At 58.2% G+C, this 57671-nt stretch carries 51 protein-coding genes (2 of these 51 only partly in view); 38 read left to right on the plus strand and 13 right to left on the minus strand.

Translation table 11 applies throughout. The annotated features are described in order from the left end of the window. The 22 genes from tsf to ispD all read left to right on the plus strand — a co-directional run. Positions 1-803 carry the 3' portion of a translation elongation factor Ts gene (gene tsf, locus NTD81_RS01560; protein WP_262178742.1) on the plus strand. It extends 64 nt beyond the left edge of the window, so 803 of the gene's 867 nt are visible here — the last part of the coding sequence; the start codon falls outside the window, past its left edge; it ends in the stop codon at positions 801-803. Between the two features lie 182 nt (positions 804-985). Then, positions 986-1735 carry a UMP kinase gene (gene pyrH / locus NTD81_RS01565; RefSeq protein WP_262178743.1) on the plus strand — a complete coding sequence of 250 codons (750 nt, stop codon included), beginning with the start codon at positions 986-988 and terminating at the stop codon, positions 1733-1735. After that, positions 1725-2282 carry a ribosome recycling factor gene (gene frr, locus NTD81_RS01570; RefSeq protein WP_262178744.1) on the plus strand — a complete coding sequence of 186 codons (558 nt, stop codon included), beginning with the start codon at positions 1725-1727 and terminating at the stop codon, positions 2280-2282. The genes pyrH and frr overlap by 11 nt, the downstream gene beginning before the upstream one ends. A 16-nt stretch (positions 2283-2298) precedes the next feature. After that, the gene (gene uppS, locus NTD81_RS01575) at positions 2299-3054 is read left to right on the plus strand and encodes a polyprenyl diphosphate synthase (RefSeq protein ID WP_262178745.1); all 756 of its coding nucleotides are present in this window, start codon (positions 2299-2301) and stop codon (positions 3052-3054) included. Continuing rightward, the gene (locus NTD81_RS01580) at positions 3054-3869 is read left to right on the plus strand and encodes a phosphatidate cytidylyltransferase (RefSeq protein ID WP_262178746.1); all 816 of its coding nucleotides are present in this window, start codon (positions 3054-3056) and stop codon (positions 3867-3869) included. The genes uppS and NTD81_RS01580 overlap by 1 nt, the downstream gene beginning before the upstream one ends. After that, positions 3866-5050: a 1-deoxy-D-xylulose-5-phosphate reductoisomerase gene (gene ispC / locus NTD81_RS01585; RefSeq protein WP_262178747.1), complete on the plus strand. Its 1185-nt coding sequence runs from the start codon at positions 3866-3868 to the stop codon at positions 5048-5050. The genes NTD81_RS01580 and ispC overlap by 4 nt, the downstream gene beginning before the upstream one ends. A gap of 21 nt (positions 5051-5071) precedes the next feature. Then, on the plus strand, positions 5072-6424 hold the full coding sequence (rseP, locus tag NTD81_RS01590) for a sigma E protease regulator RseP (protein WP_262178748.1): 1353 nt from the start codon (positions 5072-5074) through the stop codon (positions 6422-6424). Positions 6425-6497: 73 nt separating this feature from the next. Beyond that, a complete protein-coding gene (gene bamA, locus NTD81_RS01595; RefSeq protein WP_262178749.1) occupies positions 6498-8861 on the plus strand; it encodes an outer membrane protein assembly factor BamA in 2364 nt (787 codons plus the stop codon). A 43-nt stretch (positions 8862-8904) separates the two neighbouring features. After that, positions 8905-9408 (plus strand): OmpH family outer membrane protein, encoded by a 504-nt coding sequence (locus NTD81_RS01600; RefSeq protein ID WP_262178750.1) that lies wholly within the window; start codon positions 8905-8907, stop codon positions 9406-9408. A gap of 2 nt (positions 9409-9410) precedes the next feature. Next, a complete protein-coding gene (gene lpxD / locus NTD81_RS01605; protein ID WP_262178751.1) occupies positions 9411-10469 on the plus strand; it encodes a UDP-3-O-(3-hydroxymyristoyl)glucosamine N-acyltransferase in 1059 nt (352 codons plus the stop codon). 48 nt (positions 10470-10517) lie between these two features. Further along, positions 10518-10958 (plus strand): 3-hydroxyacyl-ACP dehydratase FabZ, encoded by a 441-nt coding sequence (fabZ, locus tag NTD81_RS01610; RefSeq protein WP_262178752.1) that lies wholly within the window; start codon positions 10518-10520, stop codon positions 10956-10958. Further along, positions 10955-11731: an acyl-ACP--UDP-N-acetylglucosamine O-acyltransferase gene (gene lpxA / locus NTD81_RS01615; protein WP_262178753.1), complete on the plus strand. Its 777-nt coding sequence runs from the start codon at positions 10955-10957 to the stop codon at positions 11729-11731. The genes fabZ and lpxA overlap by 4 nt, the downstream gene beginning before the upstream one ends. A 2-nt stretch (positions 11732-11733) precedes the next feature. After that, on the plus strand, positions 11734-12867 hold the full coding sequence (lpxB, locus tag NTD81_RS01620) for a lipid-A-disaccharide synthase (RefSeq protein ID WP_262178754.1): 1134 nt from the start codon (positions 11734-11736) through the stop codon (positions 12865-12867). Beyond that, on the plus strand, positions 12867-13463 hold the full coding sequence (gene rnhB / locus NTD81_RS01625) for a ribonuclease HII (RefSeq protein WP_262178755.1): 597 nt from the start codon (positions 12867-12869) through the stop codon (positions 13461-13463). Before lpxB ends, rnhB begins: the two co-directional genes overlap by 1 nt. Before the next feature lie 105 nt (positions 13464-13568). Beyond that, positions 13569-17087 (plus strand): DNA polymerase III subunit alpha, encoded by a 3519-nt coding sequence (gene dnaE, locus NTD81_RS01630; protein ID WP_262178756.1) that lies wholly within the window; start codon positions 13569-13571, stop codon positions 17085-17087. A 161-nt stretch (positions 17088-17248) separates the two neighbouring features. Then, positions 17249-18199, plus strand: coding sequence for an acetyl-CoA carboxylase carboxyltransferase subunit alpha (locus tag NTD81_RS01635; RefSeq protein WP_262178757.1), 951 nt, complete (start codon positions 17249-17251; stop codon positions 18197-18199). Next, positions 18200-19510 carry a tRNA lysidine(34) synthetase TilS gene (gene tilS, locus NTD81_RS01640; protein ID WP_262178758.1) on the plus strand — a complete coding sequence of 437 codons (1311 nt, stop codon included), beginning with the start codon at positions 18200-18202 and terminating at the stop codon, positions 19508-19510. Between the two features lie 163 nt (positions 19511-19673). After that, positions 19674-21305 carry a CTP synthase gene (locus tag NTD81_RS01645; protein WP_262178759.1) on the plus strand — a complete coding sequence of 544 codons (1632 nt, stop codon included), beginning with the start codon at positions 19674-19676 and terminating at the stop codon, positions 21303-21305. 3 nt (positions 21306-21308) lie between these two features. After that, the gene (gene kdsA / locus NTD81_RS01650; protein WP_262178760.1) at positions 21309-22154 is read left to right on the plus strand and encodes a 3-deoxy-8-phosphooctulonate synthase; all 846 of its coding nucleotides are present in this window, start codon (positions 21309-21311) and stop codon (positions 22152-22154) included. Between the two features lie 139 nt (positions 22155-22293). Further along, on the plus strand, positions 22294-23583 hold the full coding sequence (gene eno / locus NTD81_RS01655; RefSeq protein ID WP_262178761.1) for a phosphopyruvate hydratase: 1290 nt from the start codon (positions 22294-22296) through the stop codon (positions 23581-23583). Between the two features lie 120 nt (positions 23584-23703). After that, on the plus strand, positions 23704-23982 hold the full coding sequence (gene ftsB, locus NTD81_RS01660) for a cell division protein FtsB (RefSeq protein WP_262178762.1): 279 nt from the start codon (positions 23704-23706) through the stop codon (positions 23980-23982). Next, positions 23982-24686: a 2-C-methyl-D-erythritol 4-phosphate cytidylyltransferase gene (gene ispD / locus NTD81_RS01665; RefSeq protein WP_262179799.1), complete on the plus strand. Its 705-nt coding sequence runs from the start codon at positions 23982-23984 to the stop codon at positions 24684-24686. The genes ftsB and ispD overlap by 1 nt, the downstream gene beginning before the upstream one ends. Positions 24687-24701: 15 nt before the next feature. Here ispD and NTD81_RS01670 read toward each other — a convergent pair whose 3' ends face one another. Then, on the minus strand, positions 24702-25589 hold the full coding sequence (locus NTD81_RS01670) for a LysR substrate-binding domain-containing protein (protein WP_262178763.1): 888 nt from the start codon (positions 25587-25589) through the stop codon (positions 24702-24704). A 121-nt stretch (positions 25590-25710) separates the two neighbouring features. On the opposite strand from NTD81_RS01670, the gene NTD81_RS01675 reads away from it, so the two are divergent. From NTD81_RS01675 to rpoS, 8 genes are all read left to right on the plus strand, one after another. Next, positions 25711-26823, plus strand: coding sequence for an S-(hydroxymethyl)glutathione dehydrogenase/class III alcohol dehydrogenase (locus tag NTD81_RS01675; protein WP_262178766.1), 1113 nt, complete (start codon positions 25711-25713; stop codon positions 26821-26823). A 54-nt stretch (positions 26824-26877) separates the two neighbouring features. After that, positions 26878-27723 (plus strand): S-formylglutathione hydrolase, encoded by an 846-nt coding sequence (gene fghA, locus NTD81_RS01680; protein WP_262178768.1) that lies wholly within the window; start codon positions 26878-26880, stop codon positions 27721-27723. 90 nt (positions 27724-27813) lie between these two features. Then, a complete protein-coding gene (gene ispF / locus NTD81_RS01685; protein ID WP_262178770.1) occupies positions 27814-28287 on the plus strand; it encodes a 2-C-methyl-D-erythritol 2,4-cyclodiphosphate synthase in 474 nt (157 codons plus the stop codon). Then, entirely contained in the window at positions 28284-29342 is a 1059-nt protein-coding gene (truD, locus tag NTD81_RS01690; protein ID WP_262178772.1) for a tRNA pseudouridine(13) synthase TruD, read from the plus strand. Before ispF ends, truD begins: the two co-directional genes overlap by 4 nt. Then, on the plus strand, positions 29330-30079 hold the full coding sequence (surE, locus tag NTD81_RS01695; RefSeq protein WP_262178774.1) for a 5'/3'-nucleotidase SurE: 750 nt from the start codon (positions 29330-29332) through the stop codon (positions 30077-30079). Before truD ends, surE begins: the two co-directional genes overlap by 13 nt. Before the next feature lie 41 nt (positions 30080-30120). Then, entirely contained in the window at positions 30121-30756 is a 636-nt protein-coding gene (locus NTD81_RS01700) for a protein-L-isoaspartate(D-aspartate) O-methyltransferase (RefSeq protein ID WP_262178777.1), read from the plus strand. Positions 30757-30948: 192 nt separating this feature from the next. Further along, positions 30949-31797 carry a peptidoglycan DD-metalloendopeptidase family protein gene (locus NTD81_RS01705; RefSeq protein WP_262178779.1) on the plus strand — a complete coding sequence of 283 codons (849 nt, stop codon included), beginning with the start codon at positions 30949-30951 and terminating at the stop codon, positions 31795-31797. Positions 31798-31896: 99 nt separating this feature from the next. Beyond that, positions 31897-32901: an RNA polymerase sigma factor RpoS gene (rpoS, locus tag NTD81_RS01710; protein WP_262178781.1), complete on the plus strand. Its 1005-nt coding sequence runs from the start codon at positions 31897-31899 to the stop codon at positions 32899-32901. A gap of 434 nt (positions 32902-33335) precedes the next feature. Here the strand turns inward: rpoS and fdxA are convergent, their stop codons facing one another. After that, positions 33336-33659: a ferredoxin FdxA gene (gene fdxA / locus NTD81_RS01715; RefSeq protein WP_262178783.1), complete on the minus strand. Its 324-nt coding sequence runs from the start codon at positions 33657-33659 to the stop codon at positions 33336-33338. Between the two features lie 138 nt (positions 33660-33797). Then, positions 33798-36377 carry a DNA mismatch repair protein MutS gene (gene mutS / locus NTD81_RS01720; RefSeq protein WP_262178786.1) on the minus strand — a complete coding sequence of 860 codons (2580 nt, stop codon included), beginning with the start codon at positions 36375-36377 and terminating at the stop codon, positions 33798-33800. A gap of 542 nt (positions 36378-36919) precedes the next feature. Here mutS and NTD81_RS21380 point away from each other — a divergent pair. Both NTD81_RS21380 and NTD81_RS01725 read left to right on the plus strand, forming a co-directional pair. Beyond that, a complete protein-coding gene (locus tag NTD81_RS21380) occupies positions 36920-37051 on the plus strand; it encodes a GNAT family N-acetyltransferase (RefSeq protein WP_410017101.1) in 132 nt (43 codons plus the stop codon). Between the two features lie 237 nt (positions 37052-37288). Continuing rightward, on the plus strand, positions 37289-38053 hold the full coding sequence (locus NTD81_RS01725) for a class I SAM-dependent DNA methyltransferase (RefSeq protein ID WP_262178788.1): 765 nt from the start codon (positions 37289-37291) through the stop codon (positions 38051-38053). Positions 38054-38834: 781 nt separating this feature from the next. Here the strand turns inward: NTD81_RS01725 and NTD81_RS01730 are convergent. The 6 genes from NTD81_RS01730 to NTD81_RS01755 all read right to left on the minus strand — a co-directional run bounded on the left by NTD81_RS01730 (position 38835) and on the right by NTD81_RS01755 (position 47641). Next, complete coding sequence (locus tag NTD81_RS01730; RefSeq protein ID WP_262178790.1) at positions 38835-39551, minus strand: sulfite exporter TauE/SafE family protein; 717 nt, start codon at positions 39549-39551, stop codon at positions 38835-38837. Positions 39552-40010: 459 nt separating this feature from the next. Continuing rightward, the gene (locus tag NTD81_RS01735; RefSeq protein WP_262178792.1) at positions 40011-40418 is read right to left on the minus strand and encodes an NUDIX hydrolase; all 408 of its coding nucleotides are present in this window, start codon (positions 40416-40418) and stop codon (positions 40011-40013) included. Between the two features lie 234 nt (positions 40419-40652). Continuing rightward, positions 40653-41183: an REP-associated tyrosine transposase gene (locus NTD81_RS01740; RefSeq protein WP_262178794.1), complete on the minus strand. Its 531-nt coding sequence runs from the start codon at positions 41181-41183 to the stop codon at positions 40653-40655. Positions 41184-41496: 313 nt separating this feature from the next. Then, positions 41497-43062 carry an ATP-dependent nuclease gene (locus NTD81_RS01745; protein ID WP_262178796.1) on the minus strand — a complete coding sequence of 522 codons (1566 nt, stop codon included), beginning with the start codon at positions 43060-43062 and terminating at the stop codon, positions 41497-41499. 92 nt (positions 43063-43154) lie between these two features. After that, a complete protein-coding gene (locus tag NTD81_RS01750; protein ID WP_262178797.1) occupies positions 43155-44399 on the minus strand; it encodes a ribonucleotide-diphosphate reductase subunit beta in 1245 nt (414 codons plus the stop codon). A gap of 332 nt (positions 44400-44731) precedes the next feature. Then, a complete protein-coding gene (locus NTD81_RS01755) occupies positions 44732-47641 on the minus strand; it encodes a ribonucleoside-diphosphate reductase subunit alpha (RefSeq protein ID WP_262178798.1) in 2910 nt (969 codons plus the stop codon). Between the two features lie 742 nt (positions 47642-48383). On the opposite strand from NTD81_RS01755, the gene NTD81_RS01760 reads away from it, so the two are divergent. Further along, positions 48384-49127: a response regulator gene (locus tag NTD81_RS01760; RefSeq protein WP_262178799.1), complete on the plus strand. Its 744-nt coding sequence runs from the start codon at positions 48384-48386 to the stop codon at positions 49125-49127. Then, on the plus strand, positions 49124-50737 hold the full coding sequence (locus NTD81_RS01765) for an ATP-binding protein (RefSeq protein ID WP_262178800.1): 1614 nt from the start codon (positions 49124-49126) through the stop codon (positions 50735-50737). The genes NTD81_RS01760 and NTD81_RS01765 overlap by 4 nt, the downstream gene beginning before the upstream one ends. On the opposite strand, the gene NTD81_RS01770 is transcribed toward NTD81_RS01765, so the two are convergent. The 4 genes from NTD81_RS01770 to minC form a co-directional block, all read right to left on the minus strand. Continuing rightward, positions 50734-51369: an RluA family pseudouridine synthase gene (locus NTD81_RS01770; protein WP_262178801.1), complete on the minus strand. Its 636-nt coding sequence runs from the start codon at positions 51367-51369 to the stop codon at positions 50734-50736. The two genes, NTD81_RS01765 and NTD81_RS01770, sit on opposite strands and share 4 nt — an antisense overlap. 250 nt (positions 51370-51619) lie before the next feature. Continuing rightward, positions 51620-51874 carry a cell division topological specificity factor MinE gene (gene minE / locus NTD81_RS01775; RefSeq protein ID WP_262178802.1) on the minus strand — a complete coding sequence of 85 codons (255 nt, stop codon included), beginning with the start codon at positions 51872-51874 and terminating at the stop codon, positions 51620-51622. Then, complete coding sequence (gene minD / locus NTD81_RS01780; RefSeq protein WP_262178803.1) at positions 51871-52686, minus strand: septum site-determining protein MinD; 816 nt, start codon at positions 52684-52686, stop codon at positions 51871-51873. Before minD ends, minE begins: the two co-directional genes overlap by 4 nt. 100 nt (positions 52687-52786) lie before the next feature. Continuing rightward, positions 52787-53521 carry a septum site-determining protein MinC gene (gene minC / locus NTD81_RS01785; RefSeq protein ID WP_262178804.1) on the minus strand — a complete coding sequence of 245 codons (735 nt, stop codon included), beginning with the start codon at positions 53519-53521 and terminating at the stop codon, positions 52787-52789. Between the two features lie 182 nt (positions 53522-53703). On the opposite strand from minC, the gene NTD81_RS01790 reads away from it, so the two are divergent. The 4 genes from NTD81_RS01790 to aruF form a co-directional block, all read left to right on the plus strand. Continuing rightward, the gene (locus NTD81_RS01790) at positions 53704-54633 is read left to right on the plus strand and encodes a lipid A biosynthesis lauroyl acyltransferase (RefSeq protein ID WP_262178805.1); all 930 of its coding nucleotides are present in this window, start codon (positions 53704-53706) and stop codon (positions 54631-54633) included. 81 nt (positions 54634-54714) lie between these two features. Further along, on the plus strand, positions 54715-55923 hold the full coding sequence (locus NTD81_RS01795; protein WP_262178806.1) for a patatin-like phospholipase family protein: 1209 nt from the start codon (positions 54715-54717) through the stop codon (positions 55921-55923). Positions 55924-56141: 218 nt separating this feature from the next. Next, positions 56142-57362 (plus strand): aspartate aminotransferase family protein, encoded by a 1221-nt coding sequence (locus NTD81_RS01800; protein ID WP_262178807.1) that lies wholly within the window; start codon positions 56142-56144, stop codon positions 57360-57362. A gap of 94 nt (positions 57363-57456) precedes the next feature. Beyond that, positions 57457-57671, plus strand: partial view of an arginine/ornithine succinyltransferase subunit alpha gene (aruF, locus tag NTD81_RS01805; protein WP_262178808.1) — the 5' portion only. The gene runs 814 nt beyond the window's last position; only the first 215 of its 1029 coding nucleotides appear in the window; the start codon lies at positions 57457-57459; its stop codon lies off the right edge, out of view.

The following is a 57671-nucleotide window of genomic DNA, read 5'->3' on the forward strand; positions in this document are numbered from 1 at the left end:
ATTGCAAAAAGGCCCTGACCAAGGCCGGCGGCGACATCGAGAAAGCCATTGACGATATGCGTGCTTCCGGCGCAATCAAGGCTGCCAAAAAAGCAGGCAACGTTGCTGCTGAAGGCGCTATCAGCATCAAAGAAGACGGCAAAACTGCGGTCATCATCGAAGTTAACTCGCAGACTGACTTCCTCGCTCTGCAAGACGATTTCAAAAACTTCGTGGCGGCCAGTGTTGAAAAAGCTTTCGCTGACAACATCACTGACGTGGCTGTGCTGATCGAAGCGCAAGAAGAAGCGCGTCTGGCTCTGGTGGCTAAGACTGGCGAAAACGTCAACATCCGCCGCATCGCGCGCATCGAAGGCGACGTGCTGGGTTCCTACCTGCACGGCAACAAAATCGGTGTTGTGGTTGTGCTCAAAGGCGGTGACGTTGAGCTGGCTAAAGACATCGCGATGCACGTAGCGGCAAGCAACCCTGAATTCCTGCTGCCTTCGCAGGTTTCTCCAGAGGCTATCGAGCGCGAGAAAAACGTGTTCCTGACCCTCAACGAAGAGAAAATCAAAGGCAAGCCAGAAAACATTGTTGAGAACATGGTCAAAGGCCGTATCAGCAAGTTCCTGGCCGAAGCGAGCCTGGTTGAGCAGGCGTTCGTTAAGAACCCTGAAATCAAGGTTGGCGAGCTGGCCAAGAAAGGCGGCGCTGAAATCGTTTCTTTCACCTACTTCAAAGTTGGTGAAGGCATCGAGAAGCCAGTCGACAACTTCGCTGAAGAAGTTGCCGCACAAGTGGCTGCTGCCAGCAAGCAGTAAGACGGCTACCGCTGTCGCCCCGAAGAGGCTGCCCGCTCACGCGCGCGGCCTCTTTGTCAAATCGGGGCGCTACAGCCGCTTGGGCTTTTTAGCCCGGCAGGCTAGGGTGCTGTTTTAGCAGCACTGTGTTAACAGGCGAGGTTAGCTCGCAGAGAATTCAAACGCCGCAGGAGAGACTCGCAATGGCTCAGCAGATGGGTGGTCGTCAACCGCGTTACAAACGCATTCTGCTTAAACTTAGCGGCGAGGCCCTGATGGGGTCTGAAGATTTTGGCATCGATCCCAAGGTGCTGGATCGCATGGCGCTGGAAGTCGGCCAGTTGGTCGGTATCGGCGTGCAAGTCGGCCTGGTGATCGGTGGTGGTAACCTGTTCCGTGGCGCCGCGCTGAGCGCTGCCGGGATGGATCGAGTGACTGGCGACCATATGGGTATGCTGGCCACCGTAATGAACGCCCTGGCCATGCGTGATGCGCTGGAGCGCTCGAATATCCCCGCGCTGGTGATGTCGGCCATTTCCATGGTCGGTGTGACTGATCATTACGACCGCCGTAAGGCTATGCGTCATCTGAAAACCGGTGAGGTGGTGATCTTCGCCGCTGGCACTGGTAATCCCTTCTTCACCACTGACTCGGCTGCCTGCCTGCGCGCAATCGAAGTGGATGCAGATGTGGTGCTCAAGGCGACCAAGGTCGATGGTGTGTACACTGCCGATCCATTTAAAGACCCGCATGCGGAGAAGTTCGATCGCCTGACCTACGATGAGGTCTTGGATCGCAAGCTGGGAGTCATGGACTTAACCGCAATTTGCCTGTGCCGCGACCATAATATGCCGCTGCGCGTTTTCAATATGAACAAGCCCGGTGCCCTGCTCAACGTAGTAGTCGGTGGCGCTGAAGGCACTCTGATCGAGGAAGATAAGCATGATCAATGAGATCAAGAAAGACGCCCAGACCCGTATGCAGAAAAGTCTGGAGTCGCTGGTTCACGCGTTTAGCCGCATCCGTACGGGGCAGGCGCATCCGAGCATTCTGGCTGGCGTACAGGTGCCTTACTACGGCGCTGATACTCCGATCAACCAAGTGGCCAGTGTCACCGTAAAAGACTCGCGCACCCTGCAAGTGGTGGCGTTCGAGCGCAATATGCTGGCTGCCGTCGACAAAGCCATTCAGAGCTCCGGCCTGGGCTTTAACCCCACTAACCTGGGTGAGCTGCTGCTGATCACCATGCCGGCGCTGACTGAGGAAACCCGTAAGGGCTTCACCAAGCAGGCCCGTGACGCCGCTGAAGATGCCCGCGTTGCCGTGCGTAGCATCCGTCGTGATGCCCTGAGCCAGCTCAAGGATCTGGTTAAGGAAAAAGAAATCAGCGAAGACGAAGAGCGTCGCGCCGCCGATGATGTACAGAAACTGACGGATAAGTTTGTCGCTGAAATTGAAGTGGCAACAAAGCAGAAAGAAGCGGATTTGATGGCCGTTTAACGGTCAGACTGACGCTATGGATAAAACTAAGAAAGATAATCGGGTGGTCGTGCCGCGGCATGTGGCAATCATTATGGATGGCAATAACCGCTGGGCGAAGAAGCGCCTGTTGCCGGGGGTTGCCGGGCATAAAGCCGGTGTTGACGCGGTGCGTGCGGTTATTGAGGTGTGCGCTGAGGCTGGGGTTGAGGTATTGACCCTGTTTGCCTTCTCCAGTGAGAACTGGCAGCGCCCCGCGGATGAGGTCAGTGCACTGATGGAGCTATTCCTTAGTGCGCTGCGGCGCGAGGCGAAAAAACTCGATGCCAATGACATCAGCTTGCGCATCATTGGCGACCGTTCGCGCTTTCATCCTGAGTTGCAGGCGGCCATGCGTGAGGCCGAGGCGCTGACTGCTGGTGAGCGGCGTTTCGTCTTGCAGGTAGCCGCTAACTATGGCGGGCAGTGGGACATCGCCCAGGCCGCGCAGCGCTTAGCTCGGGAAGTGCAGGGCGGGCATTTGCGGCCTGAGGACATTACCCCTGATTTGCTGGAAAGTTGCTTAGTCACCGGTGATCTACCGTTGCCTGATCTGTGCATCCGCACCGGTGGCGAACATCGCGTCAGTAACTTCTTGCTGTGGCAGCTGGCTTATACCGAGCTGTATTTCTCCGACCTGTTCTGGCCGGATTTTAAACACGACGCCATGCGTAAAGCCCTGGCCGATTACGCAAGCCGTCAGCGCCGCTTTGGTAAAACCAGCGAGCAACTGATGGCTGAGGCTCGTAGCTGATGCTCAAACAACGAATCATTACCGCGCTGTGGCTGCTGCCGCTGGCTCTGGCTGGTTTCTTCTGGCTGGACGGCGGCTGGTTTGCGCTGTTTATCGGCGCAGTGATCAGCCTAGGGGCTTGGGAGTGGGCGCAGTTGGCGGGCTTTAGCGCTCAGGCACAACGCGTGGCTTATGCTGCGCTGGTGGCTGTGCTGGCCTATGGTCTGTACCTGCTGCCGGGCTTGGCGCCTTGGTTGTTGCTCTTGGGCGTGCTGTGGTGGCTGGTTGCGACACTTTTGGTGTTGGGCTATCCCGCCAGCAGCCGTTATTGGAATTCTGGGGTGAGCCGTTTGTTGATCGGCTTGCTCATTCTGCTGCCAGCCTGGCAGGGATTGCAGCTATTTAAACAGTGGCCATTGGCCAATTGGCTGATTCTGGCGGTCATGGTGCTGGTGTGGGGCGCGGATATCGGCGCTTACTTCGCTGGCCGTGCTTTCGGTAAGCGTAAATTAGCTCCGGCGGTGAGCCCTGGTAAGAGTTGGGAAGGTGTCTATGGTGGCTTGGCGGCGGCGCTGCTGATCTGTCTTGGCACTGCGCTGTATCGCCACTGGTCATTGAGCGAGACGTTGTTGGCGCTGGCGGGCACCGCCTTGGTGGTGTTCAGTTCGGTGGTTGGCGATCTGACGGAGAGTATGTTTAAGCGCCAGTCTGGGGTTAAAGACAGCAGTAATCTGCTCCCAGGGCATGGCGGCGTGCTGGATCGTATCGACAGTTTGACTGCGGCAATCCCAGTGTTTGCGGCGTTGCTGTGGCTGGCCGGTTGGGGCGTCCTGTGAGTCGCGCACAACAGATCACCGTGCTGGGGGCTACGGGCTCCATCGGTCTCAGCACTTTGGATGTGATTGCCCGTCATCCGGAGCGATATCAGGTTTTTGCCCTCACCGGGCACAGTCGTATGGCTGAGTTGCAAGCCCTGTGCGTGCGGCATTGCCCGCGTTTTGCGGTAGTGGCGGATGAAGCCGCTGCCGTCGCGCTGCAAGCCGAACTTAAGGAAACTGGGCTGGCCACTGAAGTGTTGTTTGGTGTGCAAGGCCTGTGTGAAGTGGCCGCCCATGCTGACGTCGATGCGGTCATGGCGGCGATTGTGGGGGCGGCTGGACTGGCCCCGACGCTGGCGGCAGTCGAGGCCGGCAAGAAAGTCTTGCTGGCTAATAAAGAAGCTTTAGTGATGTCCGGCGCACTGTTTATGCAGGCGGTGAAGCGCAGCGGGGCCGTGCTGCTGCCGATCGACAGTGAACACAACGCGATCTTCCAGTGCTTGCCCGGCGATTATGCCCGGGGCCTGCAGCCGGTCGGCGTGCGGCGGATTTTGCTGACCGCTTCTGGTGGGCCGTTTCGTGAGATGCCCCTGGAGCAGCTTGCTCAAGTCACGCCGGCCCAAGCCTGCGCCCATCCCAATTGGTCGATGGGGCGGAAGATCTCCGTGGACTCGGCCAGCATGCTCAACAAAGGCCTGGAGCTGATCGAGGCCTGCTGGTTGTTTAATGCGACGCCGGCGCAAGTCGAAGTGGTGGTGCATCCGCAAAGCGTGATTCATTCGCTGGTGGATTACATTGATGGTTCGGTGCTGGCCCAGTTGGGTAATCCGGATATGCGCACGCCGATTGCTCATGCCTTGGCCTGGCCGCAGCGGATTGAGTCGGGCGTTGCGCCACTGGATCTATTCGCCATCGCCCGTTTGGACTTTCAGGCGCCCGATGAGCAACGTTTCCCATGCTTACGCCTGGCGCGTGAGGCGGCCCAGGCCAGCGGCACCGCGCCGGCGATGCTCAACGCGGCCAACGAGGTGGCAGTCGCGGCCTTCCTCGAGGGGCGCCTTCGCTTTACCGAAATCGCGAGTATGATCGAGCACGTGCTGCAGACTGAGCCAGCTCAGGCTGCCAGCAGTCTTGAGGTGGTTTTGGCAGCCGATACGCGGGCTCGCCAACTTGCTGAGCAATGGCTTAGTCGGCGTTAAGCGTCGACACGGAGAAAAGCAATGAGTGCGCTGTATATGGTGGTAGGCACCCTAATTGCCTTGGGTGTGCTGGTCCCTATTCACGAATTTGGCCACTTTTGGGTGGCGCGCCGCTGTGGTGTCAAGGTGCTGCGCTTCTCCGTGGGCTTTGGTACGCCGCTGTTGCGCTGGCATGACCGTAAGGGCACCGAGTTCGTCATCGCGGCTATCCCCTTGGGCGGCTACGTCAAAATGCTCGATGAGCGCGAGGCTGAAGTGCCGGCGCAGTTGCAGGAGCAGGCGTTTAACCGCAAATCGGTGCAGCAGCGTATCGCTATTGTGGCAGCCGGGCCCATCGCTAACTTCCTCTTGGCCATCATTTTCTTTGCCGCTATTGCCATGCTCGGCAGTGAGGTGGTGCGTCCGGTGATTGGTGCGGTCGCTCCGGGTAGCTTGGCCGCGACGGCTAATCTGCAAGCCGGTGATGAGATCGTTGCGGTGGATGGTGAGCCGACTGCCGGCTGGTCTGAAGTTGGTATGCAGCTGATCAACCGTCTGGGCGAGAGTGGCACGCTAGACCTGCGGGTACGTGAACAGGGCTCGGAGCTGGAGAGTCCACGGCAAATTACGCTTAATAACTGGCAGCGCGGGGTAGATGAGCCTGATCCGTTGGCCGCATTGGGCATTCGTCCGTGGCAGCCGGCGCTTGAGCCTGTACTAGCACAGCTTGATCCTCAAGGCCCGGCGGCGGCGGCGGGCTTGCAGCTGGGTGATCGCTTGCTGAGCCTGCAAGGCCAGCCGTTGACTAATTGGCAGCAGCTGGTTGAGCAGTTGCGTGGTTTACCCGGCAAGCCCATCACGCTGCAGTTGCAGCGCGGTGCCGAACAGCTTGAGGTCAGTCTGACTTTGGCGGTGCGCGGCGAAGGCGAAAAGCGCACCGGCTACTTGGGGGCAGGCGTGGCAGGTGGCCAGTGGCCTGCCGATATGCTGCGTGAAGTGCGCTTCGGTCCTCTTGATGCATTGGGGCAGGGCCTGGCAAATACTTGGTCCATGAGTGTTTTAACCCTGAATTCGCTAAAGAAAATGCTGTTTGGTGAGCTCTCGGTAAAAAACTTGAGTGGGCCGATAACCATTGCTAAAGTGGCGGGCGCTTCTGCTGAGTCGGGTTTGAGTGAGTTCTTAAAATTCCTCGCCTTGTTTAGCATAAGTTTAGGTGTACTTAATTTGTTACCTATTCCGGTTTTGGATGGGGGCCACTTACTCTTCTATCTGTTTGAGTGGGTGCGAGGTCGACCGCTACCGGAACGGGTTCAAGGTTGGGGGATGCAGATTGGCATCAGTTTGGTTGTTGGGGTTATGTTGCTTGCCCTAGTCAACGATTTGAGTCGACTGTAACCATTGCTGAATTACAAATCTGTCGCTTCAGGCGGCAGATTTTTTATTGTCAGTTTGAATAAGAAAGGACTTCATGAAACGTCTGCTGCTACCTGCGGTTCTTGCCGCACTGATGATCACCGAAGTTCACGCTGAGTCCTTCACAATCTCCGATATCCGGGTAACCGGCTTGCAACGGGTTTCGGCAGGGAGCGTGTTTGGTGCCATGCCCCTGAACGTCGGCGCCGAGGCGGACGACCGGGCATTGGTTGAGGCTACCCGCGATCTGTTCAAAACTGGCTTCTTCCAAGATATTCAGCTGGGCCGCGACGGCAACGTGCTGGTGATCAATGTGGTTGAGCGCCCGTCAATTTCTAGCATCGAAATTGAAGGTAACAAGGCGATCAGCAGTGAAGACTTGCTCAAAGGCTTAAACCAGTCAGGTTTGGCCGAAGGCGAGATTTTCCAACGCGCCACCCTTGAAGGCGTGCGTAACGAGCTGCAGCGTCAATACGTCGCGCAAGGTCGTTATTCCGCGGAAATTGAAGCCGAAGTTATTCCTCAGCCGCGCAACCGCGTGGCGCTGAAAATCAACATCAATGAAGGTTCGGTTGCCGCTATCCAGCACATTAACGTGGTGGGTAACACGGTTTTCTCCGATGAAGACTTGCTGCAAAACTTCGAGCTGAAGACAACTAACTGGCTGTCCTTCTTTAAGAACGACGACAAGTATGCCCGGGAAAAACTCTCTGGTGACTTAGAACGTCTGCGTTCTTATTACCTGGATCGCGGCTATATCAACATGGATATTAGCTCGACTCAGGTTTCCATTACGCCTGACAAAAAACATGTGTACGTCACTGTTAACGTCAACGAAGGCGAAAAGTTCAGCGTGCGTGAGGTCAAGCTCAGCGGCGAACTGAAAGTCCCTGAAGACGAAATCAAGTCGCTGTTGCTGGTCAAAGAAGGCCAAGTGTTCTCGCGTAAAGTGATGACCACCACTTCGGAGTTGATCACCCGCCGCCTGGGTAACGAGGGCTACACCTTCGCCAACGTCAACGGCGTACCTGAGACTCATGATGACGGCACTGTGTCGATTACCTTCGTGGTCGACCCAGGCAAGCGTGCTTACGTAAACCGTATTAACTTCCGTGGTAACACTAAGTCTGAGGACGAAGTGCTGCGCCGCGAAATGCGTCAGATGGAAGGTGGCTGGGCTTCGACCTATTTGATCGACCAGTCGAAGACCCGTCTGGAGCGTCTGGGTTACTTCAAAGAAGTGAACGTTGAAACCCCGCAAGTGCCGGGTACCGACGACCAAGTTGACGTTAACTACACCGTAGAAGAGCAAGCCTCGGGTTCGATCACCGCCAGCGTTGGTTTCGCACAGAACGCCGGTTTGATCCTCGGTGGCTCGATCACCCAGAACAACTTCCTGGGTAGCGGTAACCGCGTAAGCCTCGGTCTGACCCGCAGCGAATATCAAAGTAACTACAACTTCGGCTTCGTTGACCCCTACTGGACACCGGACGGTGTGAGCTTGGGCTACAACGCCTTCTTCCGTGAAATCGACTATGACGAGCTGGATACCGATGTATCGAGCTACTCGGTGGACAGCTACGGTGCTGGGGTCAACATCGGTTACCCGATCAGCGACACTTCGCGCCTGACCTATGGCCTGAGCGTGCAAAACGACAGCATCAGCACCGGTCGTTATACCGTTGATGAGATCTTTGACTTTATCGACCGTGAAGGCGACAGCTTCCTTAACTTCAAGGCTTCCATTGGCTGGTCGGAGTCGACCCTTAACCGGGGTGTATTGGCTAACCGCGGTCATTCACAAAGCTTGACCTTGGAATCAACTATCCCTGGTAGTGATCTTTCGTTCTATAAACTCGACTACCGCGGTCAGTTGTTCACTCCTTTGAGCGACACCTACACCCTGCGTCTGCACACAGAACTGGGCTATGGTGACGGCTATGGTTCTACTGACGGTCTGCCGTTCTATGAGAACTACTACGCCGGTGGCTTTAACTCGGTACGTGGCTTTAAAGACAGCAGCTTGGGCCCGCGTAGTACGCCAAGCCAGGGCGTAGTTGATGGTAAAGGCCGTCCTGGCACTATCAGAGACCCGGATCAAGATCCATTGCCATTCGGTGGTAACGTATTAATCCAAGGTGGTGTCGAACTGTTGTTCCCGATGCCCTTTGTAAAAGACCAACGTTCACTACGTACCGCAGTTTTCTGGGATGTGGGTAACGTGTTTGACACCAATTGCAGCAGCACCCAGAAGAGCTGCGGCGATATCGATCCGGGCGAGTTGGCCAGTTCGGTGGGTGTGGGTCTAACGTGGATCACTGCGTTGGGTCCTCTGAGCTTCAGCTTGGCCATGCCAATCGTGAAACCGGATGATGCCGATACACAGATTTTCCAGTTCTCTCTCGGTCAGACGTTCTAAGCGTCAGATTAATGAATACCAATGGTTTTGCAGGAGTTGTGACGTGCGTAAGTTGACTCAACTGTTTCTGTTAAGCGTTGCCTTACTGGCAACTCCGGCTTTCGCCGAAATGAAAGTGGCCGTACTGAACTATCAAATGGCTCTGCTGGAGTCGGATGCAGCCAAGCGTTATGCCGTGGATGCGGAGAAGAAGTTCGGTCCACAACTGAACAAATTGAAAACCCTGGAAAGCGATGCCAAGCGTATTCAGGACCGTCTGGTTAAAGACGGCGAGAAAATGCAAACCGCTGAGCGCGAGCGTCTGGAGCTTGAGTTCAAGCAAAAGGCCCGTGATTTCCAGTTCCAGTCCAAAGAGTTGAATGAGTCCAAAGCGGTCGCTGACCGTGAAATGCTCAAGACCCTCAAGCCAAACCTGGACAAGGCTGTGGAAGAAGTGATCAAGAGCGGTAACTTTGACTTGGTGCTGGAGCGCGGTGCGGTGATTGATGTCAAACCTCAGTTCGACATCACCCGTCAGGTTATCGAGCGCATGAATAAGCTGCGCTAACGATGACGGCAACAGTTTTTACTCTTGGCCAATTGGCCGAGCGTTTGGGGGCCACCCTCAGTGGCCCTGCAGATAAAACCGTGAGTGGCTTGGCGACCTTGCAGGAAGCCAATGCCGATCAACTGACCTTCCTCGCCAATCCCCATTACCGCAAGTTCCTGCCCGAGTCGCAGGCTGGCGCCGTGCTGCTGACGGCCGCTGACGCTGAAGGCTTTAGCGGTAATGCGCTGATTGTGCCGAATCCTTATCTGGCCTATGCCGAACTGTCCCATCAGTTTGACCGTAAGCCCGTGGCTAAAGCTGGTGTGCATCCCACCGCTGTGGTTGCCGCCGATGCTCAGGTGGATGCGACGGCCAGTATCGGTGCCTATGCGGTGATCGAAAGCGGCGCGCATATTGGTCCGGGCGTCAGCATCGGCGCACAGACCGTGGTGGGTGCGCGCTCGGTGATCGGCGAAGGTGGCTGGTTAGCCCCGCGCGTCACGCTGTACCACGATGTGCGCATTGGTAAGCGTGTGGTCATTCAGTCCGGTGCGGTGCTTGGTGGTGAAGGTTTTGGCTTTGCCAACGAGAAGGGCCACTGGCAGAAGATCGCGCAAATTGGCGGTGTGACTATCGGTGATGACGTTGAGATTGGCGCGAATACCACCATCGATCGTGGCGCGTTGTCTGACACCCTGATTGGAAATGGCGTTAAGCTGGACAATCAAATCATGATCGCGCACAACGTGCAGATCGGCGATAACACTGCCATGGCCGGTTGCTGTGGGATTTCCGGCAGCACCAAAATCGGCAGTAACTGCATGATTGCCGGTGGTGTGGGCATGGTGGGTCACATTGAAGTGTGCGACAACGTGTTTGTCACCGGGATGACCATGGTCACCCGCAATATCACAGAGCCCGGCTCCTATTCATCGGGTACCGCCATGCAGCCGGCGGCTGAATGGCGTAAGAGCGCAGCGCGAATTCGTCAGTTGGACGACATGGCGCGGCGCCTGCAGCAGTTGGAAAAACAGTTGGCCGCCGTGACCTCAGCCGCCAATACTTCATCTGATGCCTGAGCCGGTAATTTCCGGCTTGTCTTTTTTCTCTTACAGGCTTCTTTGCACATGATGGACATTAACCAGATTCGCGAGTATTTGCCGCACCGTTATCCGTTCCTGTTGGTGGACCGTGTGGCTGAGCTCGACATCGAAGGCAAGTGGATTCGTGCCTATAAGAATGTGAGCATTAATGAGCCATTCTTTAACGGCCACTTCCCTGAACACCCGATCATGCCTGGCGTGTTGATCATCGAAGCGATGGCTCAAGCCGCCGGTATTCTGGGCTTCAAGATGATGGACATGAAGCCTGCTGACGGCACCCTGTACTACTTTGTCGGCTCCGATAAACTGCGCTTCCGTCAGCCTGTGGTGCCTGGTGATCAGCTGGTGCTGGAGGCAAAGTACCTGAGCAACAAGCGCAGTATCTGGAAATTTGAATGCATCGCTCGCGTTGACGGCAAGGAAGTCTGCTCGGCAGAGATCATTTGTGCGGAACGCAAGTTATGAGTTTGATTGACCCTCGCGCCATTATTGACCCCAGTGCCAAACTGGCTGACGACGTGGTCGTTGGTCCTTGGTCGATTATCGGGGCCGATGTGGAAATTGGTGAGGGTAGCGTGATCGCTTCCCACGTTGTGCTCAAAGGACCGACCAAAATCGGTAAGCACAACCGCATCTTCCAGTTCAGCACTGTGGGTGATGACACTCCTGATCTTAAGTATCAGGGCGAAGCGACGCGTCTGGTGATCGGTGATCACAACGTTATCCGTGAAGGCGTCACCATTCACCGTGGCACCGTGCAGGACCGCAGCGAAACCACCATCGGTGATCACAACCTGATCATGGCCTACGCCCACGTCGGGCATGACAGCGTTATCGGTAACCACTGCATTCTGGTCAACAACACCGCCTTGGCTGGCCATGTGCGGGTTGATGACTGGGCGATTTTGTCCGGCTTTACCCTCGTCCATCAGCACTGCCATATCGGCGCCCATAGCTTTTCCGGCATGGGTACGGCGATTGGTAAGGACGTGCCAGCCTACGTTACCGTTTTCGGTAACCCCGCCGAAGCGCGCAGCATGAACTTTGAGGGCATGCGTCGGCGTGGCTTCAGCGCTGAAGCTATCACCGCGTTACGTCGGGCCTACAAGATTGTTTACCGCCAAGGTTTGACTGTCGAACAAGCTATGCTGGCATTGGCCGAGTTGTCGGTTGAGTTCCCAGAGGTGGCGGTGTTCCGGGATTCGGTACAGGCCTCCACTCGCGGCATCACCCGTTAAACATGGGTAAGCCAATCCGCGTGGCCTTGGTGGCTGGCGAAGCCTCCGGGGATATTTTAGGCGCTGGCTTAATGCAGGCACTCAAGGCCCGTCATCCCCATGTTGAGTTTATCGGCGTGGGTGGCCCGCGGATGATCGCCGAAGGCCTCACGTCCTATTTCCCCATGGAGCGCTTGTCGGTGATGGGCTTGGTCGAGGTGTTGGGCCGCCTGCCTGAGTTGTTGGCGCGGCGCAAACGCCTGATCAAAACCCTGATTGCGGAACGCCCCGATGTGTTCGTCGGCATCGATGCGCCGGACTTCACCTTGGGCGTGGAACTCAAGCTGCGTCAGGCCGGGATTAAGACCGTGCACTACGTCAGCCCCTCCGTGTGGGCGTGGCGGCAGAAACGGGTGCTGAAGATCCGCGAATCCTGCGATCTGATGCTGACCTTGTTCCCCTTCGAAGCCAAGTTTTACCAAGAGCACCAAGTACCGGTGCGCTTTGTCGGACATCCGTTGGCCGACACAATTGGCCTTGAGGCTGACCAGCAGGCGGCGCGCGTGGCTTTGGATTTGCCGGCGCAAGGCTCCGTGGTCGCATTGATGCCCGGCAGTCGCGGCGGTGAAGTGGCGCGCTTAGGCAGTTTGTTTCTTGATGCCGCCCAGCAACTGCGCGCCATGCGTCCGGGCGTTGAGTTCGTTTTACCGTGCGCCAGTGCTGAGCGTCGCGAGCAAGTGGAGCAACTGCTGGCGGGCCGTGACCTGTCGCTGACCTTGCTGGATGGGCGCTCCCATGAGGCCTTGGCCGCCTGCGATGCGGTGCTGATCGCCTCCGGCACGGCCACCTTGGAGGCGTTGCTGTATAAGCGGCCGATGGTGGTGGCCTATAAAGTCGCCCCCTTGACCTATCGCATCCTTAAGCGTCTGGTCAGTAGCGCCTATATCTCTCTGCCTAATTTGCTGGCGAAGCGTTTGCTGGTGCCAGAGCTGATTCAGGACGCGGCCACTCCCCAGTCCTTAGCTGAAACCCTGTCGCCGCTGCTGGATGATGGCGCGGTGCAGACCGCAGGTTTCGATGTGATTCACCGCACCTTGCGCTGCGATGCCTCGGTGCAGGCCGCCGACGCCGTGCTGAAGTTGATAGGGCAGGACTAATGCAGTTAGGCATGGACTTTAGCCAGGTCGAAGAAATGGTTGCCGGAGTCGATGAAGTGGGCCGTGGTCCACTGTGCGGCGCGGTGGTCACCGCTGCGGTGATCCTCGACCCGGCGCGACCAATCCTCGGGCTGAATGACTCGAAGAAGCTCACCGAAGCCAAGCGCGAGAAACTCTTTGATGAGATCAAAGAGAAGGCCTTGGCCTGGTGTATCGCCCGCGCCGAAGTCGAAGAAATCGATCAGCTGAATATCCTCCAGGCCACTATGTTGGCCATGCAGCGCGCGGTCGAAGGCTTAAGCGTCACGCCTAAGCTGGCGTTGATCGACGGTAACCGCTGTCCGAAGTTGGCCGTGCCCAGTGCGGCGGTGGTCAAGGGCGACAGCCAGGTGCCGGCGATTGCCGCCGCGTCGATTTTGGCTAAGGTCAGCCGTGACCGTGAAATGCAGCTGCTGGATCAGCAATACCCTGGCTACGGCATCGCCGGGCACAAGGGCTATCCCACTCCAGTGCATCTGGAGGCCCTGCGCCGCTTAGGCCCGACGCCGATTCACCGGCGTTCTTTCGGCCCGGTGCGCGAGTTGTTGCAAGACTGATGCGGCGCGGCATCTGCGCCTGATGGCGCAATGATGCGGTGGCTTGTGACGGCCTTGGCTGTACAATCACCGGCTAATTGATTTTTGCTTTTGCATAGGGCCGCTATGACCGCTTCTTTCGTCCATCTGCGTTTGCACACCGAGTTTTCCCTGGTCGACGGGCTGGTACGGGTTAAGCCGTTGATCAAGGCGGTGGCCGCAGCCGGTATGCCAGCGGTGGCCGTCACCGATATGAGCAACATGTGCTCGTTGGTGAAGTTCTATAAAGCGGCCATGGGTGGTGGGATCAAGCCTATCTGCGGGGCGGATATCTGGCTGGCCAGCGCCGATGAAGACGGTCCCCTCACACGCATGACCCTGTTGGCGATGAACGCCAAGGGCTATCGCAACCTCACTGAATTAGTCTCCCGTGGCTGGAGCGACGGGCAAAGCAACGATCTGGTGATCATCCAGCGCGACTGGGTCAAGGCTGCTGCTGATGGTTTGATTGCGCTGTCCGGGGCCCGTGAAGGCGAGGTCGGGTTGGCACTGCTAGGTGGTGAGCCGGGCAAGGCCGAAGCCTTGTTGCAAGAGTGGCTGGCGGTGTTTCCTGAGCGTTTCTACCTAGAGGTGCAGCGCACCAATCGGGTCAATGATGAGGAATATCTGCACGCCGCCGTAGCCCTGGGCGATAAGTTCGGCGCGCCGTTGGTGGCGACCAACGACGTGCGCTTTATCAAGCAAGATGATTTCGCCGCCCACGAAACCCGCGTGTGCATCGGTGAGGGCCGCAGCCTTGATGATCCGCGCCGGCCACGGACTTACTCCGATCAGCAGTACCTGAAAAGTCCGGCGGAGATGGCCGAACTGTTTAACGACTTGCCGGATGCTTTGGCCAACACCGTGGAAATCGCCAAGCGTTGCAATATCGAAGTGCAACTGGGTAAGTACTTCCTGCCGGACTTCCCCGTGCCGGAAGGCATGACCATGGATGAGTATTTCCGCGCCGTGTCTTTCGAGGGCTTGGAAGAGCGCTTGGAAGTGCTACTGCCTAAGGACACCCCGGACTACGCCGAGAAGAAGCAGGTGTATATCGACCGGCTTAACTTCGAGCTGGATATCATCATCCAGATGGGCTTCCCCGGTTACTTCCTGATCGTTATGGACTTCATCAAGTGGGCGAAGAACAACGGCGTGCCGGTAGGCCCGGGCCGGGGTTCAGGTGCCGGTTCCTTGGTGGCCTATGTGCAGAAGATCACCGACCTTGATCCGCTGGCCTACGACCTGCTGTTCGAACGTTTCTTGAACCCGGAACGGGTCTCCATGCCCGACTTCGACGTCGACTTCTGCATGGATGGTCGCGACCGGGTGATCGACTACGTGGCGCAGAAGTACGGGCGCAACGCGGTGAGCCAGATCATCACCTTCGGCACCATGGCGGCCAAGGCGGTGGTGCGCGACGTAGCGCGGGCCCAGGGCAAGTCCTACGGCTTGGCGGATCGCCTGTCGAAGATGATTCCGTTCGAGGTCGGCATGACCTTGGAAAAAGCCTACGAGATGGAAGAGCCGCTGCGCGACTTCCTCAAGGTGGATGAGGACGCCCGAGAAATCTGGGAAATGTCGCTCAAGCTCGAAGGCATCACCCGCGGTACCGGTAAGCACGCCGGTGGCGTGGTGATCGCGCCGACCAAACTCACCGACTTCTCGCCGATTGCCTGTGATGAAGAGGGCAACGGTCTGGTGACCCAGTTCGATAAGGATGACGTCGAGCAAGCCGGTCTGGTGAAGTTCGACTTCCTCGGCCTGCGGACCCTGACCATCATCAAGTGGGCGATGGAGACCATCAACCGCGAGCAGGCCAAGCAAGGCTTGCCGGATCTGAATATCGACTTTATCCCGCTGGACGATAAGCCGACCTTCGCCATGTTGCAGAAGGCGGAGACCACCGCGGTCTTCCAGCTTGAATCGCGCGGCATGAAGGAGCTGATCAAGAAGCTCAAGCCCGACTGTCTGGAAGACATGATCGCCCTGGTGGCCCTGTTCCGCCCGGGGCCGCTGCAATCGGGCATGGTGGACGACTTTATCAACCGTAAGCACGGTCGTGAGCCGATCTCCTATCCCCATCAGGACTATCAATACCCCGGTCTTGAGCCGGTGCTCAAGCCGACCTACGGCATCATCCTGTACCAAGAGCAGGTGATGCAGATCGCGCAGGTGATGGCCGGTTACACCCTGGGTGGCGCCGACATGCTGCGCCGCGCCATGGGTAAGAAAAAACCCGAAGAGATGGCCAAGCAGCGCGGCGGCTTTATCGAAGGTTGCGCCAACAACGGCATCGATGCGGACCTGGCCGGTAACATTTTCGACCTGGTAGAGAAGTTCGCCGGCTACGGCTTTAACAAATCTCACTCCGCCGCTTACGGTTTGGTGTCGTATCAGACTGCCTGGCTTAAGGCCCACCATCCGGCGCCGTTTATGGCCGCGGTGCTGTCGGCGGATATGCACAACACCGACAAGGTCGTGACCCTGATCGAAGAGTGCCGCAGCATGAAGCTGCGCCTCGATGCGCCGGATGTGAACATTTCCGAGTTCAAGTTCACGGTCAACGACGAAGGCTGGATCGTCTACGGTCTGGGTGCGATTAAGGGCGTCGGTGAAGGCCCGGTGGAGGCCATCGTGGAGGCCCGCCAGGACGGTCCGTTTAAAGACCTGTTCGACTTCTGCTCGCGGGTCGACCTCAAGCGCATCAACAAACGTACGCTGGAAGCGCTGATTCGTAGCGGTGCCTTGGATCGCTTAGGGCCGCACTTCCATGAAGAACTCAAAGCCTATAAAGCCAATATCGACCGCAACCGCGGCGTGCTGCTGGCGGCCATGGAAGAGGCGGTGCAAGCCGCCGAACAAACCGCGCGTAGCCACGACAGCGGCCATATGGACCTGTTTGGCGGGGTGTTTGCCGATGACGACGCCGATGTTTACGTTAATCATCTGCGCGCCCGCGAGCTGAGTCTCAAAGAGCGCCTCAAAGGTGAGAAAGACACCCTCGGCCTGTACCTGACGGGTCACCCGATTGATGAATACGAAGGTGAGGTGCGCCGCTTCGCCCGCCAGCGCATTGTCGACCTCAAGCCTTCGCGCGAGTCGCAGACCGTCGCCGGCCTTGTGGTTAACCTGCGGGTGATGAAGAACAAGAAGGGTGACAAGATGGGCTTTATCACCCTGGATGACCGCTCCGGACGCATCGAGGCCTCGCTCTTCGCTGAGGCCTTCAACAGTGCCCAAGCGTTGTTGCAAACCGATGCGCTGGTGGTGGTTGAGGGCGAGGTGAGCAACGATGATTTCTCCGGCGGCCTGCGCCTGCGGGCCAAGCGCGTGATGAGTCTGGAGGAGGCGCGCACGGGCTTGGCTGACAGCCTGCGACTTAAAGTCTCCAGCAGTGCGCTGCAGGGCGATCGTCTGCGTTGGTTGGCCGAGTTGTGCGGGCGCTATCGTGGCGCTTGTCCGATTACCGTGGATTACAACCGTGAGGACGCTAAGGCGCAGCTACAGTTTGCTGACAGCTGGCGAATTGAGCCGGCAGACAGTCTGATTCAGGCATTGCGTGACCAGTTCGGTCGCGACAACGTCTTTTTGCACTACCGCTAATTTCGGCGAGGCTAAGGCCTTGCCCAGCGGTCCCTGACAACCGCAGTTGCTGCAACAAGCACAAGCGGGTGTCGACCTGAATGCGCCTACTGCTATAAGGTAGGGCGCGATAACGAATACCGCTCCCCGGCCACTTGGCCGTCGACGCCAGACGGATGACTATGAACCCGAATTTTCTCGATTTCGAACAGCCGATCGCCGACCTGCAAGCCAAGATCGAAGAGCTTCGCTTGGTCGGTAACGACAACTCGTTGAACATCAACGATGAAATCGCCCGCCTGCAAGATAAAAGCAGTTCGCTGACCGCTAGTATCTTTGGCAACCTGAGCAGCTGGCAGATCGCGCAGTTGGCGCGTCACCCGCGCCGGCCTTACACCTTGGATTACCTGCAACACATCTTCACCGAGTTTGATGAGTTGCACGGCGACCGTCATTTCTCCGATGACGCCGCCCTGGTTGGTGGTGTGGCGCGTCTGGATGATCAGCCGGTGATGGTGATCGGTCATCAGAAAGGCCGTGAAGTGCGCGAGAAAGTGCGCCGCAACTTCGGTATGCCGCGTCCTGAAGGCTACCGCAAAGCCTGTCGTCTGATGGAAATGGCCGAGCGCTTCAAAATGCCGATCATTACCTTTATCGACACCCCCGGTGCTTATCCGGGTATCGACGCCGAAGAGCGTAACCAGAGCGAAGCGATTGCCTGGAACCTGCGAGTGATGGCGCGCCTGAAGACGCCAATCATCGCCACCGTGATCGGTGAGGGTGGTTCTGGCGGCGCACTGGCCATTGGCGTGTGCGATCAGTTGAACATGCTGCAGTACTCCACCTATTCGGTGATCTCGCCGGAAGGTTGCGCCTCGATTCTGTGGAAAACCGCAGAAAAAGCGCCGGATGCCGCTGAAGCCATGGGCATCACCGCTGAGCGCTTGAAAGGCCTGGGCATTGTTGATCAGATCATCAACGAGCCTCTGGGCGGCGCCCACAGTGATCCGGCGGCCACCGCTGAAGCGGTGCGCCAGGCGCTGGTCAGCCAGCTGCAAAACCTCAAGGGCTACAGCATTGACGCGTTGCTGGAGCGTCGTTACGAGCGCCTGATGAGTTATGGCATCGCCTAAATGACTCTGCACGCCAGGCTGCTGCAAGCACTGGCACCCTGGCGTGCAGCGCCGGCCTGGCAGGTCGCCCTGTCTGGCGGCTTGGATTCCACGGTGCTGTTGCACCTCTTGGCCCAGCTCGCGCAACGCGAAGCCTTACCGCCACTCTCCGCCATCCATATCCACCACGGTTTACAAGCGGCTGCTGATGCCTGGCCTGAGCATTGCCGTGCCCTGTGCACGCAGCTCGGGGTGCCGTTGCGGGTCGAGTATGTGCAGGTCGCAGTCGCGGCCAGCTTGGAGCAGGCCGCCCGCAATGCGCGTTATCAGGCCATCGCCGCGCAACTGGCGGCTGGCCAAGTGTTGCTGACTGCTCAGCACCGCGATGATCAGGCGGAAACTTTGATGTTTCGCTTGCTGCGCGGTGCCGGTGTACAGGGCTTGAGGGCCATGCCCAGTGCTCGTCCGCTAGGCGCGGGGCAGCTGGTGCGGCCATTGCTCAACTGCGCCCGCAGTGAGCTGCTGGCCTATGCCCAGGAGCACGGCTTTCACTGGGTGGAAGATCCGTCCAATGCGCAGCCGCACTACTCACGTAACTTTCTGCGCCAGCAGGTGCTGCCACTTCTGCAGCAGCGCTGGCCGCAGGCGGCTGTCAGCTTGGCGCGCAGTGCTGAGCATATGGCCGAGGCCGGGCAACTGTTGGATGAACTGGCCGCGCAAGATGTGCAAGGCATTGCTGCGCAACCATGGCCTTGGCTTAAGTTGCCGGGCTTGGCGGTGGCAGGGCTGCGGGAATTGAGTGCAGCGCGCCAGCGTAATGCGCTGCGTTATTGGTTGCGACCGTTTACCGCGATGCCGGATACCGAGCACTGGGCCGGCTGGCATAGCCTGCTGAATGCCGCAGACGATGCGGCGCCGATTTGGCGCTTGGCGGGCGGTGAGCTGCGCCGCAGTCACGCTCATGTCTATTGGTTGAGCGGTGATTGGCTGCAACCAGTGCGCCCTGTGGCGATCACGGTGCAGTCCAATCAGACCGTTGGTCTGCCGAGTAATGGTCGGGTGCAGGTTGTCGGGCAGCTACCAGCTGGTTTTTGGCAGGTGCGTTACCGTCAGGGTGGCGAGCATATGACGCTGCCCGGGCGTGGTCAGCGCGACCTCAAGCGGCTGCTCAACGAGTGTCAATTGCCGGTGTTTGTGCGTGACCGTTTGCCGCTGTTGTTGTGTGATGGACAGCTGCAAGGCGTGGCCAATTTGGCGCAAATGCAGGCCAGCAGTGACGCGGGCTGGCAATTGCAGTGGCAGCCACCGAGCGATGATCAAGGTTTGAGCTGAAAAGCCAATTCGGGTAGACTACGCTCCCGTCTTACTAGAGCTTTTGTCGACTCCCCAGGGAATCGGCAAGGCTAGCTTATTGCGGCAGCCATTCGCTGCTTGAGTTTTCCTTCGCTATCTCCGGCGACACGTGTCGCCTAAACGCAGACTTCTAGGGTTTTTCATGACGCGCTATATCTTCGTCACAGGCGGTGTTGTTTCTTCATTGGGGAAAGGCATCGCCTCGGCATCATTGGCGGCTATCCTGGAGGCGCGGGGCCTGAAGGTCACCATGCTCAAGCTGGATCCCTATATCAACGTCGATCCGGGCACCATGAGCCCGTTCCAGCACGGTGAGGTGTTCGTCACCCACGACGGCGCTGAGACTGACCTCGACCTGGGCCACTATGAGCGGTTTATCCGCACCACCATGACCCAGAACAACAACTTCACCACTGGCCGTGTGTACGAAGACGTACTGCGCCGCGAACGCCGTGGTGATTATCTGGGGGCGACCATCCAGGTCATTCCGCACATCACTGACGAGATCAAGCGCCGCATCATCAAAGGTGCCGGTGACGCTGACGTGGCCATGGTTGAAATCGGTGGCACCGTCGGTGACATCGAGTCGCAACCGTTCCTCGAAGCCATCCGCCAACTGCGTGTCGAAGTCGGTGCCAAGCGCGCCATGCTGATGCACCTGACTCTGGTGCCGTATATCGCCACCGCCGGTGAAACCAAAACCAAGCCGACTCAGCATTCGGTTAAAGAGCTGCGTTCCATTGGCTTGCAGCCTGATGTGCTGATCTGCCGCTCCGACCATCCGGTGGATGTGTCCTCGCGCCGTAAGATTGCCCTGTTCACCAACGTGGAAGAACGTGCGGTGATCTCCTTGGAAGACGTCGACACCATCTACAAGATCCCGGGTGTGCTGCATGCTCAGGGTCTGGATGACTATGTGGTTGAGCGTTTCGGTCTGAAGTGCAATGGCGCTGATCTGTCCGAGTGGGACCGGGTGGTGGACGCCAAGCTCAATCCGGAGAAAGAAGTCACCATCGCCATGGTCGGTAAGTACATGGAGCTGCTGGATGCTTACAAATCGCTGATTGAGGCCATGAGCCACGCCGGTATCCAGAACCGCACCAAGGTCAACCTGCGCTATATCGATTCCGAAGACATCGAAACCAAAGGCACCGACATGCTGGCTGACGTCGACGCCATTCTGGTGCCGGGCGGCTTCGGTCTGCGTGGCGTGGAAGGCAAGATCAAAACCGTGCAATACGCTCGCGAGAACAAGATCCCGTACCTGGGCATCTGCCTCGGCATGCAAGTCGCGGTGATTGAATACGCCCGCAATGTACTGGGCTGGACTGACGCTAACTCCACCGAGTTCGATACCAGCAGCAAACACCCAGTGGTCGGTCTGATCACCGAGTGGCAAGACGCGACCGGCGCCACCGAGCAGCGTAGCGATGCTTCCGATCTGGGCGGCACCATGCGTCTCGGCGCGCAAGATTGCCAGCTGCAAAGCGGCTCGCAAGTGCACGCGTGCTACGGCAAAGACGTGATCGTTGAGCGTCACCGTCACCGTTACGAAGTGAACAACAACCTGCTGCCGCAATTGACCGCAGGTGGCCTCAAGGTCACTGGCCGCTCCGCTGATGGCGCTCTGGTTGAAGTGGTCGAAGCGCCTGAGCATCCATGGTTCGTCGCCTGCCAGTTCCACCCTGAGTTCACCTCGACGCCGCGCGACGGTCACCCGCTGTTCAGTGGTTTCGTCAATGCAGCACTCGCTCAGCAAGCCAGGAAGGCCTAAGGCATGACTCAGAAGATCATTAAGGTCGGCAACATTGAGATCGCCAACGACAAGCCGTTTGTGCTGTTTGGCGGGATCAATGTGATCGAATCGCGGGACCTGGCCATGCAGGCCTGTGAAGAGTACGTGCGGGTTACCGAAAAGCTCGGTATCCCTTACGTATTCAAAGCCAGTTTCGATAAGGCCAACCGGTCTTCGATCAACTCCTTCCGTGGCCCAGGCCTGGAGGAGGGCATGAAGGTCTTTGAGGAAATCAAAAAGACTTTCGGCGTACCGGTTATCACTGACGTCCATGAGCCTTACCAGGCGCAGCCAGTGGCCGATGTGTGCGACATCATTCAGTTGCCGGCATTCTTGTCGCGGCAGACCGACCTGGTGGTGGCCATGGCCAAAACCGGCGCGGTGATCAACATCAAGAAAGCCCAGTTCCTCGCCCCGCAGGAGATGAAGCACATCCTCAGCAAGTGCGAAGAGGCAGGTAACGATCAGTTGATTCTGTGTGAGCGTGGTTCGAGCTTCGGCTACAACAACCTGGTGGTCGACATGCTCGGCTTCGGCATCATGAAGCAGACCAACTACCCGGTGTTCTTCGACGTTACCCATGCCCTGCAAATGCCCGGTGGTCGTGCGGATTCCGCTGGCGGTCGGCGTGCCCAGGTGACTGATCTGGCCAAAGCCGGCATGAGCCAAGGCTTAGCCGGTCTGTTCTTGGAAGCGCATCCAGATCCAGAAAACGCCAAGTGCGACGGCCCTTGCGCCCTGCGCTTGAACAAGCTGGAAGCTTTCCTCACCCAGCTCAAGCAGCTGGATGATTTGGTAAAAAGTTTTGCCCCGATTGAGACGGCCTAATCAGGCCGGCTCCACGCAACACGTTAAGTGGTATACAGCCTGAATTTTGCTCCGTAGAGTTCGCCCGCCGTAAAGCGGTGGGCTAAACCGCTGCGGTTAAGTACTAGCCCTTAGTTAATTTTTTGGAGTGCTACACGCAATGGCAAAGATCGTCGATATCAAAGGCCGTGAGGTTCTCGACTCCCGTGGTAACCCGACCGTGGAAGCCGATGTCATTCTTGACGGCGGTATCATCGGTAGCGCCTGCGCGCCGTCCGGTGCCTCCACTGGTTCGCGCGAAGCACTGGAACTGCGTGATGGCGACAAGAGCCGTTACCTGGGTAAAGGTGTGCTCAAAGCCGTCGCTAACATCAATGGCCCGATCCGCGACCTGCTGCTGGGTAAAGATGCACTGGATCAAAAAGCCCTCGACCAAGCGATGATCGCTCTCGACGGCACGGAGAACAAAGCCACTCTGGGTGCCAACGCCATTCTCGCCGTGTCCTTGGCTGCTGCCAAAGCCGCTGCCCAGGCCAAAGGCGTGCCACTGTACGCGCACATCGCTGACCTCAACGGCACTCCAGGCGTCTACTCGATGCCAGTCCCGATGATGAACATCATCAACGGCGGTGAGCACGCCGATAACAACGTCGACATCCAGGAGTTCATGGTGCAGCCAGTAGGCGCCAAGACTTTCTCCGATGCGCTGCGTATGGGCACTGAGATTTTCCATCACCTTAAAGCCGTGCTCAAAGCTCGCGGCCTGAGCACCTCGGTGGGTGACGAAGGTGGTTTCGCACCGAACCTGGCCTCCAACGAAGACGCTCTCGCGGCTATCGCTGAAGCCGTGGCGAATGCCGGTTACAAGCTGGGCACTGACGTGACCCTGGCGCTGGACTGCGCTTCCAGCGAGTTCTTTAAAGATGGCCAATACGACCTGGCCGGTGAAGGCAAAGTCTTCAGCGCTGAAGGTTTTGCTGACTACCTGGCTGGTCTGAGCCAGCGTTACCCGATCATCTCCATCGAAGACGGTATGGATGAGTCCGACTGGGCAGGCTGGAAAGTACTGACCGACAAGATCGGTGAGAAAGTCCAGCTGGTGGGTGACGACCTGTTTGTGACCAACACCAAGATCTTGAAGCGCGGCATCGACGAGTCGATCGCCAACTCGATCCTGATCAAGTTCAACCAGATAGGCACCCTGACCGAAACCCTGGAAGCCATCCAGATGGCCAAGGCTGCTGGTTACACGGCGGTGATCTCGCACCGCTCGGGCGAAACCGAAGACAGCACCATCGCTGACCTGGCTGTCGGCACTGCCGCTGGCCAGATCAAAACCGGTTCGCTGTGCCGTTCCGACCGCGTATCCAAGTACAACCAACTGCTGCGTATCGAAGAGCAATTGGCTGGCAAAGCGCCGTACAAAGGCCGTTCTGAGTTCCGCGGCTAAGCGCTGAGCTAAATCACCGTACCGGGTCTTTGTCTGCCAGTTGTTCAGTGACGGGCCAAGGCATGGTAAAAGAGGGGCGGCGCAAGTCGCCCCTTTGTTTATTCGGAATCCTTTGTTGCTATGCGTAGTCCTAACTGGGTCTTTCTCATCCTGCTGTTGCTATTGGCTGGCCTGCAATATCGCCTGTGGGTGGGGGACGGTAGCCTGGCGCAAGTGAGTGATCTGCAACAGCAGATCGCTGATCAGCAAGGTGAAAACCAGCAGCTGCAAGAGCGCAACCGGATTCTCGAAGCGGAAGTACTGGAGCTGAAAAGCGGTATGGAAACCGTGGAAGAGCGCGCCCGCCATGAGCTGGGCATGCTTAAAGAGGGCGAAACCCTCTATCAGTTGACTGAATAATCCCCGTGCAATTACCTCATTTCTGGGCGTTGTTACCCGCTGCTGGCATCGGCAGCCGGATGCGCGCCGACCGGCCCAAGCAGTACCTGCAAGTGGCTGGCAAAACCATTATCGAACACACCCTTGAGTGCTTTCTGGCGCACCCGCAACTGCGCGCGTTGGTGGTCAGCTTAGCGGTGGATGATCCGTACTGGCCGCGCTTGGCCTGTGCCGGCGATTCACGTATTCAGCGCGCCGATGGTGGCAGCGAGCGCGCCGACTCAGTGCTTAGCGGTCTGATGCGCTTAAGCGAGCTGGGCGCGCAGGATCAGGACTGGGTGCTGGTGCATGACGCCGCGCGGCCAAATTTATCCCGCGATGATCTGGATAACCTGCTCGAACAGCTGGCCGACGATGCCGTGGGGGGGCTGCTCGCGGTCCCCGCGCGCGACACCTTAAAGCGTGCTGGCAAGGACGGGCGGGTGGAAGCCACGGTGGATCGCGCGGCCATTTGGCAGGCGTTTACCCCGCAGATGTTTCGCTTGGGTGAATTGCAGCGGGCCATGGCGGATGCCTTGATCGCTGGGGTCAACGTCACCGACGAAGCCTCGGCGATGGAATGGGCCGGCCACGCACCGCGCCTGATCGAAGGGCGCAGCGATAATCTGAAAGTCACCCGCCCCGAAGACCTTCTCAGCCTTAGCCGGCTGTGGCAGAACCGCTAAGGTCGCTGTTGCGGCCTAGACGTACTCGCTGCGCTGGGCCAGACCCTGTTTAAGAAAATCGACTAACTGGCGCACCTTGGGCGACAGATGCCGCTGCTGTGGATACAGCGCCCACACGGCGGTATCTGGCGGCTGCTGATTGTCTAATAGGGAAACCAGCGCGCCACTGCGCAAGTGCTCCAGCACGTAATAGTCCGGCAGCTGACACAGGCCCACACCTTTCAGCGCGGCCTCCAGCACCGCCTGACCGCTGTTGCAGCGCCAATTGCCCTGGACCCGCACGCTGTGATCGCGGCCTTCGGCCTTAAAACTCCAACTATCGCTGCTGCCTATTAAGCAGTTATGCCGGCTTAACTCCGACAGACTGTGGGGCCGGCCGTAGCGTTGTAAATAAGCCGGAGCGGCGCACAGGTACATCTGTCTGGGGGCGATACGGGTGGCGACCAAGCGTGAGTCTTGCAGGCGACCCAGGCGGATGGCCATATCCAGGCCCTCGTGCAGCAAGTCGAGGGTGCGGTTACTGAGTTCGATATCCACGCGTAATTGCGGGTGCAGCAGCATAAAGTCGGTCACCAGCGGCACGATAAAACGTTCGCCATAGGCCACTGCGCAGGTCAGGCGCAGCAGGCCCTTCGGCTCGCTGCTGAGATCGCCGACGGCACGCAGGGCCTCTTCGCGAGCATCTTGTAAGCGTTGGCAGTGCTGCAAAAAGGTCTGCCCGGCCTCGGTCAGCGCCACGCGGCGGGTGCTGCGATAAAACAAACGGGTTTGCAGGCGTTCTTCCAAACGGGCGATTTGCCGGCTGACTTGTGATGACGACAGATTCAGTCGCACCGCCGCGGCACTGAATTGCCCGCACTCGGCCACAGCGACAAATTCGTCCAATCCTTCCCAGCTACTCATGTAATAGGCTCTTAAGGGTTTTATTATCCCTATATAGCAATAATGTTTTGATTTTTCGCGGATTGTTTATCAAAACCGCTCAACTAAACTGCCGGCAGGCTTAATCCATACGAGAACCATCATGATCAAATCCCGTGCTGCTGTAGCCTTTGCCCCCAACGAGCCACTGCAAATTGTTGAAGTGGATGTGGCGCCGCCAAAAGCGGGCGAAGTGTTAGTACGTATTGTCGCCACCGGCGTGTGCCACACCGACGCTTACACCCTGTCCGGCGCGGATTCCGAAGGCGTGTTCCCGTCTATCCTTGGCCACGAAGGCGGTGGCATTGTTGAGGCGGTGGGTGAGGGCGTGACCTCGGTCAAGGTCGGCGACCATGTGATCCCGCTGTACACGGCCGAATGCCGTGAGTGCAAGTTCTGCAAGTCGGGCAAAACCAACCTGTGTAGCTCGGTACGCGCCACCCAAGGCAAAGGTCTGATGCCTGATGGCACCAGCCGCTTTAGCTACAACGGCCAGCCGATCTATCACTACATGGGCTGCTCGACCTTCTCCGAGTACACCGTGCTGCCGGAAGTATCGCTGGCGGTGATTCCTAAAGAGGCGCCGCTGGAGAAGGTGTGCCTGCTCGGCTGCGGCGTTACCACCGGCATCGGTGCCGTGCTCAACACCGCGAAAGTCGAAGAGGGCGCCACCGTGGCTATCTTCGGCTTGGGCGGGATCGGTCTGGCGGCGATTATCGGCGCCAAGATGGCCAAGGCCTCGCGCATCATCGCCATCGATATCAACCCAAGTAAATTCGATGTGGCCCGCGAGCTGGGCGCCACTGACTTCATCAACCCGAAAGATTTCGCCAAGCCGATCCAGGAAGTCATAGTCGATATGACCGACGGCGGCGTGGACTACAGCTTCGAGTGCGTCGGCAACGTGCAACTGATGCGTGCTGCCCTTGAGTGCGCGCACAAAGGCTGGGGTGAGTCGGTGATTATCGGCGTGGCGGCGGCTGGCCAAGAGATCAGCACCCGGCCGTTTCAGTTGGTCACCGGGCGCGTTTGGCGCGGGTCGGCTTTCGGTGGCGTAAAAGGCCGGACCGAGCTGCCGAGCTATGTGGAAAAGGCGCAGAAGGGCGAAATCCCGCTGGACACCTTTATCACCCACACCATGGGCTTGGAGCAGATCAACGAAGCCTTTGATCTGATGCACGAAGGCAAAAGCATTCGCACCGTGATCCATTTCTAATCCCGCGGCGGGCCGCGTCTAACCGGCGGGGCCTGCCAGGGGCAAGGAGCTTGTATGAGCTTGGAAAATATCTCCTGCCAAAAGAGCGCCGGCGGCTGGCATAAACGCTACCGTCACCGCTCTGCGGTGTTGGGCTGCGACATGGTGTTTGCCGTGTACCTGCCGCCGCAAGCCGAGCAGGGCGGCAAGCTGCCGGTGCTGTACTGGCTCAGCGGCCTGACCTGCACCGATGAAAATTTTATGCAAAAGGCCGGTGCGCATAAGCTGGCCGCTGAGCTGGGCATCATCATCGTCGCCCCCGATACCAGCCCCCGTGGCGAAGAGGTGCCGGACGATGCCAATAAAGCTTGGGACTTCGGCCTGGGCGCCGGCTTTTATGTCAACGCTACCGAGCAGCCATGGGCGCGCCATTACCGCATGTATGACTACGTGGTGCAGGAGCTGCCCGGGCTGATCGAAGCCAACTTCCCAGTGTCTGGCAAACGCGGCATCAGCGGCCACTCCATGGGCGGCCATGGCGCCTTGATCTGCGCCCTGCGTAATCCGGGGCGTTATCAGTCGGTGTCGGCCTTTGCGCCGATCAGCAATCCGATCAACTGCCCGTGGGGCGAGAAGGCCTTCAGTCTGTATCTGGGCGAAGACCGTTCGCGCTGGCGTGAGTGGGATGCCTGCGCGCTGCTGGCTCAGGCCGAGGAACGCTTGCCGATTTTGGTCGACCAAGGTGATCGCGACGATTTCCTTGCGGGCCAGCTTAAGCCAGAGGCGCTCAAAGCCGCTGCACAAGCGGTAGGGCACCCACTGGAACTGCGTCTGCAGGCCGGCTACGACCATAGCTATTACTTCATCGCCAGCTTTATTGATGACCACTTGCGTCATCATGCCAAAGCGCTGTTAGCCTGAATGATCGCTGGCGAATGATGTTCGGTTCGCCAGCTAACTGCCCGGAGCATGTAGAATCAGCCCTTAGATTTTTTCAGGGCGTTGATTTTTATGCGTATTGGCCACGGCTACGACGTGCACCGCTTCACCGAGGGCAGTTTTGTCACCCTCGGTGGTGTGCAAATTCCCCATAAGTTTGGCTTGTTGGCCCATTCCGATGGCGATGTGCTGTTGCACGCCTTGGCCGATGCCTTGCTGGGCGCGGCCGCTTTAGGCGATATCGGCAAACACTTCCCTGACACTGATCCGACCTTTAAGGGCGCCGACAGCCGCGTGCTGCTGCGTCATGTCGTCGGCCTGCTACAGGCTAAGGGCTGGCAGGTGGGCAATGTCGACGCCACCATCGTCGCCCAAGCGCCGAAAATGGCGCCGCATATCGACACGATGCGCGGGCGGATCGCCGAAGATCTGCAAGTGGCGCTGGATCAGGTCAACGTCAAAGCCACCACCACGGAGAAGCTGGGCTTTACCGGTCGTGAAGAAGGCATTGCGGTGCACGCTGTGGCATTGCTGGTGGCTCGATGACCGAGTTGGAGTTGCTTGGCCCGCGTGCTTACGGCGCGCCCTGTGGCACAGCGGTATTAAAGGCCGTCGCGGAAGACTTCCAAGTCGACGAAGTGCTGGATATTCCGCTGGCCGGTGAGGGCGAGCACTTGTGGCTGTGGGTGGAGAAGCGCGAGCTCAACACCGAAGAGGCGGCTAAGCGCATCGCCCGCGCCGCTGGGGTGCCGCTGCGGCTGATCAGCTATGCCGGCCTCAAAGATCGCCAAGCCCTGACCCGACAGTGGTTCAGCCTGCACTTGCCGGGCAAAGTCGATCCGGATTTAACTGCTGCCGAGGACGCCAGCCTGCGTATCCTCAAGCAGCAGCGTCATAGCCGTAAGCTGCAACGCGGGGCCCATGCGGCCAACGGCTTTACCTTGCGCCTGACCGGGCTTAAGGCTGAGCGCGAGGTGCTTGAGCAACGCTTACAGCAGATTAAAGCCCAAGGTGTGCCGAACTATTACGGCCTGCAGCGCTTCGGTTTTGAAGGCGGCAACGTCGCCCATGCCCGCCACTTTGCGGCCAACAACAGCCTGCCGGAGAAGCGCAACGTGCGTTCGCGGGTGCTGTCGGCCGCGCGCAGCTATTTGTTCAATCAGATTTTGGCTCAGCGTGTCGCCGCCGGTAATTGGCAGCAGGCGATGCCGGGCGATTTGCTGGCCTTCACCGACAGTCGCAGTTTTTTCCCGGCTGCTGAGGCCGAGTGCAGCGACCCGCGCTTAGCCGCGTTGGATCTGCACCCCACCGGTCCGCTGTGGGGGGAGGGGCAGTCCACTGCCAGTGGTTTTGCCCAACAACTTGAGCAAAAGCTGGCCGAGCAGGAAGCGCAACTGGTGAATTGGTTAGCACAAGCGCAGATGAGTCATGAACGGAGGATCTTGCGCCTCCCCATTGAGCGCTTGGCATGGCATTATCCCGGGTTAGACATTCTGCAACTGGAATTTGTACTGCCGGCTGGATGCTTCGCCACTGTGCTGGTGCGCGAGCTCGTCGATCTGCTGCCGGCAGGGCCAACGGACAACCCATGCGTATTCTAATTTCCAACGATGATGGCGTGGCGGCGCCAGGTTTGGCAGCGCTGCATCAAGCGCTGGCTGACTATGCGCAGTGCACGGTGATTGCCCCCGATCAGGACAGAAGCGGGGTCAGCAGTGCGCTGACGCTGGATCGGCCGTTGCACGCCACGACTTTGCCCAACGGCTATATCAGCCTCAATGGCACACCCACTGACTGCGTGCATTTGGGCCTCAACGGTTTGCTGCCGCACTGCGCCGATATGGTGGTGTCAGGGATCAACCTGGGCGCCAATCTCGGTGATGACGTGCTGTATTCCGGTACGGTGGGGGCCGCTCTAGAGGGGCGCTTCTTGGAGCGTCCGGCGTTCGCCTTCTCGTTGCTCTCCCGCCAGCCAGATAACCTGCCGACGGCGGCTTACTTTGCCCGTCTGTTAGTGGCGGCCCATGAGCAACTGGATTTACCACCGCGAACAGTGCTCAACGTCAATATCCCCAATCTGCCGTTGGAGCATATTCGCGGCATCAAATTAACGCGTTTGGGCCACCGTGCCCGCGCTGCCGCGCCGGTGAAAGTGGTTAACCCGCGGGGTAAAGAAGGTTATTGGATCTCTGTGGCTGGCGATGCGGAAGACGCAAGCCCAGGCACGGACTTTCATGCGGTTATGCAAGGCTATGTATCGATTACACCTTTGCAGTTAGACCGGACCTATCAGGACGGTCTTAATAGGTTGCAACCGTGGCTGGAGGCTTTGCGGTGATACGTCAAGAACAGGAAGAACTACACCGTCGCGGAATCGGCATGACGTCGCAGCGCACTCGTGAGCGCTTGATTCAGCGCTTATATGAAGAAGGCCTGAGCAACGCTCAAGTGCTTGAGGTGATGCGGCGCACGCCCCGGCACTTGTTTGTCGACGAAGCCTTGGCCCACCGCGCCTATGAAGACACCGCATTGCCGATTGGCAACAACCAGACCATCTCGCAACCTTATATGGTCGCCAAAATGAGCGAGTTGCTGCTGGCGGCCGGGCCGTTGGATAAGGTCATGGAGATCGGCACCGGCTCGGGTTACCAAACCGCGATTCTGGCGCAGTTGGTGGAACGCGTGTTCACCGTCGAGCGTATCCAGAGCCTGCAAGATAAAGCCAAGCAGCGCCTGACCCACCTTAACTTGCGCAACGTGGTGTTCCGCTGGGGGGATGGCTGGGAAGGCTGGAATGCTTTAGGTCCGTATAACGGCATTATCGTTACGGCTGCTGCGGCCAACGTGCCGCAAGCTTTACTGGATCAATTGGCTCTGGGCGGGCGTCTGGTGATCCCGGTGGGCGCCGGCGACGTACAAGAGCTCATGCTGATTGTGCGCGAAGAGCATGGATTCTCACGGCATGTCTTGGATGCGGTGCGTTTCGTGCCCCTGCTAAATGGGCCATTGGCTTAAGTGCGAGTGGTCTCTCGTTTGCACCAGCTACAGTGTAGAAAACGCGCCGCTGGCCTTGAGCGTTCAGTTGACCCAGTCAATGGCTGGGTAGGCGACAGCTTTAGTAGTCGTGGCTATAAACACTGCTGTAAGCCGTTAATTACGGCACAATGCCTGACAAAAGTTTAGTTAGATTGACCAAGGGAGTTTTGAGTGAGTTTTACAGCCATTCACTTGCCAATTCGCGCCAGCAAAGCTCGTTGCTTGTTGAGTGGTTTAATTCTGTGTGTGCTGCTTAACGGCTGCACCAGCTCCCCTGCCGGTGGCGTAAAAGTCGTCGATCGCACCGGCGCCAGCAAATCCCAAGTGCAAAAAAGACAACCCGTTACCAGTGGTCAGTACCGAGTTGCTCGGGGCGATACTCTTTATTCCATTGCATTTCGTTTCGGTTGGGATTGGAAAGCGCTCGCCGTTCGCAACAATATCGCTCCTCCCTATGTGATCAAAGTTGGCCAACTGATCAGGTTCGATGGGCAGCAAACAAATCGTTCTACAGTTGTTGCTGCTGCGCCGAGCCAAACACCGAACAGCTCTAGCACGAAGGTTTCCAGCAAGCAGGTTGTGACGGCAGTTCCAACTCAAGCTAAACCCGCGCAACCAATTACCGCTTTACCGGCTTCTCAGCGCTCTTCTTCAGGTTGGATTTGGCCTACAAACGGACAGGTTATAGGGGTGTTTTCTTCAAACGGTAGTTTGAATAAAGGCATTGATATAGCCGGAGAATTGGGCCAGCCTGTTTTAGCTGCGTCAGATGGGGCCGTGGTTTACGCCGGTAGCGGCCTAAGGGGCTACGGCGAATTGGTCATCATTAAACACAGCGATACTTATGTGAGCGCCTACGGACACAACCGTAGGTTACTGGTCCAGGAGGGGCAAAAGGTCAAAGCCGGACAGCGAATTGCTGAGATGGGCTCAACAGGAACCGACCGGGTAAAGCTGCATTTTGAAGTACGCCGCCAAGGAAAGCCTGTAGATCCCCTGCAATACCTGCCACGACGCTGATCTTACGCTCGCCTGTCCCACGCATAGTAAGGACAGGCTCATTGCCACCAAGGGTTGGGGCACTGGGCTTGCTGTCGAACTCAGCAAGGGATAAAAATAATGGCTCTCAATACAAATGAAGTGCCGGAGTTTGACGTCGATGATGAAGTGCTCCTGATGGAGCCTGCCATTCTCTTAGACGAAGAAGACGAGCCTAAACGGCCAGCGCGCAGTGTTAAAGGCAAGACTTCCGCTACTAATAGCAAACAGCACAAATATATTGATTACACGCGTGCGCTGGATGCTACTCAGCTGTATCTCAATGAGATCGGCTTTTCCCCTCTATTAACCCCGGAAGAAGAAGTGTTCTTCGCGCGTTTGGCGCAGAAGGGTGATCCGGCGGGCCGCAAACGCATGATCGAAAGTAACCTGCGCCTGGTGGTGAAAATCGCCCGGCGTTACGTCAATCGTGGCCTGTCCCTGCTGGACTTAATCGAAGAGGGCAACCTTGGTTTGATTCGTGCGGTTGAGAAGTTTGACCCTGAGCGGGGTTTCCGTTTCTCGACCTACGCAACCTGGTGGATTCGCCAGACCATTGAGCGGGCGATCATGAATCAGACCCGCACTATCCGTCTGCCGATTCACGTGGTCAAAGAGCTTAACGTCTATCTGCGTGCAGCCCGCGAGCTGACGCAAAAGCTGGATCACGAACCCTCTCCTGAAGAAATCGCGGCCTTGTTGGAAAAACCAGTCTGCGAAGTTAAACGCATGCTTGGCTTGAATGAGCGGGTGACTTCGGTGGATGTGGTGCTGGGGCAGGATTCCGATAAAACCCTGTTGGATACCCTCACAGACGACCGTCCGACCGATCCTTGTGAACTTCTGCAAGACGATGACCTCTCACAAAGCATCGATCAATGGCTAGGCGATCTCACTGAGAAGCAGCGTGAGGTGGTCATACGCCGTTTTGGCCTGCGTGGCCATGAGAGCTGCACCTTGGAAGAGGTGGGCCAGGAGATCGGCCTGACGCGTGAGCGCGTACGGCAAATCCAAGTTGAAGCGCTTAAGCGCCTCCGGGAAATCTTGGAGAAGAACGGCCTGTCGAGCGACTCACTGTTTCAGTGAGATCCAGTGGCAAACCAAAACCCGGCGCTAGCCGGGTTTTTTCATATCTGACCTTGTAAGTGATTTCCTACAAAGGCTGTAGGTCATAAGCCTTTTAGTCGTTGTGTATAGCCACGATAAATATTATAAATCTATGATTTATAAAGGTTTATTGTTAATTGTAGGGCAAGAATTATTCTCAGGTAGGCATTTTTTGCCCCTTGTTCAGCTCGAACTAATCATTAATATCGCAACTGTGCTTACGGATAAGCACAGGCAGTCAGGAAGACAGCTAGGACATCGCAGGACGCGATTCATCAGGACGATGAATAGGGAAACAAGGGAATAGGGACAAAAGAGTGGGCGGGTTAAACCGCCCCTTTTTTTTGCCTGTAAAAAAGCTCCCGCCAGAAAGCAAAAAACCCGCACTAGGCGGGTTTTTTATTGGGCGCTGATTAGCGCTCGATGTATTGCAGCTTGTCTTTGACGCCATCCCACTCTTCGGCGTCCGACAGCGAGTCTTTGCGCTCGGTGATGTTTGGCCAGATTTCTGCCAGTTCAGCGTTGAGCTCGATGTACTCCTGTTGGCCGTCCGGCACTTCATCTTCCGAGAAGATTGCTTGAGCAGGGCACTCTGGCTCGCACAGGGCGCAGTCGATGCACTCGTCCGGGTGGATGACCAGGAAGTTCGGGCCTTCGTAGAAGCAGTCCACCGGGCAAACTTCCACACAGTCGGTGTATTTGCATTTGACGCAGTTGTCGGTAACGACGAAGGTCATTTCTGAATCTCTCCTCGGGCGCCAGCCTGCCCCGTTCTGCGAGGGTTTAGCAGGCTGATATGTTGTGGCCACGGCTCAGGCTGTAAGTCGGGCAATGGTAAAAATGCGCGAGATTCTATCAGCTTGTGCGCAATAACGTTAGAAGCGAGTTTTCCATGTATATAACAGCTCCAGGGCTTTGCGTGGAGTGATGTCGTCAGGATTGAGCTTTTGCAGCTCCTCAACCAAGGGGTGAGGCAGGCTGGCAAACAAATCGTTTTGCATGGGCTTAGGCTGCCCGCCCGTGGTTTTAGCCGGTTGTTCGTGGGGCAGGCTAGTGGTCTCCAGGCGCGCTAGGTGCTCACGGGCACGTAGGATCACTTCATTGGGCACACCCGCCAGTTGCGCCACGGCCAAGCCATAGCTCTGGCTGGCAGGACCAGGCAGCACGTGGTGAAGGAAGACGATACGCTCGTTGTGCTCAGTGGCATTGAGGTGCACGTTGGCCACCAGCGGTTGGCTCTCCGGCAGCACGGTCAGCTCAAAATAGTGGGTGGCGAACAGGGTGTAAGCGCGCAGCTTGGCCAGTTGCTCAGCGGCCGCCCAAGCCAGCGACAGGCCGTCGAAGGTGCTGGTGCCGCGTCCCACTTCATCCATCAGCACCAAGCTGCGCTCGGTGGCGTTGTGCAGGATATTGGCGGTTTCGCTCATTTCCACCATAAAGGTCGAGCGGCCACCGGCCAGGTCATCGCTGGAGCCGATGCGGGTAAAGATGCGATCCACCAGCGACAGCTCGCAGGCCTTGGCTGGCACGTAGCTGCCGATATGGGCCAGCAGCACGATCAGGGCGGTCTGGCGCATGTACGTGGATTTACCGCCCATGTTCGGCCCGGTGATGATCAGCATGCGCTTGTCATCGTGCAGGTCCAGGTCATTGGCGACAAAGGGCGTGGTCAGCACTTGTTCAACCACCGGGTGGCGACCTTGATCGATGCGCATGCACGGCTCATCGACAAAACGCGGGCAGTTCAGATCCAGATTCAGTGCGCGCTCACTCAGGTTGCTCAGTACGTCCAGCTCGGCCAGGGCGCTGGCGCTGTCTTGCAGCGGGCCTAGATGGCTAATCAGTTGTTCGAGCAGCTCGTCGTAGAGCATTTTTTCCCGGGCCAAAGCGCGGCTCTTGGCCGACAGGGCTTTGTCTTCAAACTCTTTAAGCTCGGGGGTGATAAAACGCTCGGCGCCCTTGAGGGTCTGGCGGCGGATGTAATCCGCTGGCGCGGACTCGGCCTGCTTGCTCGGCAGCTCGATAAAGTAGCCGTGCACGCGGTTGTAACCGACCTTGAGGTTGGCGAGGCCCGTGCGGGCTTTTTCCCGTGCTTCCAAGTCCATCAGGTATTGGCCGGCGTTTTCGCTGAGCGATTGCAGCTCATCCAGCTCGGCGTCGTAACCGGTTTTCAGCACGCCGCCGTCGCGGATCACGGCCGGCGGGTTATCGATAATGGCGCGGGCCAGCAGTTCAGCCAGTTCTGGATAGGTGCTGACGCTGCTGGCCAGCTCATTGAGGTGCGGTGCCTCCAGATTAGCCATGGCCATCTGCAAGGTCGGCAGGGCGGCTAAGGCATCGCGCAGGCGCGCCAAGTCCCGTGGGCGGGCGTTACGCAGGCCGATACGGGCGAGGATGCGCTCCAGGTCGCCGATTTCTTTCAACTGCGGCTGCAGCGTCTCAAAGCGATAGCGTTCGAGCAGGCAGCCGATCGATGCCTGACGCGCCTCGAGGATGCTGCGATCACGCAGTGGACGGTTTAGCCAGCGGCTGAGCAGGCGGCTGCCCATGGCGGTCTGGCAGCGATCGACCACCGATTGCAGGGTGTTGTCGCGGCCCCCGGCGAGATTGATGTCCAGTTCCAGGTTACGGCGGCTGGCGCCGTCGAGGATCACTGTGTCGTCCAGGCGCTCATGGCGCAGGCTGCGCAGATGGGGCAGGGCGGTGCGCTGGGTTTCTTTGGCATAGGCCAGCAGGCAGCCAGCAGCGCCGATGGCCAGGGTCAGGTTTTCACAGCCAAAGCCTTTGAGGTCTTGAGTCGCAAATTGCTGACAGAGGCTCTTGTGCGCGCTGTCGCGCTCAAAGTCCCAGGGGGCACGGCGTCGCACGCCGCGGCGTTTCTCGGCGGGCAGGCCTTGTGGCCAATCATCGGGAATCAGCAGCTCAACCGGATTTAAACGCTCCAGCTCCGCCAGCAGATTCTCCCAGCCTTTGATCTCCAGCACGCTAAAGCGCCCGCTGGTGATGTCCAGCACGGCCAGACCAAACAGGCGTTCGTCGCCCAGTACGGCGGCCAGCAGGTTGTCGCGGCGCTCATCCAGCAGCGCCTCATCGCTCACCGTGCCGGGGGTGATGATGCGCACCACTTGGCGTTCGACCGGGCCTTTACTGGTAGCCGGGTCGCCGATTTGCTCGCAGATCACCACCGACTCGCCGAGCTTGACCAGTTTGGCCAAATATCCTTCGGCAGCATGATAGGGGATGCCGCACATGGGGATCGCCTGGCCGGCCGACTGACCACGAGCGGTCAGGGTGATATCCAGCAACTTGGCAGCCCGTTTCGCGTCTTCGTAGAAAATCTCGTAGAAGTCGCCCATGCGGTAGAACATCAGCTGATCGGGGTGCTGATTCTTCAATCGCCAATATTGTTGCATCATCGGGGTGTGGCTGGAGAGATCTTGGGCTGCGCTAGTCATCAGATAGTTAGCAATGTCTTCGAGTATGTGGGCTTGCAGGGATGGTGGTGCGCGGTGGATTGGCGCGGTTGGGAGCTTTTAGCCCGTGCAGTGTTCTGCCAATTGACGGCTTTAACGCTGCTGCCATCCCTATTTCGAGATGGTCGCAAGGGTATCACGGCCCATCCGAATCAGCAGGTCTTTGGCAGGGCTGTGCGATGGATTGAACCGGTTAGGTTTTGCGCAGACGTCAGACCGCTTTACGCATAGGGGCGTGCGCACCTCAAGTAACCGCCTGCGAGTGTTAGGTTGGCCGTTGTGCACGCCATGGGGAGGTCTATATGGGTATGCGCTGGGCGCGTCCATTGATTGGCAGAAACTCAAACAGCTGCGGTTGGCGGCGTTGCTCGATGCGCCTAAGACCTTTGCCGTGAGCTAGCAAACGCCACCTGACGAAAGCTGGCAGGCGCTGGCGCAAGCTGCCTCAGACCCGGCCTTTGGTTTAGCGCAGGCGCTTGGTTTGATGGGGGGGTGAGCAGCGCGGGCTCTGTTAACTGATCGCCATGTGGCTGGCGCCGTCGTTGCATGGCCGCGGTGTGGCCACGCAATTGGTGATGGCGGTGAAGGTCCGCGTGCTGCAACAGGGTCATCGTGAGGTGCATTTGCAGGTGGCTCCCAACACGCCCGTGCGGTGAGTTTCTATAGTCGCCAAGGTTTTGTGTTTATCAACGAATCGGAGCCGTTGGATAGCCATCCCCATATCCAACTGCAAACTATGCAGTGGCTGAGTGAGGAGTAGGTCCGACTCACTGGCTTGGCTCGCTCAACCGGAGGATGCAGCGATTGCCTCTCATCATTGCAGTGCATGGGCTGTGGCTGGCTTAGGTTGAGTTATGATGCGCGCCCTTAGACCTTCCTGTGATCAGCCCTCCATGCCCGGCAACGCCCTCTATACCGATTTGTCGGGTTACTACGATCTGATGTGCGCGGATATCGACTACCCCGCGCAAAGCCATTGTGTGCAGCGTTTGCAGCAGCTGTTTGGCAACGGTGGTAAGCGCCATTTGGATCTGGCCTGCGGCACGGGCCCGCACGTGCGCCACTTTATTGATGGCGGTTACCAGAGCGCCGGCCTTGATATTAACCAACCGATGCTCGACAAGGCCGCGTTGCGCTGCCCTGAGGCGCAGTTCTCCCAGCAGGATATGTGTGGCTTTAGCGTGGGCGAGCCGCAGGATCTGATTACCTGTTTCCTCTATTCCATCCACTACAGCGCCAGCATTGCGCGGCTCAAGGAATGCATCGCCAGCGTGCATGCAGCTCTGGCGCCAGGCGGGGTGTTTTGCTTTAACGCGGTGGATAAACAGCAAATCGACAACGCCCTATTTGCCTCCCACAACGCCCAGCATGGCGCCGACCTGTTTAGCTTCAGCTCCGGCTGGCATTACGCAGGCACTGGCGAGCAACAAACCCTGCGCCTGCGTATCGAACGCACCTTGGCCGATGCCACCCAGGTGTGGCACGACGAGCACCCCATGGTGGCGGTGAGCTTCGCCGAATTGCAGGCGCTGCTGCAGCCGTATTTTGAGGTGCATGTGCTGGAACACGACTACCAAAAACTGGTGCCGTGGAATACCCGCAGCGGCAACGCGTTGTTCGCTTGCGTAAAAGTCGATGTGCCGGCCACGGTGATTTAACCAAACCCCCAGGGCTTGCCGGATCGGAGGGGGCTTAACCAATCTACCGTTATGGCTTGCCAGCGGTGGACAAGCTTCGCGTTGTCCACCCGACGCGAGAGCGTGCGGCCCGTAGGGTGGAGGGCGCTTCATCCCTCCACCGTTGCATGCATGAAACTAGCCACGCTATTTGCCAGCGCCATGCTTATAAATCTGGCTTTGGCTGTTGGGCTGGTGCGACGGTTATGGGCGGCCAACGCTAGACAAGCTTCGCGTTGTCCACCCTACGCGAGGGCGTGCGGCCCGTAGGGTGGAGGGCGCTTCATCCCTCCACCATTGCATGCATGACACTAGCCACGCTATTTGCCGGTGTCATGCATATAAATCTAGATTGGGTCGTTGGTTGGCGCGAGCGTATGGGCGGCCAACGCTGGACAAGCTTCGCGTTATCCACCCTACCCGAGGGCGCGCGGCCCGTAGGGTGGAGGGCGCTTCATCCCTCCACCATTGCATGCATGACACTAGCCACGCTATTTGCCGGTGTCATGCATATAAATCTAGATTGGGTCGTTGGTTGGGGCGAGCGTATGGGCAGCCAGCGGTGGACAAGCTTCGCGTTGTCCACCCTACCCGAGAGCGTGGGGCCTGTAGGGTGGATGACGCTTCACCCATCCACCGTTACACACATGCAGCTATCCACCCATGCAGAGCCGCGCATATCTAGGCTATTGGCTTGTGCTCAATTTGGCTTGACCAGGCGACTCAGTAATCAAACTCAAGCCTGAGTTTGACCTCAGCCGCCCTAACGCCACGCCATATAAACGCCTAATGCGATCAAACCGATAAAGAAGCAGCGGCGGAAGGCGATTTCGCTGATATGCCGGCGTAGGTGTTGGCCGAAGAACATCCCCACCAGCGCGGCGATTAAGGCCACCACGCATTGGCTGTAATCGAGCTGCGCCAGCGCATCGCCCTTGGCTAATTGCAACGCTAGGCCGATGGTCGAGGCGGTAAAGGCCAGTCCTAGGGCCTGTACCAAGTCGTTCTTGTTTAATTGCAATGCCTGTAAATACGGCACGGCTGGAATCACAAAGAGACCGGTGGCGGCGCTAATCGCGCCAGTGATATAGCCCATGATGGGGGATAACCAGCGCTCATGCCGGCTCGGATTCGGCGCCGCTTTGGCGGCTAGCCCCCACAGGCCATACGCCACAATCACCCAGCCAAGGGCCGCTTGGGTCCAGCTGGAGCCAGAGTTTAACGAGGGCAGGGGGCTGACCAGGCTGCCGAGGATGATCGCCGCGTTCATGGTCCATAGGCGTTTGAACAGGCGGATAAAGTTGGGCCCGATCAGCAGTTGCCAGAGGTTAGTGACCAGCGACGGGATAATCAGCAGGCTGGCGGCGACGCTGGGCGGCATCACCACGCTGAGCAGACCCATGGCGATGGTGGGCAGACCCAAGCCAATTACGCCCTTAATCAGGCCCGCGAGCAGAAACACCAAAATAATGATCGTCATCAGGGAGCGCCTTAGGGGATGCGTTGGGCTGCAAGCGAATGGGCTAGTCGAACATTTGCACAATGGGCAGGAGTGGGGCTGCGCGTCGTTGGACGGCGAAGCGCTTTTCTGAGCGCTGCGCGGGTAATTTGCTGTACGCGCTGTGCCTTGTCCAGCTGGCTTTCTGTGTGGAACCTTGCGCAGGACAGATGGCAGGTGCTGTCTCCAGGGAGTGTCTATACCGTGGGGTGGAGGACGCTATATCCCTCCACCGTTGGCGGCATGTACATAGCTGTAGTGATGCAAATTCCCCGACGGGCTTCGGTTGGCCGTGTCCCTTAGCGGTCGCCGTACTTAGACGCTTGGGCGCATTTGGTGGTGGACAAGCTTCGCGTTGTCCACCCAGCCATGGCTCTTGTGCGGGGTAGATGAGGCTTCGCTTATCCATCTGTCTCGCATACCACTTTCCGTGCAATTGGTTTAACCCTTAGCGGGCCAAATCAGCGGTAGTACCTGTTCGCGCAGCAGCGGGGCGAGGGTGGCGGGTAATGGATCGGTCGGCGCCAACCAGCGCAGCTCCTCCAACTCGGCGGCGGGGCTTACGGGGTGTGGCAAGTCGGCTTTAAACAGGCTGGCCTTGATCCAGGTGTCCGCTTCGTTGGCCGCCGCAGCGTGGAACTCACCGAGGTAGCTGAAGGCGTCCTCCGGCAGGCTGAGATTGAGCTCTTCGCTCAGCTCCCGAGTTAAGGCTGCGAGTGGCGCTTCACCCGCCTCGGCTTTGCCGCCAGGCAGCATAAAGGCGTGGGTGTTGCGTTTACGGACCAAGAGCAAGTGGCCGTGGTTATCGAATAAGCACGCGGCAGCGATAGTGAGGAGGGTCGGTGGCATAGACAGGGCATTCATCGAGGCGGATTGAGGGCGCGTTAAGGTAGTCGCGAGGCGTGCACCGGGCAAGCCATGCAGGGCTTATGCACGGGCCAAATCGAAGACCGGCGCCTTATCCGCAGCCAATTTGCCACCCAGTACGTGCAGCTGTCGTAGGGTGGAGGATGCTTCACTCCTCCACCTTAACTCCAACAAAGCCCGGCAAACCTTGCAGGATATAAACATCCACACAGGCGTTTATTCAGTAATGCCTTGATCATCCAGCAGTGGGTCGCCGCACCAGTCGTTCGAATATAGACCCATGCGTACGGCGCGGTGGAAGCTGGAGTAAGGCCAGTCCATTAGCCGTTGCACATGGCCGTGTTTGAGCGGGTTGTAGTGAATGTAATCGAAGTGGCGTTGGTAGTCGTGATCGTCACGGATCAGGTGTTCCCAGTAGCGGCGTTGCCAAATGCCGCGTTCATTGCGGCGTTGTTGGTTAATGGTGCGGGGTTCGCTGGCGGGCAAGCGTTTGGCGAAGGCAAATTTGATCACCTGCCAGCGCCGGGCAAAGTCCGCATCGCCCGGCGGTAGCGTCCACAGGCAATGCATATGTTCGGGCAGCACGACCCAGGCATCGATATGGAAGGGATAACGCGCGCGAGTGGCGCGTACCGTTGCGCGCAGCAAATCGATTTCTCGCACCAATAGATCGCTTGTGCGGTCGTGCAAATTAACCGTAAAAAAGTACGTAGCCCCAGGCACGCGGGCACGGCGGTAATTGGGCATGTGGGCTCATCCTTGAGCGCTGCGGATATTGACCATGGTGGACAAGCTTCGCGTTGTCCACCCTACGGGAGATTGCGCCCACTTGCATGGGCGGGGCTCAATCCAAACTACTCGTTTGAGATGGCTTTTGTAGGGGGGGGGGGCGCTTTACCCCTCCACCGTTTGGTTGTGTGGATATCCGGGCTACTCGCTCGTTTGAGATGGCTTTTGTAGGGTGGAGGACGCTTTATCCCTCCACCGTTTGGTTGTGCGGATATCCGGGCTACTCGCTACGGGGCGCAGGTCTCCGGGCTAATCGCTCGCTACACGATGATTACTTGATTTTTTTTATTATTTTCTCCAAGAGATCCTTTGTCTCCTCAGTTTGGAGGGTGGCAATACCAGTACAGAAGCTAAAAATGGCTTGTTCGCGAGAAAGCCCGAGAAGCTTTCCTATTTCATGGAACTCATTATGCTTTCCAGCTGCTATTCCGGAATCTATTATTTCGGTTAGGTTAGATTCTTCGGTTTGAGTGAGTTTGGATGTTATGCTGATATTTTTTTTGTTTAAATCTAGTATCCACAGCTCAGGCCATGAATTTCCGGGCAGATAGCTTATGTTTTCTGCAAACCATTCTTCGAATCCGTCTTCAGCTTTCTCGGATGTTTTTAGCGTGTGCTTTTTATTGTGTTTTTCTTTTTGCTTTTGATCTCCGTCAAATACAACAAGTATGTTGTTTTTTTTGCTCCTGTTGAATTCGGCTGCCAGTTGTACGCATAGAGCTGATGATGATCCGATATTTTCTATTCTTACTCTTGATCTTATCTCGCTTGGTAATATTGTTGATACTAGGATCTTAGCCACATCATCTTCAACAAGAATTAATAGCTCGCTAGAATTCTGAGCGCTTAATTTAGCGAAAGCTAGCTCTGCAGAAATTCCTGTTGTTGCTCTTGTGTTCCCCCCAACACGCTCTATAAAAATCCTCGCTTCATCTGGTAGGCATTCGAAGACTTCTTTCGAGTGAGTTGTACAAATTATTTGGCACCTCTGCTCTAGACATACGTTCTTTAGCTTATTGATGAATCTTTTCTGGGCTTCGATATGTAGCCCTAGCTCTATTTCGTCAATAACAAATAGCGCACCCTCTGGGCAGCTATATATGGTTGAAAATATTTCAAATAAGGCATTCTCACCTGCGCCCATGTTGAATCCCGAGAAAACGACTCCAGAACTTGAAGCGATTGGTAGGCGGTATTTTGAGTGGCTGGTTAGCTTGAAATGGTCGTATTTTCTATTAAGTATATATCCAACAATTTCTTTAACCTTGATTTCCCATTCTTTGGGACCTGTGCTGGAGAAGTATCTCTTGTAGCTTTTGGATTGGCTCTTTTCGCTGTGTGGTACTATTCTTTCTATTCCGACAAATACAGTATTTCGTTTAACTCGTGTTCCATATTCGTTCCACTTCCCCTTTTTTTTAACTCGCAATTGATAGCCGATGCCCTTACCATCTGGTGAGCTTGGGGTCTTGCGCCAATTGTCGTGGGCGATTCTGTAGAGGATTTCTATTCCGCTAGGAGGAATCTCTTCTTTGTGTTGAATAAAGAAGTCAGCAAAAGTGTAGTAACTTTGCTTTCTGTTTGGGGCTTTGAATCCATCTTTTTTATTATGATATGCGCAGCAGGCGATTGCTAAAATCGTCGACTTGCCAGATCCGTTTTTTCCAGCTATTGCTGTAATTGGAAATTCGAGCGGTAGATTAAGTGATGAGAGGCCTCTGATATCTCCGGTCTTTATTTGGATTTCCCTGAGGTGGGCATGTGTTAAGTCATGCTTAAACCATCGCCTTAATTCTCTGTCTTTATTACTCTCAAGATATCTCATTCTTTCATCCATAAAAAACCCCGCACTAGGCGGGGTTCTTATTTGGTAGTTCCCCTACAACCAAGTCAGGTGTAGGACGAACGTACAATAGTGGCGCTTTGGAATCAATCCCAGCTCAGCGCACCACCAGTCTGATACTCAATCACGCGGGTCTCGAAGAAGTTTTTCTCTTTCTTCAAGTCCATGATTTCGCTCATCCATGGGAATGGGTTGCTGGTGCCTGGGTATTGTTCTGGCAGGCCGATCTGGGTCAGGCGGCGGTTGGCGATGAATTTGAGGTAGTCCTCCATCATCGAGGCGTTCATGCCCAGTACGCCGCGTGGCATGGTGTCGCGGGCGTATTCGATTTCCAGTTGGGTGCCCTGGAGGATCATCTGAGTGGCTTCGTCCTTCATCTCGGCATCCCACAGGTGTGGGTTTTCGATCTTGATCTGGTTGATCACGTCGATACCGAAGTTCAGGTGCATGGACTCGTCGCGCAGGATGTATTGGAACTGCTCGGCGGTGCCGGTCATTTTGTTGCGGCGGCCCATGGAGAGGATCTGGGTGAAGCCGCAGTAGAAGAAGATGCCTTCCAGTACGCAGTAGTAAGCGATGAGGTTACGCAGGAACTGGCGGTCGGTTTCCGGGGTGCCGGTTTCGAACTTCGGATCGCTGATCGAACGGGTGTATTTGAGGCCCCAGCTGGCTTTTTTGGCTACCGAGGGAATCTCGTGGTACATGTTGAAGATCTCGCCTTCATCCATGCCCAGCGACTCGATGCAGTACTGGTAAGCGTGGGTGTGGATCGCCTCTTCGAAGGCCTGGCGCAGGATGTACTGGCGGCACTCGGGGTTGGTTATCAGGCGGTATACGGCCAGCACCAGGTTGTTAGCCACCAGGCTGTCGGCGGTGGAGAAGAAGCCTAAGTTACGCATGACGATGCGGCGCTCGTCTTCGCTCAAGCCGTCTTTGCTCTTCCACAGGGCAATGTCGGCGTTCATGTTGACTTCTTGCGGCATCCAGTGGTTGGCGCAGCCGTCGAGGTATTTCTGCCAGGCCCAGTCGTACTTGAATGGTACGAGTTGGTTGAGGTCGGCACGGGCGTTGATCATTTGCTTGTCGCCGACGTGTACGCGGGCGCTGGCGCCGGCCAGATCGTCGAGGCCTTCCTGGATATCCAGTTCGTTGAGCGAGGCCTTGGCGCGGGCTACCGCGGCCGAGTCGTTGGCGTCGATGGCGCGCGCTTGCTCAACGGAGCCGGCTGCGTCGCTGTCCAGTGCATCGGTATTGCCCTGTTGTGCCGCAGCGGCCGCTTTAGCGGGGGCTGCGCCTTCTTCAGGTTTGTCGAATTCGTCCCAGCTCAGCATGTGGTGTTCTCCTGATCGGGTGCCGGCGTGGCCGGTCATAAAAAGTATAGGTGCATGAGTGCACGCAAAAACAAAGTCTGTGGGCTTCGAGCTGCTGCGCTGCGAGAAAGCAGGCGCGCTTAAAGCGAATTCTTAATCTAGCGATCTGGCCAGCGTGGAGCTGAGCGAGCGCTAAGAGAAATCTTTTAACTACACAGTTCTATACGGCGTTTGCCAGAGCGAGTCAGCGCTAGGCGCCTGCTTCGCCGAAGCCCCTGAGCGTACGCCTGTACGTGATGGGGTTCGGCGGGGCTGGCAACACCGCGCGGGCCGCTCTGGCGAGCGCCCCTACCTTATTGGCAGGCTTCGCAGTCTGGCTCGTCGATGGCACAGGCCTTCGGTACGGGAGCGGGACCTGCGCTGGTGAACTCGCTGCTCGGCGCCTGCGGCTTAGCTTGCAGACCTTCGCTGTTGCCACCGCTGGATACCGCGTTGAGCTTGCCGGTGTTGATGGTCGACTTCTCGGTGCTGGTGGCAGCCAGGGCACGGAGGTAGTAGGTGGTTTTCAGGCCACGGAACCACGCCATGCGGTAGGTCACGTCGAGTTTTTTGCCCGATGCGCCGGCGATGTAGAGGTTCAGCGACTGCGCCTGGTCGATCCACTTCTGACGGCGGCTGGCGGCGTCGACGATCCACTTGGTCTCCACTTCAAAGGCGGTGGCGTACAGCTCTTTGAGGTCTTGTGGGATGCGTTCGATCTGCTGCACGGAACCGTCGTAGTACTTCAGGTCGTTGACCATGACCGAGTCCCACAGGCCGCGTGCTTTGAGGTCGCGTACCAGGTAGGGGTTGATCACGGTGAACTCGCCGGAGAGGTTCGACTTCACATACAGGTTTTGGTAAGTCGGCTCGATCGACTGCGATACGCCAGTGATATTGGCGATGGTCGCGGTCGGTGCGATGGCCATGATGTTGGAGTTACGAATACCTTTCTTCACGCGCTCGCGGATCGGTGCCCAATCCAGGGATTCGCTCAGGTCCACATCGATGTACTTCTGGCCACGGGCTTCGATCAGGATCTGCTGCGAGTCCAGCGGCAGGATGCCTTGGCTCCACAGCGAACCTTCGAAGGTGGAGTAGCTGCCGCGCTCATCGGCCAGGTCGCACGAGGCCTGGATGGCGAAGTAGCTGACCGCTTCCATCGACTTGTCAGCAAACTCTACCGCTGCGTCGGAGCCGTACGGGATGTGTTGCAGGTACAGGGCGTCTTGGAAACCCATGATGCCGAGGCCAACCGGACGGTGCTTGAAGTTGGAGTTCTTCGCTTGCGGCACGCTGTAGTAGTTGATGTCGATGACGTTATCGAGCATGCGCACCGCGACCTTGATGGTCTTCTCCAGCTTGGCGGTGTCGAGCTTGCCGTTAACGATGTGGTTCGGCAGGTTGACCGAGCCCAGGTTGCACACGGCGATCTCATCCTTGTTGGTGTTCAAGGTGATTTCGGTGCACAGGTTGGAGCTGTGGACCACGCCGACATGCTGCTGCGGGCTGCGCAGGTTGCATGGGTCTTTGAAGGTCAGCCATGGGTGGCCGGTTTCAAACAGCATGGAAAGCATTTTGCGCCACAGGTCTTTGGCCTGGATGGTCTTGAACAGCTTGATCTTGCCTGGGTACTCGGTCAGGGCTTCGTAGTACTCGTAGCGCTCTTCGAAGGCTTTACCGGTCAGGTCGTGCAGATCTGGCACTTCGCTTGGGCTGAACAGGGTCCACTTGCCGTCGTCGAAGACGCGCTTCATGAACAGGTCAGGAATCCAGTTAGCGGTGTTCATGTCGTGGGTACGACGACGATCGTCACCGGTGTTTTTACGCAGCTCGATGAACTCTTCGATGTCCATGTGCCAGGTTTCCAGGTAGGCACACACGGCGCCTTTGCGCTTGCCGCCCTGGTTAACCGCAACGGCGGTGTCGTTGACCACTTTGAGGAACGGCACCACGCCTTGGGATTTGCCGTTGGTGCCTTTGATGTAGGCGCCCAGCGAGCGTACTGGGGTCCAGTCGTTACCCAGGCCGCCAGCGAATTTGGACAGCATGGCGTTGTCGTGGATGGCGTTGTAGATGCCCGACAGGTCATCCGGCACGGTGGTCAGGTAGCAGCTGGACAGCTGTGGACGCAGGGTGCCAGCGTTGAACAGGGTCGGGGTCGAGGCCATGTAGTCGAAGGACGACAACAGGTTGTAGAACTCGATGGCGCGCGCTTCTTTATCTTTCTCTTCAATCGCCAGGCCCATGGCCACGCGCATGAAGAACACTTGCGGCAGCTCGAAGCGGATGCCGTCTTTGTGGATGAAGTAGCGGTCGTACAGGGTTTGCAGGCCCAGGTAGGTGAACTGCTGATCGCGCTCGTGGTTGATCGCCTTGCCGAGTTTCTCCAGGTCGAAGGTGGCCAGTTTCGAGTCGAGCAGTTCGAACTCGATACCTTTGGCGATGTAAGCCGGCAGAGCCTTGGCGTACAGCTCAGCCATCTCGTGGTGGGTGGCGCTGGTGGCGACTTCGAGGAAGCTCAGGCCTTCGGCGCGGATGTTGTCCATCAGCAGGCGGGCGGTCACGTAGCTGTAGTTCGGCTCACGTTCAACCAGGGTACGGGCGGTCATCACCAGCGCGGTGTTGACGTCGCTTTGCGCCACGCCGTCGTAGAGGTTTTTCAGGGTTTCTTTCTGGATCAGCGCGCCATCGACTTCGGCCAGGTCTTCGCAGGCTTCGCGGATGATGGTGTCCAGGCGGCCCATGTCCAGCGGCGCAACGCTGCCGTCGGCGTGGGTGACGCGGATGCTCGGGTGTGGCTGGGCGATTTCAGAGCCACCGGTTTTGCGCGCCTGGGTGCGCGACTCACGGTAGATCACGTAGTCGCGCGCGACTTTCTGCTCGCCGGAACGCATCAGAGCCAGTTCAACCTGGTCCTGGATTTCTTCGATGTGGATAGTGCCGCCCGAAGGCATACGGCGCTTAAAGGTGGCGGTGACTTGTTCAGTCAGGCGCTCAACGGTTTCATGGATACGCGACGAAGCGGCAGCAGTGCCGCCCTCAACAGCGAGAAAAGCCTTGGTGATGGCAACAGTGATCTTGTCGTCGGTGTACGGCACCACGGTGCCGTTACGCTTGATCACACGCAGTTGACCTGGCGCGGTGGCGCTCAGGCTCTGACTGTCATCGCTGGCCTGCGGCGCATTGGCCTGCGGGTTCTCGCGGGAGGTGTCGGTATGCATAAAAGTCTCCATGTTCTGTATTTTTTAGTAAGGCGTCTTGCCGTCAACCACTGTGGCGATTGCCATTCATTCCATTTCAACAATGCCGCTGCTCAGCCATAGGCTGGGCGCGGGACTTGCAAACTGGGCAGGGAAGGTACGACTAAGGCGCCTTCCTGGCTCAAAAGTCACGCATTGAGGCGTTTGTGCCTCAACTACTACATCTAGTGGTGTCGTCGCGTGGGCGGCTACACCGGAGTTCGTTTCCCAGCGGCACAGACGGCGCCGCTGGTTTTATAAAGCTATGGCTGTTGCAAAGAGCGTTTCAGGCAACCAGTGACAGGCTGGGATCAGGCCCTGTGCGTTTCATTCTTGTTGTGTCAGGTGTGCCGGCTAAACCCAATATGTGGTGGGTGTTGCGTAATTGGCATACAAGATAATGCGCTGGGTGCCCTATTGCAAGTTGATGACTGGCGAATAACTTGTGGATAACTTGTGGGTGCATTGTGCGCTGAGGCCGGGTTTTTCCGCCTAGCCCGCATCACTGCTGGCGTGCGCCGCTGGTCGCGTGTTACTGGGCTTTTTTCGGTGATTTTCAGGACGTGCACTAGCTCTCATCTCGACACTAGATGTAGGGGCTGGTGCGGCTGAAAAGAACGTTTATTGCAAGGGCTTTTTTAATAAGTGGTATCAACGCCTTTGCTACGCAGGCCGGGGCTCATTGTTACAATGTGCGTCGTTTTGATCGGCTTTGGAGTTGGCTGTGGAACAACCGGTGTGGCGCATTCTTATTGTTGAAGATGATCAACGGTTGGCGGAGCTGACTCGCGACTACCTGCAGAGCAATGGCCTGGATGTGGCCATTGAGATGGACGGCGGCCAAGCGGCGGCGCGCATCATCGCGCAGCAGCCGGATCTGGTGATCCTCGATCTGATGCTGCCCGGCGCCGATGGGCTGACCATTTGCCGCAGTGTGCGCGAGCAATACAGCGGGCCGATTCTGATGCTGACTGCACGTACCGACGACATGGATCAGGTGTTGGGCCTAGAGAGCGGCGCCGATGACTACGTCTGCAAGCCGGTGCGACCGCGTTTGTTGCTGGCGCGCATTCGTGCCTTGCTGCGGCGTCATGACGCGCCCGCCGTACCCAGTGGTGAGCGGCGGCGTTTGCAGTTCGGGGCGTTACTGGTCGACAGCGCCATGCGCGAGGCTTGGCTGGGCGAGCAGAGCATCGAACTGACCAGTGCCGAGTTCGATTTGCTGTGGCTGCTGACCTCCAATGCCGGGCGAATTTTATCCCGCGAAGAAATCTTCAACGCCCTGCGCGGCATCGAATACGACGGCCAGGACCGCTCGATTGATGTGCGCATCTCGCGCATCCGCCCCAAGATCGGCGACGATCCCATGCATCCGCGTTTGATCAAAACCGTGCGCAGCAAAGGTTATTTGTTTGTCGCTGAGGCCGCTGAGGCCCAGCACGGCAGCCCCGGCCTGGCGCCGTTATGAACTCGATTTTCCTGCGCATCTATGGCGGCATGCTCGCTGTGTTGGTGCTGGTGGCGCTGCTGGGTGGCGGTGCGTTACAGCTGCTTAACGAGATGCGCGTCACTGAGTACCGCGAGCGCTTGGCCCAGGGCACCTTTAGGTTGATGGCGGATAACCTGCTGCCGATGGTCGGCATCGAGCGTCAGCGTGCGGTGACGGTGTGGGGGCGCCTGCTGGGGATTCCACTGCGCATTGAGCCTTTGTCCAGCACCGAGCTGGATGGCAGTGCGCGCAATATCTTGCGGCGCGGTCTGGTCTTGGTGCGGCAAACCGCTGTGCACGAGGTGCGCATTTATACGCAACTGGCCGCTGATACCGATCTGCTGCTAGTTGGCGATGTGCAGCAGGTCAGCGAACAGTTAGTGCGCGCCACCAGTTTTTTGATCACCGATGAGTTAGTCCGTTATCCCTGGCAGGAACACCCCCAGCGCTTGGCCGCGCTTAAGCAGGAGAAGCAGTTTGGTTTTGATCTGCACCTGCTGCGCCTCGATCAGGCCGACCTCGACCCCGATCAGCGCCGCCGTGTGGAGGAGGGCGACACGGTGATGGCCCTGGGCCGCGGGGGCGACAGCATCTATGTGTTCTCCGGCATTGTGCAAACGCCATGGGTGCTGGAGATCGGCCCGCTGTATCAGATGAATCCTTACCCTTTGCAGTGGCTGATGCTGATCGGGGCGTTGAGCCTGTGCCTGATCGGCCTGATGGTGTACTTGCTGGTGCGCCCCTTGGAGCAGCGCTTGGGTGACGTGGAGTGCGCCGCCACCGGGATTGCCAGTGGCCGGCTGGATGCGCGGGTGCCCAGTGCCGGTAACGATGCAGTGTCGCGCTTGGCGGCGGCATTTAATGCCATGGCCGAGAACCTGCAGCGTTCTTTGGGCATTCAGCGTGAGATGGTGCGCGCGGTGTCCCACGAGCTGCGCACGCCGGTGGCGCGTTTGCGCTTTGGTCTGGAGATGATCACCGAGGCGCCCAACGCCACGGCGCGCGATAAGTACATGGAGGGCATGGATAACGATATCCAGGACCTCGATAAGCTGGTGGATGAGATGCTCACCTATGCCCGCTTGGAGCAGGGCGCGCCGGCGCTGTACTTCCAGCAGGTGCAACTGCGCCCGTTGATCGAACAGGTGATTGGTGAGCTGGCGCCGCTACGGGCCAGCGTCCAGGTCGAGCTGGGCGCCTCGCAGGACCCGGCGGACGGCAGCGGTTGGGTCGAGGCTGAGTTGCGCTATCTGCACCGCGCCGTGCAAAACCTAGTCAGCAACGCCCTGCGTCACGCCGAAGGGCGGGTGCGCATCAGTTATCAGGTGGATGGCGAGCGCTGCCGGCTGGATGTCGAGGACGACGGCCCCGGCGTGCCGGAGGCGGCGTGGGAGCATATCTTCACGCCGTTTCTGCGCTTGGATGACAGCCGCACCCGCGCATCAGGCGGGCATGGCTTGGGCTTGTCGATTGTGCGGCGTATTGCCTATTGGCATGGCGGGCGGGCGCAGATCAGTCGCAGTGCCACCTTGGGTGGCGCCTGCTTCACCTTGCTCTGGCCACGGCAGCAGGCGCCGAAGGTCGATTAGAACGGCGCCGGGCACTCAAAGCGCAGGCGCTCACCGCTTTGCGGATGAGTCAGGCTGAGCATGCTGGCATGCAGGCACAGGCGCGGGTAAGCGGCCAAGGCTTGCTCGTGGGCATACAGGCCGTCACCCAGCAGCGGATGACCAATCGACAGCATATGCACGCGCAGTTGGTGCGAGCGCCCGGTGATGGGCGTCAGCTCCACGCGGCAATGCTCGGCGTAGCGCTGCAGCACGCGCCAGTAGGTCAGGGCATGTTTGCCCAACTCATGGTCAACCACGTGGCGCGGCTTGGTTGGCGGGTCATAGCGCAGTGGCAGGTTGATGCTGCCGCTGTCCAGTTCCAGCTGGCCCCAGCACAGGGCGGTGTAGGCTTTCTCGGTTTCGCGATCGTGGAATTGCCGCGACAGCTCGCGGTGGCTGTCGGCGTCGCGGGCCAGCACGATAATCCCTGAGGTTTCCCAATCCAGTCGATGGACGATGCGCGCTTCTGGGTAGCCGTTCTCTTGCAGGCGGGTCACCAGGCAGTCGCGGTTGTCTTCCGCGCGACCGGGTACCGACAGCAGCAGGGTGGGCTTGTTGATGACCAGCAAAGCGGCGTCTTGATGAAGGATTTCGATCTGGCTAAGGGGCATGGCAGGTCTTGAATAAGGCGTTGAATGGCGTGTAGCAGGGGCTAGGCCAGGCTACAACGGGGCTAGATAGTGCGCAAAGGCCCAGCGAAAGGCTAGCCGCTGCGGCGATTGTTTTTGCAGTTTAGCGCGGTGGCTGGGGTATAGCCTGCCAAGCCCATGGGCCTGGCGCGAGCCGCCGTGGTGGCCTGGCCCTTAAATAAAATGGCGGCCCTGAGGCCGCCATGGGTGACGCTGGGTTGCCGCGCGCGCCTTAGCGATCGGGCAGGGTAATGTTGAGTTCGAGAATCGAGCAGCTGCCTTGGTTTTCCAGGGCGACCTGCACTTGATCAGACTCAATGTTGACGTACTTGCGAATCACCGCCACCAGCTCTTGTTGCAGGGCCGGTAGGTAATCCGGTTGAGTACGTTGGCCACGTTCGTGGGCGACGATAATCTGCAGACGCTCTTTCGCGATAGCCGCTGGAGTTTCCTTCTTGCGTTCACGAAAGAAGTCAAAAATGTTCATTCACGACCTCCAAACAGGCGCTGGATGAATCCCTTCTTCTGCACATCAAGGAAACGATGTGCCACTTCTTTGCCCAGCAGGCGGTCAACCGCGTCGCTGTATGCTTGGCCGGCATCACTCTGGTCATCGAGGATGACCGGTACGCCTTGGTTGGATGCCTTAAGTACGGCTTGCGATTCTGGAATAACGCCGAGCAGGCGAATGGCGAGGATTTCCTCGACGTCTTCGACGCCCAGCATTTCGCCCTTAACCACGCGCTCTGGGTTGTAGCGAGTCAGCAGCAGGTGTTCTTTGATCGGCTCTTTGCCTTCTTCGGCGCGGCGCGATTTGCTTGCCAACAGGCCCAGCATGCGATCGGAGTCGCGCACCGAGGAGACTTCCGGGTTGGTCACGACAATCGCTTCATCGGCGAAGTACATGGCCAGGTGGGCGCCTTTCTCGATACCGGCAGGTGAGTCGCAGATCACAAATTCGAAACTTTCGCTCAGCTCGCTGATGACTTTAGCCACGCCTTCTTGGGTCAGGGCATCTTTGTCACGAGTCTGGCTGGCGGCCAGCACGTAGAGATTTTCCAGGCGCTTGTCTTTGATCAGGGCCTGGGTCAAGGTGGCTTCGCCGTTGACGACGTTAACGAAGTCGTACACCACGCGGCGTTCGCAACCCATGATCAGGTCGAGGTTACGCAAGCCGACGTCGAAGTCGACGATGACCGTCTTGTGGCCGCGCAAGGCAAGGCCGGTACCGATGGCAGCGCTGGTGGTGGTTTTACCGACGCCACCCTTGCCGGATGTAACTACGAGGATCTTGGCCAAGGTGATTCACCCCAAAATGTAGAAAAGTCGCAGGTTTCCGTGGCCTATACGAGGCTTCCGGGTGCCCTGTCTGTGTCCTTAAAAGTGGCGGCAGTATCCGTTAAAGGCGAATGATGTTCAACACATCCGCCACCAGGGACACCTGCACCGGTTTGCCCCATAGTGGATCGCGGCGTAAGTCTTCTGCCACCTTGTACTGCCCAGCGATAGATAGCAACTCGGCGCCCAGCTGCTGACAGAAGATGCGCGCGCCTAAGTTGCCCTTAACTCCGGCCAGTGCTCGGCCGCGCATGGGCGCATAAATATGGATGTTGCCATCGGCCAGCAGTTCAGCACCGGCGCTAACCGGTGCCAGCACAATCAGGTCGCCGCCTTGGGCATAGATTTGCTGACCACCGCGTACGGGATGGCTGATCACCCGCGTCGGTTTCACTTCAGGTTCCACCGGCTTCGGTGGTTCGACTGGTTTGGGCGGCTCCAGTTCGATGCGCCGCTCGCGCGCGCCGGAAGGCGGCAAGACGGGCAGGTCGAGGGCCTCGGCAGCGGCGATATCGGTGTCGCGGTTGGCGCGGATGGCTAAGGTGCGCAGGCCATGTTTGCGGCACACGGCCATCAAGGCTGCGAGGTCCAGCTCACCTTCGCCTTCGGGTAATTTGTCCAGGGCCAGCACCAGCGGCGTGTTGCTAAAGAAGGCCGGGGCGAGGGCGACTTTTTCACTGAGTTGAAGGTCGAGGCGTTCGAGATCGTTGTGCGCCAGTTCCATCACGGTAATGGCTAGCATGCTGCCTTTAAGCTGGAAAACAGGGTCTTGTGCGAGGAGATCAGCTTGGCTCATGGTCTGCCTGATGGGGCTCGGTAAAAGTAAACGGGACTTATAGCGAGATCACCGCGCACTCGCAAGGGCTGCGCGGCTAAAGGCGCGGCAGGTCACGCTTAGACGGCTGGGTGCGGGCGCCAGCTTGGGGCGAAAGTCCTGTTAGAATGCCGCGCTTTACTAGTTTGCCTCGGATACCTCGTATGGACCGCCCTGTGTTTCGCCGTGCCTTTCTTCACCCGCGCTTCTGGCCGTTATGGCTGGGCTTGGGCGTGCTGTGGCTGGTGGTGCAGTTACCCTACGGGCTGTTGCTCAAACTGGGCCGGGGCTTGGGCTGGTTGATGTTTTATGCCGCTGGCTCGCGGCGCAAAATCGCCCGGCGCAATCTGGAGTTGTGTTTCCCGCAGTTGTCCTTAGCCGCGCGGGAAAAACTGCTGCGCGAGAACTTCGCCTCCACCGGCATCGCCTTCTTCGAGATGGCCATGAGCTGGTGGTGGCCCAAAGCCAAGCTGGCCAAGTTGGCCCATATAGAAGGTCTTGAACATTTATTGGCGGCGCAGCGCGATGGCCAGGGCGTGATTCTGATGGCGCTGCATTTCACCACCTTGGAGATCGGTGCGGCGCTGTTGGGGCAGGTGCACACCATCGACGGCATGTACCGCGAGCACAGCAATCCGTTATTTGATTATGTGCAGCGCACCGGGCGCGAGCGGCATAACCAAGATTCCACGGCGATTGAGCGCGAAGACGTGCGTGCCATGCTTAAGGTACTGCGCGCCGGCCGGGCGATCTGGTATGCACCGGATCAGGACTACGGGCGTAAGCAAAGTCTGTTTGTGCCGCTGTTTGGTATTCAGGCGGCAACCGTTACCGCCACCACTAAGTTTGCTCGCTTAGGCCGCGCCCGGGTGTTGCCCTTCACCCAGCGGCGTTTAGCCGACGGCAGCGGCTATCAGTTGAAGATTCATCCGCCGTTAGCGGGCTTCCCGGCCGACAGCGAAGAGGCCGACTGCTTGTTGATCAACCAGTGGGTCGAGCAAGCGGTCAGCGCTTGTCCAGAGCAATACCTGTGGGCCCATCGGCGCTTTAAGACCCGCCCTGAGGGCAGCCCCTCGCTCTATAACAAAGCGTAACCAAGAGGACTATGGTCGGCTGCCACGCCACGCCTATACTCGCGAGCTAATCGAGCAGCTTAAGCGCAGTGGAGGTTGGCGATGCAGGAAGCAGTGAGTCCGGCAGGAGAGAACATCACCGGCTTGATCCTCTCCGGCGGCGGCGCCCGTGCGGCCTATCAGGTCGGCGTGCTGGCCGCGATCGCCGATCTGCTGCCCAATGGTGCGTGTAATCCATTTCCGGTCATCGTCGGTACCTCGGCGGGGGCGATCAACGCCGTGGGCCTGGCCTGCGGCGCTTTGCACTTCTGCCAGGCGGTGCGCCGCTTGCAGGATGTGTGGCAAAACTTTCATACGCATAAGGTCTATCGCAGCGACTGGCCCGGTGTATTGCGCCAAGCCGGGCGCTTTATGGCCCATAGCCTGCTGGGGCTCGGCGGCGCGGCGCCGGTGGCGTTGCTGGATAGCTCGCCCTTGGCTGAATTGCTACGCAAGGAACTGGACTTCAGTGGCATTCACGCCGCTGTGCGCCAGCGTCAGTTACGCGCAGTGGCGGTCACCGCGTTCGGTTACGAAAGCTCGCAGGCGATGACCTTTTATCAAGGTCGCGGCAATATCGACCCTTGGTTCCGCCATCGCCGGGTCGGGGTGCCGACGCGCCTGGATTTGTCCCACCTGTTGGCCAGTGCGGCGATCCCGCTGATTTTTCCGCCGGTGAAAATCAACCGCGAATACTTTGGCGACGGCGCGGTGCGGCAGTCGGCACCGATCAGCCCAGCGCTGCATTTGGGCGCTAACCGGGTGCTGGTGGTGGGCGTCAGTGGCAATGCCAGCCCGCAACAGGCCCAGAGCGTGCCGGATATCGGCCCGGCCCATGGGCAACTGCCGAGCCTGGCGCAAATCGGCGGGCATATGCTCAACAGCACCTTTATCGACAATTTAGAAAGCGATATCGAGATGCTCGAGCGGCTCAATTATTTGGGCCGCCTGATCCCGCCACACCTGCACCCCAGAGGCTTGGGCCTGAAGCCAGTGGATGTGCTGGTGATTGCCCCCAGCCAGCCGCTGGATGTGATCGCCGCACGGCACCGCCGGGAGCTGCCGCGTTCGCTCAGTTTGTTCCTGCGCGGGCCCGGGGCGACTAAGCACAGCGGCGCCGGCGTGCTGAGCTATTTGTTGTTTGAGCCGGGCTACTGCAATGAGCTGATTGAGCTGGGTTACCAGGACGCCATGGCGCAAAAACAGCGCTTAATTGAGTTTCTCGGTTTGAGCCAATTGACTGCCTGTGGCGAGCCGGCCCTTTCTAAGTGAAAATTGTCTGCCAGCCGTGCTGAGAAAGTCGCGCCAAGCGCGGCGCCTGGCGATAAACTGCGCGCAGTACAATCTGGCTAATGTCGGTTAATCCTGGCCAAGGCAGGCGGCGAGCGCTGTAACAAGTTGTCGCCTGGCGACAAGGCCCGTCGATTGCGCATCCCTACACTTTTAATGTGCCTGCTGCGCGCAGGTGCCCCTCTTTCAGGAGAGCTTTGATGTCCGTTGAGCACGACCCGGTGCAGCGCGCCGATTTTGATCAGGTGATGGTGCCTAACTATGCCCCGGCTGCCTTTATTCCCGTACGTGGCCAAGGTTCGCGGGTGTGGGATCAAAGGGGTCGTGAGCTGATCGACTTCGCTGGCGGCATCGCCGTTAACGTTTTGGGTCATGCCCATCCGGCATTGGTCAAAGCCCTGACCGAGCAAGCCAACCTGCTGTGGCATGTGTCCAACGTGTTCACCAACGAGCCGGCCCTGCGTCTGGCCAAAAAACTGGTGGATGCCACCTTTGCTGAGCGGGTGTTCTTCTGCAACTCCGGTGCAGAAGCCAACGAAGCGGCATTCAAGCTGGCGCGGCGGGTGGCGTTCAATCAGTTTGGCGAAGACAAACACGAGATCATCGCGGCCACCAACAGTTTCCACGGCCGCACTCTGTTCACCGTTAGCGTCGGTGGTCAGCCTAAGTATTCCGATGGCTTTGGCCCGAAAATCCAAGGCATCAGCCACGTGCCGTACAACGACATCGACGCGCTGAAAGCCGCGGTGAGCAGCAAAACCTGCGCCGTGGTGCTGGAACCGATCCAGGGTGAGGGCGGCGTGCTGCCGGCGGATCTTGAATACCTGCAAGCCGCTCGCGCGCTGTGCGATGAGCACGATGCGCTGCTGATCTTCGACGAAGTACAGAGCGGCATGGGTCGTACCGGCTCGCTGTTTGCCTATATGCATTACGGGGTGACGCCAGACATCCTCAGCAGCGCCAAGAGCTTGGGCGGCGGCTTCCCGATTGGCGCCATGCTCACCACGCAAGAGCTGGCGACGCATTTCGCGGTCGGCACCCACGGCACCACTTATGGCGGCAACGCCCTGGCTTGCGCCGTGGGCGAGGCGGTGATCGACACCATCAACACCCCTGAGGTGTGGGCCGGTGTGCAGGCCAAGCATGAGCGCTTCAAAAGCAAACTGCTGCAAATCGGTGAGCAGTACGCTGTGTTCAACGAAGTGCGTGGCCTTGGTTTGCTCCTCGGGGCTGTGCTCAACGATAAGTGGAAAGGTCAGGCCAAGGCCTTCCTCGACGCAGCCACTGAGCAGGATCTGATGGTGCTGCAAGCCGGCCCCGATGTGATCCGTTTTGCCCCAAGCCTGGTGATCGACGACGCCGATATCGATGAGGGCCTGGCCCGTTTCGAGCGTGCCGTGGCGCAGGTCGTACGCGGCTAAGGCGGCCTGGGGCGGCTGTCGCCCCATTTGTGGCAATCCAACTGGTGTATCCGCCGCAGGCCAGATCTGCGGTCTGTCGATAAGGAGTGGCAGCATGCTGGTGATGCGCCCGGCGCAAATGGCCGACCTGGCCCAAGTGCAGCGTTTGGCTGCGGACAGCCCGGTGGGGGTGACCTCGCTGCCGGATGATGCCGCCCGCCTGCAGGAGAAGATCGCCGCTAGCGAAGCCTCGCTGGCCGCTGAGGTCAGCTTTAATGGCGAAGAAAGTTATTTCTTCGTCCTCGAAGACAGCGCAACCGGGCGCCTGGT

The organism is Pseudomonas sp. 5P_3.1_Bac2, from assembly GCF_025465995.1.
Classification (GTDB): Bacteria; Pseudomonadota; Gammaproteobacteria; order Pseudomonadales; family Pseudomonadaceae; genus Aquipseudomonas.

What these genes read in the sequence shown, in the direction of transcription:
- fdxA (WP_262178783.1), bottom strand. Translation starts at nt 33,659, where the DNA reads ATGACCTTCGTCGTTACCGACAACTGCGTCAAATGCAAATACACCGAC.
- NTD81_RS01670 (WP_262178763.1), bottom strand. Translation starts at nt 25,589, where the DNA reads ATGAGTAGCTGGGAAGGATTGGACGAATTTGTCGCTGTGGCCGAGTGC.
- NTD81_RS01795 (WP_262178806.1), top strand. Translation starts at nt 54,715, where the DNA reads ATGCAGGAAGCAGTGAGTCCGGCAGGAGAGAACATCACCGGCTTGATC.
- uppS (WP_262178745.1), top strand. Translation starts at nt 2,299, where the DNA reads ATGGATAAAACTAAGAAAGATAATCGGGTGGTCGTGCCGCGGCATGTG.
- NTD81_RS01765 (WP_262178800.1), top strand. Translation starts at nt 49,124, where the DNA reads ATGAACTCGATTTTCCTGCGCATCTATGGCGGCATGCTCGCTGTGTTG.
- eno (WP_262178761.1), top strand. Translation starts at nt 22,294, where the DNA reads ATGGCAAAGATCGTCGATATCAAAGGCCGTGAGGTTCTCGACTCCCGT.
- NTD81_RS01645 (WP_262178759.1), top strand. Translation starts at nt 19,674, where the DNA reads ATGACGCGCTATATCTTCGTCACAGGCGGTGTTGTTTCTTCATTGGGG.
- NTD81_RS01740 (WP_262178794.1), bottom strand. Translation starts at nt 41,183, where the DNA reads ATGCCCAATTACCGCCGTGCCCGCGTGCCTGGGGCTACGTACTTTTTT.
- NTD81_RS01770 (WP_262178801.1), bottom strand. Translation starts at nt 51,369, where the DNA reads ATGCCCCTTAGCCAGATCGAAATCCTTCATCAAGACGCCGCTTTGCTG.
- fghA (WP_262178768.1), top strand. Translation starts at nt 26,878, where the DNA reads ATGAGCTTGGAAAATATCTCCTGCCAAAAGAGCGCCGGCGGCTGGCAT.
- ftsB (WP_262178762.1), top strand. Translation starts at nt 23,704, where the DNA reads ATGCGTAGTCCTAACTGGGTCTTTCTCATCCTGCTGTTGCTATTGGCT.
- lpxD (WP_262178751.1), top strand. Translation starts at nt 9,411, where the DNA reads ATGACGGCAACAGTTTTTACTCTTGGCCAATTGGCCGAGCGTTTGGGG.
- NTD81_RS01735 (WP_262178792.1), bottom strand. Translation starts at nt 40,418, where the DNA reads ATGCCACCGACCCTCCTCACTATCGCTGCCGCGTGCTTATTCGATAAC.
- rpoS (WP_262178781.1), top strand. Translation starts at nt 31,897, where the DNA reads ATGGCTCTCAATACAAATGAAGTGCCGGAGTTTGACGTCGATGATGAA.
- dnaE (WP_262178756.1), top strand. Translation starts at nt 13,569, where the DNA reads ATGACCGCTTCTTTCGTCCATCTGCGTTTGCACACCGAGTTTTCCCTG.
- NTD81_RS01745 (WP_262178796.1), bottom strand. Translation starts at nt 43,062, where the DNA reads ATGGATGAAAGAATGAGATATCTTGAGAGTAATAAAGACAGAGAATTA.
- lpxA (WP_262178753.1), top strand. Translation starts at nt 10,955, where the DNA reads ATGAGTTTGATTGACCCTCGCGCCATTATTGACCCCAGTGCCAAACTG.
- NTD81_RS01730 (WP_262178790.1), bottom strand. Translation starts at nt 39,551, where the DNA reads ATGACGATCATTATTTTGGTGTTTCTGCTCGCGGGCCTGATTAAGGGC.
- ispF (WP_262178770.1), top strand. Translation starts at nt 27,814, where the DNA reads ATGCGTATTGGCCACGGCTACGACGTGCACCGCTTCACCGAGGGCAGT.
- fabZ (WP_262178752.1), top strand. Translation starts at nt 10,518, where the DNA reads ATGATGGACATTAACCAGATTCGCGAGTATTTGCCGCACCGTTATCCG.
- mutS (WP_262178786.1), bottom strand. Translation starts at nt 36,377, where the DNA reads ATGACTAGCGCAGCCCAAGATCTCTCCAGCCACACCCCGATGATGCAA.
- rnhB (WP_262178755.1), top strand. Translation starts at nt 12,867, where the DNA reads ATGCAGTTAGGCATGGACTTTAGCCAGGTCGAAGAAATGGTTGCCGGA.
- NTD81_RS01580 (WP_262178746.1), top strand. Translation starts at nt 3,054, where the DNA reads ATGCTCAAACAACGAATCATTACCGCGCTGTGGCTGCTGCCGCTGGCT.
- surE (WP_262178774.1), top strand. Translation starts at nt 29,330, where the DNA reads ATGCGTATTCTAATTTCCAACGATGATGGCGTGGCGGCGCCAGGTTTG.
- tilS (WP_262178758.1), top strand. Translation starts at nt 18,200, where the DNA reads ATGACTCTGCACGCCAGGCTGCTGCAAGCACTGGCACCCTGGCGTGCA.
- NTD81_RS21380 (WP_410017101.1), top strand. Translation starts at nt 36,920, where the DNA reads ATGTGGCTGGCGCCGTCGTTGCATGGCCGCGGTGTGGCCACGCAATTG.
- lpxB (WP_262178754.1), top strand. Translation starts at nt 11,734, where the DNA reads ATGGGTAAGCCAATCCGCGTGGCCTTGGTGGCTGGCGAAGCCTCCGGG.
- NTD81_RS01750 (WP_262178797.1), bottom strand. Translation starts at nt 44,399, where the DNA reads ATGCTGAGCTGGGACGAATTCGACAAACCTGAAGAAGGCGCAGCCCCC.
- NTD81_RS01790 (WP_262178805.1), top strand. Translation starts at nt 53,704, where the DNA reads ATGGACCGCCCTGTGTTTCGCCGTGCCTTTCTTCACCCGCGCTTCTGG.
- minC (WP_262178804.1), bottom strand. Translation starts at nt 53,521, where the DNA reads ATGAGCCAAGCTGATCTCCTCGCACAAGACCCTGTTTTCCAGCTTAAA.
- NTD81_RS01635 (WP_262178757.1), top strand. Translation starts at nt 17,249, where the DNA reads ATGAACCCGAATTTTCTCGATTTCGAACAGCCGATCGCCGACCTGCAA.
- NTD81_RS01675 (WP_262178766.1), top strand. Translation starts at nt 25,711, where the DNA reads ATGATCAAATCCCGTGCTGCTGTAGCCTTTGCCCCCAACGAGCCACTG.
- pyrH (WP_262178743.1), top strand. Translation starts at nt 986, where the DNA reads ATGGCTCAGCAGATGGGTGGTCGTCAACCGCGTTACAAACGCATTCTG.
- frr (WP_262178744.1), top strand. Translation starts at nt 1,725, where the DNA reads ATGATCAATGAGATCAAGAAAGACGCCCAGACCCGTATGCAGAAAAGT.
- minE (WP_262178802.1), bottom strand. Translation starts at nt 51,874, where the DNA reads ATGAACATTTTTGACTTCTTTCGTGAACGCAAGAAGGAAACTCCAGCG.
- truD (WP_262178772.1), top strand. Translation starts at nt 28,284, where the DNA reads ATGACCGAGTTGGAGTTGCTTGGCCCGCGTGCTTACGGCGCGCCCTGT.
- NTD81_RS01800 (WP_262178807.1), top strand. Translation starts at nt 56,142, where the DNA reads ATGTCCGTTGAGCACGACCCGGTGCAGCGCGCCGATTTTGATCAGGTG.
- rseP (WP_262178748.1), top strand. Translation starts at nt 5,072, where the DNA reads ATGAGTGCGCTGTATATGGTGGTAGGCACCCTAATTGCCTTGGGTGTG.
- NTD81_RS01755 (WP_262178798.1), bottom strand. Translation starts at nt 47,641, where the DNA reads ATGCATACCGACACCTCCCGCGAGAACCCGCAGGCCAATGCGCCGCAG.
- bamA (WP_262178749.1), top strand. Translation starts at nt 6,498, where the DNA reads ATGAAACGTCTGCTGCTACCTGCGGTTCTTGCCGCACTGATGATCACC.
- kdsA (WP_262178760.1), top strand. Translation starts at nt 21,309, where the DNA reads ATGACTCAGAAGATCATTAAGGTCGGCAACATTGAGATCGCCAACGAC.
- NTD81_RS01700 (WP_262178777.1), top strand. Translation starts at nt 30,121, where the DNA reads ATGACGTCGCAGCGCACTCGTGAGCGCTTGATTCAGCGCTTATATGAA.
- NTD81_RS01725 (WP_262178788.1), top strand. Translation starts at nt 37,289, where the DNA reads ATGCCCGGCAACGCCCTCTATACCGATTTGTCGGGTTACTACGATCTG.